This window comes from Spirillospora sp. CA-142024, assembly GCF_050942325.1.
Classification (GTDB): domain Bacteria; phylum Actinomycetota; class Actinomycetes; order Streptosporangiales; family Streptosporangiaceae; genus Spirillospora.
The window spans coordinates 1,116,996-1,174,666 of sequence record NZ_CP192077.1 but is presented as its reverse complement, the minus strand read 5'-3'; the positions used below and the strand labels follow the sequence as shown (position 1 = coordinate 1,174,666).

Here is a 57,671-nt window from a genome sequence, read left to right as displayed (position 1 = left end):
GTCGCGTTCGGCGATCACATCACGGATCCGTTTGCCGAAGGAGGCGACCTTCCCGGCCGAGAAATCCTGATCGACCATCCCCAGCAGGATCTCCTCGGCAGCGGCGCAGTCTTCATCGTCGAGGCGGGCGACCGCATCGGCGATGGTGGCGGCATAGCCGAGGGACAGGTTGCCGGTCGTCCAGCGGGCAGTGACCTGTGTGAGGCGGTGCCGCTGGCGCGCCAGGTTGAGGCGTTCCTTGGCGCGGGATTCGCGCATGCCCAGCCGTGACCGAAGCCAGGACCGCGTGGACGGGAATCCCCACCGCTGAACCTCGCGCCCGGTGTCGACGACGCCGATGAATCCGGCGAGTGCGGCTTCGTGCATGTCGGTGGCGGCGGCAAGGGTTTCAGTAAGTTCCATGCACGCGGGTGCGGATTCCGGCGCGGTGCGTCTTGCGAGTTCGGCAGCGATCGCAGACGCGGCGTTCACCAATTCCATGGTGGACGCCACGTCAAGATCGACCGCGATTGAACTCATGCTTACATGATACCTGCTTGACCTCCATTTTATGCTCCGGCGGCCAATATTCGGAGCTCTAATATCCGCACCTCAAAGAAAATAGACAAAGGCCAAACAATGCTCAGATCGGACATTTCCAGTTCCCGGTCCCGCTACTTGAAAGAGCTTCCTGGACGGACGCGCTTCTTGGACGGACGGGCTTCTTGGACGGGTGAATGTTCCCTCGTGGCTGGGGTGGGGGCGGCGCGTCGGGCAGAGGGCAGGCGGAGCCTGCCCGACGAAAGCTGCACTCAGGGGCCGCAGAGGCTCCGAAGTCAAGGGTGGGACGAAGTCCCATCGCGAAGCGACGCCGAAGGCGCCCTTGACTTTGGAGGGGCGGCCCCGTACGCAGCGCCGCCCCCACCACAATTAATCGCTAGGGGAACTGACCATGAACGGATAAGGCGACACAGCGTGGACGGGCTCGAAACAAGGACGACCTGGATGTGCTCGAAACAAAGAGAGACGCCGCCGTGATGTGGGGCCAAGCTGGCCCTGCCAGGACCAGCGGACGCATCCGACCCGCCAGACCTGCTGGAGCTACTGGAGCTACACCCAGACATCACCTGGCCGGTGCTCAGGAGTGGGAAACAACCGCCCCAGTGTTGGGGTCAAGGAGGACTCGGTGGGCCCGCGGGTGCTGGAAGGCGAACATGTGGGTCAGGGTGCCGGCGCGGGTGTCGAAGGAGGCGTCGCCAATCCGGGCGGTGGACCAGTTGTCCTCGACGAAGCGCAGGATCGACGCCTGCTCCAGCGGGTGATGATCCACGTGGTTCACCCTTGCGTAAGGAGAGATCACGAGCATGGGGAGACGCTGGCTGGGGCCGCAGCGATCCCGGTATCCCCCGGACGCCTTGACGCGGCGGCAGGCGGGCTCGTCCTGGTCGGGATCGTCGGAGCCGTTGGTGATGCGCGGGCGGGCGTGGTCGTACCAGCCGTCGGAGTCGTCGTAGGCGAGGATCACCGCGGTCGACGACCATTCTGGTGACTTCTGGATCTCGTTGACGGTGGAGGCGACGAACTTCTGCTCATCCAGCGGGTCGGAGTAGCCGGCGTGGCCATCCTGGTACGCGGGGGCTTTGAGAAAGGACACCGCGGGCAGGTTGTGCGCGCCCAGAGCGGCGTCGAAATCGGCCAGGTCGTACTGATGGTTGGCCTGGTCGGTATGGCCGATCGCCGCAACGGACGACGGTGGCAGGTGCTTCTCGTTGGCCGTCGACCTGTAGTACTGGAACGGCTCATGATGCGGGCTGTAGTCGATGACCTGGTTCTTGCCGATATTGGCGTGGACCGAGCCGCAGACCTTGTAGCCGTTCTCGGTACCGGTCGGCCGGAAACCGCCCTGGAACCAGCCCCACGTGACGTTCTTCTCGTTGAGGAGGTCGCCGATGTTCCGGCCGGTCATCACCGCGAGATTGTTCTCGGACGTGTGGTTGTCGCCGGAGCAGTCGTCGAACGCGGGATCCGGGTCGTTGATGACCGTTCCGATGCCCTCACCGTCCGGGGAGGCCACCACCGACGGATCCGAGACCTTCTTGTGCGTCTTCGGGTCGACCGCGTAACCGCCGTGAGTCTGCCCGGAGATGAGGTCGAGGGCACCGGGGGTGGACGGGCCGAACACCGAATCCCACGAGTTGTCGCTCATGGCGTAGTTCTGGGCGTAGTTCCACATGGCGGTGACGGTGTTGCCGTCGTAGTAGTCCATGACGAGGCCGGGTTCGCCGAACAGAATCGGCTGCCCGGTGCATTTGTCGTGCTCGGTGAACTCGACGAACTTGTCCATGCGACCGCCGTTGACGGCCTTCTGCTCGGCCGCGTAACCGTGGTTCTGGTCGCAGGTGAGGGCCTGGGACGGGCTCAGCCGCTTGGGGTTGTACCGGTTGGGGTTCTTCGTCAGCAGCCTCCTGGTGAGCCCGTCCACCCTCGGTGTGCGCTTCGCCGCGTGGAATGGCGTGCCGTCGGTGTTCGCGGCCTTCGGATACGTCCCGAAGTAGTGGTCGAACGAGATGTTCTCCCCGTAGATCACGACCACGTGCCTGATCGGGGTGCGACTCGAAGCGGGCTTTCCCACTGTGCGTTCGGGGGGCTTCCCATCGGCTCCCTTCCCGGAGGCGCAGCCGCCGCCCAGGGCCGCGAGCGCTCCGGCCATCACCACCGAACCGGCCATCACCGTGGCCTTGCGCATATCTCCTCCTTCGCCGCGCGGGTCCCGCCGCCTGTACGGGGCCCCGCCGCGTACACAGGTCCCCACCGCCGACACGAATCCCGCCGCCGACACGAGGCCCGCCGCCGATGCAGGTCCCAAGCCGCCTACACGAGCAATGCCCTGCCGAAGTGGTCCGAGCCGTCCACGACACCCGGAAGTGCGAAGAAATAGCCTCCACCGAACGGAGAAATGTAGTCGGTGAGCGGTTCGTCCTCCAGCCGTTCCTGGACGGCCTCGAACTGTCGCCGCGGATCCTGCTGGAAGCAGGTGAAGACCAAACCCATGTCGAGGTTCCCGGCCTCGTCCACACCCCGGTCGTAGTTCCACGCGCGGCGCAGGATGCGGCTGCCCTCCGTCTCGGGAACGCGCGGGTTCGCGCGCCGGATGTGGCTGGTGAGCGGGATGACGTTGCCGATCGGGTCCTCCGCGTAGCGCGGGACGTCCTTCTCGTGCGCACCGTCGAGGGGCGCACCGGTCTCGCGGACGCGGCCGAAGATGCGCTCCTGCTCGGCGAGACCGACCCGGTCCCAGAACTCGACGAGCATCCGGATCAGCCGGACGACCATGTAGGTGCCGCCCGCCGTCCACCCGGGTTCGGAGCCGTCCCGCGCGGCCCAGACGAGGCGGTCCATGTCGGCGGCGCGGGTCACGTCGGGGTTCGCGATGCCGTCCTTGAATCCCATGAGGTTGCGGGGCGCCCCGGACGGGCGCGGCCGGCTGCTGAAGCCGTTCGCCCGCCAGCGGATCTGCATCGCGCCGCGCGTGTGCCGGCAGACGTCCCGCAGCGCGTGCAGGACGGTGTCCTCGTCGGGCGCCCCGAACCGCAGCAGCAGATCGCCGTGGCACCAGGCGGAGTCGAGATCGTCGTTGGGGAACGTCCGCATCCTGGTCAGCCGGGCGGGACGACGCGAGCCCAGCCCGAAGCGGTCGTCGAACAGCGACGCCCCGACGGCCGCCGTCACCGTGAGACCGCCCGCCGGGACGTCAGGGCCGAGGATGCCAGAGTCGGGCGGTGGCCCTGCGACGCCGACCTCGGGCGGCGCGCCACCGCCGGTCAGCGCCCTGGCCCGGTCCGTCAGCGCACGGAACAGCTCCCCGAGCTCGTCCCGCTTCGCGGCGGTCACGTCGAACGCCACGACGATCGCGCGGGCCTGCGGCTCCTCCAGAATCCCGGCCTGACGGACACCGTGGAACGACCGGAACGAGCTGGACCGCTCCAGCGAACCGCCTCGAGCCACCCCGCCGGCGACCGGACCGCCTTGGGCCGCCCCGCCGGCGACCGGACCACCTCGGGCCACCGCACCCGCGACCCCGGCGGCCAGCGCGCCACGCAGAATCGACCGGCGCCCCGGCCCGCTCACTCCGGCACCCTCATCACGATCTCCGCACCGCCGCGACGGTCGCGACCGACGCCAGCCGCTCCACGAGTTCGCCGACGGCGCCGTCGACGCGTTCCCGCTCCATGGTGCTCAGCCGGTCGAGCGGCGTCCACTCCCCGTGCCGGTGCTGCGCCCGAAGCAGCCGGGACGTGCGGTCGAGCCAGGCGTCGATCCCGTCGAGGCCCGGCATCCGGTCCTTCAGCAGCGGACGCAGCGGGTCGAGCACCGCCCGGGTCCCGTCGAGGTTCGCGGCGGCCGTGGCGAGCGTCGTCCCGCTCCCCTGGTCGGCCTTCCCGGTCAGCTCGAACTGGAGTGTGTCCTCCAGAATCTCGTGGGCGCGGAGCCCGAGATCGCCGGGATCGATCTCCTGCCGCGGAAAGTCGTCCCGCAGCGCCCTCACATCACCGGCCAGCCGCTCGGACGGCCTCCGCAGCGAGGCCGCGGACTCCCCATGCCACAGCCCCCACTCCACCCGGTGGAACCCCGTGAACTTCGGGTCGCGCACGCCCTTCGGCAACCCGCCCGGACGCCCATCGATCTCGTCGGCGAAGTCGCCGAACGTCCCGTAGGCGGCGCCGAGCCGCTCATAGGCCAGGTGCGCGGGCAGCCAGGCCTCCCGGGCCGCGTCCAGGTCCCCCGCCCGGACCGCGTCCCGCAACGAGTCCGTGCGTTCCTCCGCCACGCCGAGCCCCTTGGCGACATATGCCCGATAGGCGAGCACCGCCGGATACAGATCGTTCCGCGTAAGCGGCCGGACCCCTCGCGCTCCCGAACCCGCCCCGGTCACCCGCAGACGCGGCCCGGTGACCGCGTTCCCATCCTCCGGACGGCACCTGACCGCGTACGTCCCGGCACCGAGGCTGACCCGCATCGGCCGGGTCGCCCCCGGCCCGACGTCCTCCAACTCGGCGAAGATCGCCCCGTCGGACGGGTCGACGATGGTGACGTCGACCGCCGAAGAGTCGCCGTTGTGCACCACCAGCGTCCGCGTCCCGGCATGCCCTCGTCCCCAGCCCTGCCCGCAGTGAACCCGTCCAGCCTGGACGGTGGCCGCCCCCTGACGGGAATCCCCCGCACACCCCGCCACCAGCACGAGGCCCGCGATGCCCGAAGCCACGAACACACGACGAACCCCGCCCATGGCATTCAGGCCGACACCCATACCGCCTCTCGCCACAGAACCCGGGACACCGACACGACTACATCAGCCATCATCCTCAGCCAAGCGCCACCCTCAAGTCCCCCACGACGCGCCGACCGGGCCACCGAGATCAAGAGATCACGGAGCAGCACCAACCACCGCAACCACCCAACCCACTGCATACCGCGCTGGCGCGAGCAAGGCCGCCGCCCTGACCACCCAAGCCATCACCGCAACCATGCGACAACCTCAATCGTCGCGATCGCGTCCGAAGGCAGTTTCGAGCGAAGCAAGAAACTGATCGCGCAGCGAGCCGCAAGGCGAGCCGGAGCGATGCCGGCGATCGCCCGCATTTCTCGACGATGGAGGGCCGCCAGGCCCGAAGGAGGAGAGGAATGCCAGCGAACTCAGCCGAAGCGGCCGGTGATGTAGTCCTCGGTGGCCTTCTGCTCGGGGTTGGCGAAGATCTTGCTGGTGTCGTCGATCTCGATGAGCTTGCCCGGCTTGCCCGTCCCGGCGATGTTGAAGAAGGCGGTGCGGTCGCTGACCCGGGCCGCCTGCTGCATGTTGTGGGTGACGATGACGATCGTGTACTGCGTCTTCAGCTTCTCGATCAGGTCCTCGATCGCGAGGGTGGAGATCGGGTCGAGCGCGGAGCACGGCTCGTCCATCAGCAGGACCTGCGGCTGGACGGCGATCGCGCGGGCGATGCAGAGCCGCTGCTGCTGGCCGCCGGACAGGCCGGCGCCGGGCTTGCCGAGCCGGTCCTGGACCTCGTTCCACAGGTTGGCGCCGCGCAGCGACTCCTCGACGATCTCGTCGAGCCGGGCCTTGCGGCGCACCCCGTTCAGCTTCAGGCCGGCCGCCACGTTGTCGTAGATCGACATGGTGGGGAACGGGTTGGGCCGCTGGAACACCATGCCGACGACGCGCCGCACCGCGACCGGGTCGACGGACGAGTCGTACAGGTCCTCGTCGTCCAGCATGACCTTGCCTTGGACGCGGGCACCCGGGATGACCTCGTGCATCCGGTTGAGGGTGCGCAGGAACGTGGACTTGCCGCAGCCCGACGGTCCGATGAACGCCGTCACCGAGCGCGGCTCGATCGACATCGAGATGTCCTCGATGGCGTGGACGCCGCCGTAGTAGGCGTGCAGCCCGGAGACCTCGATCCGCTTGGCCATTGGGTCAGGGTTCCTTTCTCTGTCAGCGGCCCGTGGGGGCCTTGCGCCGGGCGACGAACCGGGCGACGAGGTTGAGCAGCATGATGATCCCGATCAGCACGAGGGCGCCCGTCCAGGCCCGGTCGATCGAGTTCTGGTTGGGGTCGGCGGCCTGCTCCCAGATGAAGGTGGGCAGCGACGCCTGCGGGCCGTTGAGCGGGTCGCTGTTGATCGCCTTGGTGAAGAAGATCGTGAGCAGCAGCGGCGCGGTCTCGCCCATCACCCGGGCGACGGCCAGCATCACGCCGGTGATGATCCCGGTCATGGCGGTCGGCAGGATGACGAAGCAGATCGTCCGCCAGCGCGGCACGCCCAGCGCGTAGGACGCCTCGCGCAGGTCGTTGGGGACGAGCTTCAGCATCTCCTCCGTCGCCCGCACCACGGTCGGGATCATGAGGATCGTCAGGGCGAGCGACCCGGCGAGCCCGGAGAAGTCGAACCCGAACGTCAGCAGCCACAGCGCCAGGACGAACAGGCCCGCGACGATCGACGGGATGCCGGTCATGACGTCCACGGTGAAGCTGATGATCTTGCCGAGCCGCCCGTTTCCGGCGTACTCGACGAGGTAGATCGCGGTGAGCACGGCGATCGGAACGGCGATCACGCTGGTGATCGCGACCTGCTCCAGGGTGCCGATGATCGCGTGGTAGGCGCCGCCGCCCGGGTCGCTGCCGCTGACGGCGTTCATCGAGAACTGGAAGAACGTCGGGTCGAGCCGCTTGACGCCGTTCACGACGACCGTCCACAGCACCGACACCAGCGGAATGAGCGCCAGCGCGAACGCGAGGTAGACGAGCCCCTGGACGGCCCGGTCCTTGATCTTGCGGCCGGCCGACACCGAGGAGAGCCCCGCGCCGGGCGCGGGCTTGCGGGTGGAGACGGTGGTCACGCGAACTCCTTCCGGCGCGCGACGACCGCGCGGGCGGCCATGTTGACGAGCAGGGTGATCACGAACAGCACCAGACCGGAGGCGATCAGGGCGCCGCGTCCGGTGGTGGACGCCTCGGCGAAGCTGTTGGCGATGTTGGACGCGAACGTGGCGCCGCCGTTCTCCAGGATGTGGATGTTGATCCCGGGGACGAAGGTCAGCACCATCGCGACCGCGATCGTCTCGCCCATCGCGCGGCCGAGGCCGAGCATGGCGCCGCCGATCATGCCGGAGCGCCCGTACGGCAGCACCGCGAGCCGGATCATCTCCCAGCGGGTGGCGCCGATCGCGAGGGCGGCCTCCACGTTGGCGCGCGGCACCTGCAGGAACACCTCGCGGGAGATCGACGAGATGATCGGCAGGATCATGATCGCGAGCACCACCGAGGCGGTGAAGATCGAGTTCTTGCCCGGCGAGTCGCCGCCGAACAGCGGGATCCAGCCGAGCGCCCCGTTGAGGAAGGTGCTGATGCCCTCCATGTGCTTGGACAGGAAGGCCAGGCCCCACAGGCCGTAGACGATGCTCGGCACCGCGGCGAGCAGGTCGACGACGTAGCCGAGCCCCGACGCCAGCCGCCGCGGCGAGTAGAAGGAGATGAACAGCGCGATGCCGACCGCGACCGGCGTCGCGAAGAGCATCGCCAGCAGCGACGACACGACGGTGCCGAACGCGAGCTGCGCGATGCCGAACTTCGGCGGCGTCGCGTTCGGGTCCCACTCCTCGGCGGTGAGGAAGTTCGCCTTGTTGTCCTGGAGCGCCGGGATCGCCTTCCACACCAGGAAGGCCGCGATCGCGACCATGATCAGCAGCACCAGGATGCCGGAGCCGCGGGCCGCCGAGACGAAGATCTTGTCCCCGGCCCTGCCGGTGCTCATCCGCACCCCGCTCGCGCGCTGTTTGACGCCGGCGGCCGTCGCGGCGCCGGTCTCGCTCGTCACGGGACGTCCTCCTTTGATCATGTCGGCGGAACCCACGTCGGCCCCGCCGCCGAATTGCTCGGCGGCGGGGCTGTCGGGGGGCCCGTCGTCTGTTGTCAGGACAGGGCCTTCACGGACGTCTGGACCTTGGTCAGCACGCTCTGCGGGAGCGGCGCGTAACCCTGGTCGGTGAGGATCTTCTGACCGTCCGCGCTGGAGGTGTAGGTGAGGAAGGACTTGACGAACCCGGCCTGCTCGGACGGCAGCCCCTTCTCACACGCGATCTCGTAGGTGACCAGGACGATCGGGTACGCCCCCGCCTCCTTGGTCGAGTAGTCGATCTTCAGCGCGACGTCGTTGCCGGTACCGACGATCTTCGCCCCGGCGACGGCCTTGGACGCGCTGTCCGGCGACAGCTCCGCGAACTCGCCCGCGCCGTTCTTCACCTGTGCGGTCTGCAGCTTGTTGTTCGTCGCGTACGACATCTCCACGTAGGAGATCGCGCCCGCGGTGCTCTTCACCTGGCTGGTGACGCCGTCGGACTTGGGGGCGCCCTGGCCGGTGGAGTTCGGCCACTTCTTGGCCTTCTCCCACGTCCAGATCTTCGGCGAGGTGGTGTGCAGGTAGTTCGTGAAGTTGTCCGTGGTGCCGGACTCGTCCGAACGGTAGATCGGCTTGATCGGCTGGGCCGGCAGCTTGGCGCCCTCGTTCTCCTTGGCGATCGCCGGATCGTTCCAGGTCTTGATCTTGCCGGAGAAGATGCTCGCGAGGGTGTCGGCCGAGACCTTCAGCCCGTCCACGCCCTGGACGTTGTAGACCACCGCGATCGGGCCGACGACCATGGGCAGGTTCAGCGCGTTGCTCCCCTGGCAGCGCTTCTGCGCGGCGGCGGCCTCCTCGGGCTTCAGGGACGAGTCGGACCCGGCGAACGCCACCTGCCCGCTCGTGAACGCCTGGATGCCCGCACCCGAGCCGCTCGGGTTGTAGTTCAGGTTGGCGCCCGCGCACTTGGAGGAGTAGAGCTTCGTCCACTCCTCGATCGCGTTCTTCTGCGCGCTCGACCCCGCCGCGTTGACGCTGGCCTTGGCGCAGTCGATGTCGCCGGTCGGCGCGCTGCTCGAACCCGCCGTCGTATTGTTGTCGCTCCCGCAGGCGGAGAGGGCCAGCGCCCCCGCTACGACAACACCGCCCAGGGCGGCGAGTCGGGAACCGTTCTTCACCGGAGAGTCTCCTCGTCAGTTCGTCGGGCGGGTCCCCCTGCCCGCCCTGGCCCACGTCGGCCGGACGACGGGTTCGCCGTCGAAAACGACGCTAAGCAGGCGAGGTGACCAGCCGCCCCGATCCAGGTGAACGACAGATGAACGAGAACGAGCACCCTTGGGAAGAATGTCCCGATTTGACGTGGACGCCGGGTTAACAGCGCAGCTCAGGCGTACAAAGTCCCGGTCAGAACATGCCCACGCAGGTTTAGGCGGCCTGAATCGGATCAGGCGGGGCCGGTGCCGTACATGACGTCTACGGCGTACCGGGTGAAGCCTAGCGACTCGTAGAGGCGGACGGCGGCGGCGTTGGACTCGTCCACGTAGAGCATGATCTGGCCGACGCCGATGTCGCGCAGATGACGCAGGCCCTGGAGGGTGAGGGCGCGCCCGAGGCCGAGGCCCTGCGCGGCCGGGTCGACGCCCACGACGTAGACCTCGCCGAGCCCGCCCGGATGCACCTTCGTCCAGTGGAATCCGGCGAGCCGGCCCGCCCGCTCGGCGAGGAAGAAGCCGGCGGGGTCGAACCAGTCCTCGGCCTCGCGCTCGCGGACGTCGTCCATCGTCCAGGCGCCCTGCTCCGGGTGGTCGGCGAACGCGCGGGCGTTCACCTCCAGCCACGCGCCCTCGTCCCGGCCCGGCTCGAAGGCGCGGATCGACACACCCTCCGCGACGCGCGGCTCCGGCAGCGGACCGGACGCGGGACGCCGCATCTGGAACAGCGCGCGAGCCCGCGTCATCCCCTCGGCGGCCGCGAGCGCGGCGGCCGCCGGAAGATCACCATGCGCCCATACCCGCAGCGGCCCGCCGGCCTCGTCCCGCAGGGCGCGCAGCAGCGTCCGCCCGTGGCCCCGGCGCCGGTGCTCCGGATGGACGACCAGCTCCCCCGCCGCCGGCTCCTCCCCGGTCGCCGGGTCGAGGTGCGCGTACGCCACGATCACGCCGCCCTCGGAGATCGCGATCCCGGACCGGCCCGCCCGCAGCGCCAGCAGGGCGTGCTCCGACAGCGGTCCGACGCCGTCGGCCTCCGCCGCGGCCTCGGCCAGTGCCAGCGCCCCGGCGACCTCACCGTCCGCCAGGGTCCCCCGCGCCCGCAGTTCACTCACGGCCACACCCTATGGGGCCGGAGGAACTGCATGATCAGCGCATCCCCTGATCGATTTGTCACAAAAACGTCATCGCGCCGCCGGGAACCGTATGCCGGGCGAATCTACCGTCCACAGAATGACTCGACGACGCACCTTCCTGGCCTGCGCCGCGGCGGGGCTGACGGTCGTGGGCGTGGCCGCGCAACCCGCCGCGGCACGTCCCGTACCGACCGCGTCCGTACGGCTGCTGGCCCTCAACGACTTCCACGGCAACCTCGAACCGCCGTCCGGAAGCTCCGGGACGGCCATCGACGAGAACGGGAACCCCGTCCCCGCCGGTGGCGCCGCCTACATCGCGGCCCACCTCAAGCAACTGCGGAACCGCGACACGCTCACGGTCGCCCAGGGCGACCTGATCGGCGCCTCGCCGCTGATCTCCGCCGCCTACCACGACGAGCCGTCCGTGCAGTTCTTGGGCGACATGGGCGTCACGGCGTCGGCGGTCGGCAACCACGAGTTCGACGAGGGCTACCAGGAGCTGCTGCGCATCCAGAACGGCGGCTGCCACCCGGTGGACGGGTGCTCCCCGGCGGGCCGGTGGCGCGGCGCCGAGTTCGACTACCTCGGCGCGAACGTCCTGCTGAAGAAGAACGACCGGCCGGCGATCCGGCCCTGGACGATCCGCCGCATCAACGGCGTGCGCATCGGCTTCATCGGCGTCGTCACCAAGACCACCCCGAGCATCGTCACCGCCGAGGGCATCAAGGACCTGAAGTTCGACGACGAGGTCGCCGCCGCGAACCGGGCGGCCCGCGAGCTGAAGCGCCGGCACGTCCGCGCGATGGTCCTGCTCGTCCACGAGGGCGACCAGGTCAAGTCGGGCGAGCGGCCGGACGAGTGCGGCGTCGTCCCCGGCGCCGGTACCCGGATCGCCCAGGAGGCCGACCCCGAGATCGACATGGTCCTGTCCGGGCACACCCACCAGCAGTACCTCTGCTCGGTCAAGGACCCGAACGGGAACCCGCGGCTGTTCTCGTCCGGCTCCTCCTTCGGCCGCGTGATCACCGAGGTGAACCTCAAGGTGAACCGGCGGACCGGCGACATCGTCCGGTCCTCGGTGAAGGCCGACAACCACGTGGTAACGCGGGACGTCCCGCCGGACCCGGCGACGCAGGGGTTCGTCCAGACGTGGAAGGACCGGGTCTCCACGATCGCCGACAAGCCCATCGGCAAGATCACCGCGGACCTGACCCGCACCCCGTCCCCGGCCGGCGAGACCGCGCTCGGCGACGTCATCGCCGACGGCCAGCTCGCCGGGACGAAGGACCTCGGCTCCCAGGTCGCGCTGATGAACCCCGGCGGCGTCCGCACCGACCTCGTCTACAAGGCGAGCGGCTCCGAAGGCGACGGCGTCGTCACCTACGGCGAGGCGTTCGCGGTCCAGCCGTTCAGCAACGTGATGGGCGTGACGTCGCTGACCGGCGCGCAGCTCGACGCCCTCCTCGAACAGCAGTGGACGTCCGCGGGCGAGAAGATCCTCCAGCCGTCGGCGAACCTGCACTTCACCATCGACCGCTCGAAGCCCGTCGGCGACCGCGTCTCCGCGATCACCATCGGCGGCACCCCGGTCGACCCGGCCACCACCTACAAGGTCGCGGCGAACAACTTCCTCCTCGGCGGCGGTGACGGCTTCACCGTCTTCACCCAGGGCAAGGACCAGGTCCTGGGCGCCATCGACCTGGACACCTTCGTCGCCTACTTCGCCGCCCAGGGCACCATCCCCCCACCACCCCTCGACCGCATCTCCGGCCAGTAAGAACCACGACGGCCCGCCGCCCCCACAAGGGCGGCGGGCCGTCGCACGGTCACGCGCCGAAGAAGTGGACGATGTAGTAGACGACGGCGGCGACGGCCGCGGCGGCGGGCATGGTGAGGACCCAGGCGATGAGGATGTTGCCGGCGACGCCCCAGCGGACCGCGGAGATCCGCTTGGTGGCGCCGGAGCCCATGATCGCCGAGGTGATCGTGTGGGTGGTGGAGATTGGAGCGTGCCAGATGAAGGCGGTCGCGTAGAGGACGACGGAGGCGGTCGCTTCGGCGGCGAAGCCCTTCGGCGGGTCGACCTCGATCACCTTGCGGCCCAGCGTCCGCATGATGCGCCAGCCGCCCGCGTAGGTGCCGGCGGACAGCGCTCCCGCACACAGGATGATCACCCACCACGGGACCGTGCTGCCGTCCGAGTAGCCGGTCGTGACGAGCGCGAGGACGATGATGCCCATGGTCTTCTGGGCGTCCTGCAACCCGTGCCCGAGCGCGAGGGACGCGGCGGACAGGGTCTGCGCGATCCGGAAGCGCCGGCCGACCCGGCTCGGATTGGCGTGCCGGAAGATCCAAAGGATCGCCACCATCATCAGGTAGGCGAGGCAGAACCCGACCACCGGGGACACCACCATCGGGACCGCGACCTTGTCGACGACGCTGTGCCAGTTGACCGACGACAGCGAGGCCAGCCCGGCGCCGACGACGCCGCCGATCAGCGCGTGCGAGGACGACGACGGCAGCCCGAAGTACCAGGTGATGAGGTTCCAGGTGATCGCGCCCAGCACGCCGGCGGCGACGACCGTGAGACCGTGCAGGCCGGAGGGCGGGGTGATGACCTCGCTGACGGTCTTGGCGACGCCGACGCCGAGCAGGGCGCCGATCATGTTCATCGCGGCGGCCATGCCGAGGGCGACGCGCGGGGTCAGCGCCCGGGTGGAGACCGCGGTGGCGATCGCGTTGGCCGCGTCGTGGAACCCGTTGGTGTAGTCGAACACCAGCGACACGATGACGACCAGGACGAGGACGGCCATCTGCGCGTCGGACCGCAGCCCGAGCGCGCCCGCGATCATGACGACGAGCACGCCGGCCAGCAGGAGGAGCCAGGCACGGCCCGTCACCCGGCGGGTGGCCTGCTCGCTCAGTGTCTCCTCGGCGTCAGCCGTGGGCTCGCGGATGAGGGTGGCGCCGGAGTCCTCGGCCACGCTCATGATTCCTTGACCGCGATGGTCTCGACCGTGTTGGCCACGTGCTCGAACGCGTCCGCCGCGTCCTCCAGCCGGTCGATGACCTGCTTCAGCTTCAGCACGGTCAGCGTGTCGTACTCACCGCTGAACAGCTGTGCGAGCAGCTTGCGGTAGACCTGGTCTCCCTGGTTCTCCAGCCGGTTGATCTCGATCCAGTACTCGTTGAGCTCCTTCATCGAGCGGAGCCGCGGCATGGCCTCGGCCGTCAGCTCGGCGGCCCGCTCCAGGACCTCGACCATGTTGACGACACCCTTGGGGAACTCGTCGATCTTGTAGAGCACGACGAGATCCGCGGCCTCTTCCATCTCGTCCATCACGTCGTCGATCGTCGAGGCCAGCCGGTAGATGTCCTCGCGGTCGAAGGGGGTGATGAACGTTTCGTTCAGGCGGCGCATGATCGCATGGGTGCATTCGTCGCCCGCGTGTTCGCAGGCGCGCATCTTCTCCGCGATCGCCGCCCGGTCGGCGCCGTCGCTGATGAGTTCCACGAGCAGCCTGGCGCCGGTGACCAGGTTGTTCGCCGAGTCGGCGAACATGTCGTAGAAGCTGTCCTCACGCGGCGTGAGACGCAAGCGCACGTCGTTCTCCTGATGTGCCGGAACAGTCCGCAGAGGATCGTAGGCGCAACCAGCCGTAAAAAGAACCTTTGCCCCAGCTTCGGCTGGTGTCCGCCATCCTCTCATCTACAAGATTGCCCTAGATCAGGAGGTACATACCCTTCGCGACAGCCCCTATCTGGCGGAACATCCACCGGTTCGGGCCCCCACGGCGGCTGCCTGCGCGGGCGGCGCGGATCAGGAGTGAGATTCGTTACAGACTAGCGACCTGGACACCGGACTACGGCGCGGCTGAAAAGACGAACCGGGGACGCCCTGAATCGGCGTCCCCGGCAGCGGTGTTCAATCCCGTGGCGTCAGCTCACGACGACCGGCTTCGTCGGACCGCACTCCGAGCACCATGTCGATTTCCGCGATGGTCAGCGGCCGCTCCGCCGCCGCCACCGCACTGAGCATCTCGGCATAGAGTTCGATCTCGTCCAGCGCAACACGGTCGTGGACGCGCAGATCGAGGTTCTGGCGCACCGCGTCCACCTCCGTTCGTTCCCCACACCCAAGTCGAGGCTACGCGTCCCGCCCCGACGGGCACATGACCCATGAGGACCATTCGAGGGCCACTCCGACCCTGTCCATCCGGGGGGGGCGTCCCGGGCCTCCGACCACCGCACCGACCGGCTTCCAGGGGCCCGTTCCCCGGACTGTCTAGCCTTCCCCGGTAGTGCCCATCTGATACGTGTGTCCCGGTCGTCCCGGGACACACGGACAGCCGGCGAGCCGTGGAGCCTGGTCAGCGGCCCTGGTGGAAATCGCCGAGCATCTGTTCCAGCGGCGACTCGGGGAGGTCGCGGGCCGTCAACCGGGCCACGGTGGCGGCGTTGACGTCGGCGCCCGCGAGCCGGGCCGCCTGCCGCGCCACCGTCTGCTCGAACAGCGCCCGGACGGTCCGCGCGTAGGCGAACTGCGGGTCCTCACGCATCCGCGCGAACCGGTTCAGCAGCTCGACGCGCAACTCCTCGTCCAGCATGTAGAGGTCCCGCTCGGCGTAGCCCTGGAACAGCTGGACCATCTCGCGGTCGCCCATCCCGGTGAACTCCAGGATCCGGCCGAACTCGGCGCGGAACGCGGGGCTGCCGGCGAGGAAGCCCTCCATCTCCGCCGCCGGGCTGGAGCACACCACGACGAACCGGGCGCCGCCCTGGTTCATGCGGCGGAGCAGCTCGTCCACCACGGCGGGGCTGCGGTCGAGGCGGTGCGCCTCCTGGATGAGCAGGACGCCGCCGAGCGCCTGGTCGACCATGCCGGCGACGCGGTTCTCGGTGTCGACCCGGTCGCGTCCCGCCAGGTGGACGGGGCGGCACGCCACCACGTGCCCGGACTCCAGCAGCCCGAGCGCCGCGTAGATGCCGCCGACCAGCCCGGCCACGGTCGTCTTCCCGGTGCCGGGCGGCCCGACGAAGACCAGGTGCCGCGCGTCCTGCTGGGACACCCCGTACCGGGCCCGGTCGGCGGCGAGTCCCGCTTCGTCGGCCAGTTCCAGCACCGCCGCCTTGACGTCGTCCAGGCCGGTGAGCTGGTCGAGCTGCCGCATGTAGCCGTCGATGTCGCCGGGCGGGCGCAGCGCGGGCTCGATGCCCTCGGCGACGCCCGCGAGGTCGTCCGGGGTCAGCACCAGCCGGTCGTGGGACGCGCCGGCGCGCTCCATGTTCCGCTGGGCCGCCTGGTCCAGATACGCCTCGACCAGGCGCGCGTTGACCAGGTCGCCCGGGCCCCGCAGCCGCGCCAGGTCGGCCCGGACGACCTCCAGCGCCGACGCCCCGATCGTCACGCGCCGCTCGTCCGCCAGCAGGTGCAGCAGCGTCATCCGGTTGTCGAGGTCGCTGAAGTCGGGCAGCCGGTGGACGCGGAACGACTGCACGAGCTTCGGATGGTCCTGCAGGAGGCGCTTGTACGCGCGCGGCTCGCACGTCGCGATCACCGGGGTGGTGTTCACCGGGTCGCGGCGGGCGCGGCGCACCGCCCCGACGACCGCCACCGGGTCGGCCGCGCTGGTGACGGCCACGTCCAGCCGCTCGAAGAGGATCACCGGGCCCGGCTGCCCGAGGAGCTGCCCGACCCGCTCCGGCGGCGCGTTCCGGACGTCCTCGGCGTCGTGCGCGCGGATCGACCCGTCGCCGAGCCCCGCGTTCGCGAGCGTCAGCGCGATCATCCGGGACAGCCGGCGCTGCCCCGAGTGCGGGTTGCCGACCAGCAGCACGCCGGGAACACCGGACTTCATCGAGCTGGGCGCGCCGTCCACGCGGGTGCGCTCGGCCTCCTCGCCCGCCGGCGCGTTCCAGGCCTGGGCCTGCTTCTTCAGGTCGCCGAGGAAGGCCGCCGCGTCGTGCTCGCCGTACATGAAGCCGAACCCGAACCGCTCCAGGACGCGGCGGGTGCTGCGGTCGCTCGGCGGTGGGATCTCGTGGACGGGCTGTTCCGGGGACGGCGTGTCGTCCAGGAAGTCGAAGTCGCCGACCATCGTCTGGGACATGACGGCGGTGCCGGGGCCGGCTCCCGGGACGGGCGGCGGCGGGCCCGGCTCGTCCTCAAGGTCTCCCGGCCCGAGGACGCGCGTGCCGGGCGGCTGGTTCTGCTGGGGCGCGGGGGGCACCGGGGGCCCGGCCGGCTGCGGGGATCCCGCCTTGCCCTCCACGCGCGTCGCATACGGGTCGAACGCCTGGGGCTGGGGCTGGGGCAGCTGCGGCTCTGGAGGCGCGACGGGGTTCGGCGGCCCCGGCGGGACGTTCGGCTGGGGTGCGGGAGCGGCGCCGGCGGGCTGGTAGCCCAGCTGCGTGTACGGCGGGACGAAGTTCTCGTCCTGCTTCTCCTCCTCCGGCGGGGAGAAGCCGCCGAGCTCCGGCTGGGGAGCGGGCGCATGGCTCGCCTGAACCGGCGCAGGCTGAGGCGGCGCAGGCTGTGGCGCAGGCGGCGCGGGCTGGGGCGGCGCGGGCGGCGGGCTCTGCATCGGCGCCGGTGCGGGATTCTGCATGGGCGCGGGCGGTGCCGCTCCGGAACGCTGGAACCCGAGCTCGGTGTAAGGCGGCGCGGCGTTCCCCTCGTCCTTGTCCTCCTCGGCGGGCGAGTGACCGCCCATCCCCGGATCCGGGGCGGCGAACCCCGGGGAGTTGAACGCGGCCTGCTGCCCCTGGCCGACCGGCTGGTTCGGGCCCTGCGCGGCGGGACCGGGCGCGTTCTCCCAGCCGGGCTGGGCGGGCGGCTGGACGAACGGGCGGTCGGGCTCGGGCGGCGCCCCCTGCGGCGACGCGCCGGGCGCGATGCCGGGCTGGCTCTGCATGCCGAGCGGGTTCGGCTGCGACGGCGACGGGTCGGGCGACGGGGTCGACGTCGAGGTCGGGGCGGCGGCCGTGGCGCGGGCCCGGTTGCGTCCGATGATCCCGGCGATGACCGCGGTCGGGACGGGGAAGCCGCGGGGCCGGGCGGGCATGCCGCCGAGCCGGCACCACGCCAGGTCGACCTCGTACATCGCGGCGAGCAGCGACTCGGCGCCCGGGCCGGACCCGGCGGCGGACCGCAGCGGCTCGGGGAGTCGCATGTCCTGCGGCCAGAGGCGGCGAAGCGGATGGCCCTTCTGCCGTGACACCGCCTCCACCGTGTAGCGGATCTCCGGGTCGAGCCAGGGGACGATGGTGCCCACCATGTCCTTGCGGACGACGTCCAGGTCGGCGGCGAGCAACGCGGCGGCCACCAGCCGCGGCTCGATGTAGGCCGGTTCGGAGGGGTCGCCCGAGAGGTCGGCTATCAGCTCGCTGAGCGTGTAGAAGGCGTGCCTGAAGTTGTCGCCTGGCGAACTCTCGTTCCGCAGCGCCGGCACCAGGTTGGGCGGGCACCGGGTAAGCCACTGCTGGACGATCGCCTGGTCCCCGTACGGCAGTGCCCCGTAGTCGACCGTCGGGTTGGCGAGCGTGGTGCCGAGAATGGCGAGCAGCGCGTCCGCCCTGACCTGGTACCGGATGTCGTCACGGAGCGCGCTCGCGACGGCCCACATCGTCCGCAGCACGACGACCGCCGCGTCGACCCGGCTGGCCCGGAGCCGTTCGGAGTAGAGCGCGACGAGCGTCTCCAGGGCGGGCGGGGTGAGCCAGCGCGGGCCGTCCACGTCCGGGAGGGGCTTGGCGCGGTAGGGCTTCCAGAGGTCGAGCATCTGCTTGTCCAGCCGCGAGTCGAACGCGGGCGCGGCCGAGCACCACAGCATCACGCCCCACGCGACGGCGACCGTGGACGGCGTCTCGTTCGTGAACTCCCGCCACCAGTGCGGGTAGTCCGGCGCGGGCAGGGTCGCCGCGGACTCGACGGTCGACCGGACCCGCGAGGTCAGCTCGGTCGCGAACCCGTGCGCGACGAAGGGCAGCCCGGACGGCGGGTCATAGGAGAAGTCGGGCCCGGCCGGGATGACGTGCGGGGGCAGCGCCGGCACCTGCCCGGGCGCCTGCTGCGCGGGCCTCGCCGCCATCCGGACGGCGGGGACGCGGGGCGGCGGGCACAGGTACCACTGGCCGTCGGACGGGTGCAGCCGGTACCAGCGGGCCCACGCGCCGAACAGCCACCACGTCCCGTCCGGGAGGACGAGCATGCGGCCGCCGATGGCGTGATGGCGCTGCTGCGGAGGCGCCGACGGCCACCATGCGGCGGCCACCATCGCCCTCGTGTCGCGCTCTGCCTCCGTGAACGGATCCTGCCCCTGCTGGGGGCTGGGCGGCGGAGCACTGTCATAGCCCGGTCCCCACACCACGATGGTCATGGTAGTCAGCCGAAACCGGCCGAGGTGCCGCCCACCGGCCCATTCGCCGCGTCGTCGCAGGTCAGGGAATTATCAACAGGACCTTGACGTCAGTCCCACCGGGCGTCGCGGTGCCGTTCCGCCTTCTTCACGTACACCTCGGGCGTGTACTGGAGCACCAGCCGGTCGTCGTCGGTCAGCTCCCTGACGATCTTGCCCGGCGTGCCGGCGACGAGCACCCCGGACGGGATCTTCTTGCCGGGCGGGACGAGCGCGCCGGCGGCGATCAGCGTCCCGGAGCCGATGCGGGCGCCGTTCAGCACGATCGCGCCGATGCCGATGAGCGAACCGGTCTCGACGTGCGCGCCGTGCACCATCGCCTTGTGGCCGAGGCTGACCCTGTCCTCCAGGACCGCGGGCATACCGGGATCGGAGTGCATGCAGCTCAGGTCCTGGATGTTGCACTCGTCGCCGACGACGATCTCCTCGTCGTCGCCGCGCAGCACCGAGCCGTACCAGACGCTGGACGCGCGGCCCAGCGTCACCCGTCCGACGACGACCGCGCCGGGCGCGACCCACGCCGTGGGATCGATCGACGGACGGTCCGCACCCAACGCTCCCAGGTAGCTCATGGCGCCGATGGTAGCCGCCCCTCGGGGCGCGATTTTTCCGGAGATTGGATGGTTTGTCGCGCCCGCCCAGATGAAGAAACGGCAGCGAGAAGTGCGTTCCGGTTGCGCGAATGGGGTGGACCGGACAAGAGTCGTCCTGACGTCTCCCCACCGTGGGCCGCTCAGCGGCGGGCGAGGATCGCATCTCAACCGACCCTGACGGGGTGTTGATCCCCGCCAACGACCCCCAAGGCATCATGAGCAACGAAGCCGAAATCCTGCCGAACCTCCTCCAAGAAGAGTCCTTCGAGATCGTCATGCGCGGCTACAACCGCCGCCAGGTCGACGACTACATCGCCCGTGCCCAGCAGAAGCACCGTGAACTGGAGGCCCGGCTCGCCCGGGCACAGGACGAGGTCGAGCGGATCCGCCGCGAGATGGCCGAGGTCCGGGAGGCCCGCAAGCCCACCGGCGACGACCTGAGCGACCGGCTCCGGCAGATCATCAACCTCGCCGAGGACGAGGCCCAGGACAAGGTCGCCGAGGCCGAGGCCAAGGGCACCGAGATCCGCAAGGACGCCGAGCAGGAGTCCAAGCGGATCGTCGACGACGCCCGCGCGCACGCCGACAAGAACCTCGGCCAGGCGCAGGAGAAGGCCGACCACATGCTGGCGGCGGCCAAGAAGGAGTCGGACAGCGTGCTGTCGGCCGCCAAGCAGGAGGCCGAGCAGACGGTGACCAGCGCGCGACTGGAGGCCGAGCGCACCCTCACCGCGTCCGAGCGGCGGGCCAGCGTGATCAACGAGGGCGCGACCCAGCGGCTCACCTCGCTCACCAAGAACCACACCCAGGCCCTGCAGCGCCTCACCGAGATCAGCGACACCCTGCACCGGCTGCTGACCGCCGAGAACGAGGCGGGGCCGCTGGAGAAGATGGTCGAGGACGCCGTCCGGCAGAGCCCGCCGCCGCGCGCCCAGGCCAAGCAGGCCCCGCCGGCGAGCCCGGCCCCCGCGTCTTCGCCGTCTTCGTCGTCCTCGTCGACCTCGACGGGCCCGAAGCCGATGCCGGCCGCGTCCAAGCCCGCCGCCCCCAAGCCCGCGCCGGCGGCACCGGCCGCACCGCCGGCACCGGCGGCCGCCCCGGCGAACCCGCCGCAGACCGCGGCCCCGCTCAAGAAGCCGGAACCGGCCCCGCCCGCCGACACCCCGGCCCCGCCCGCCCCGCAGCAGGCCAAGCCCGCCCGTCCGGCCGAGGACTCCGGCGGCCCCGCGACCGCCCCCCTCCCGCCCCAGCAGCCCCGCGGCCCCATCGAGCTGTAGAACGGCCGCTCTTCCGTCAGGCGGTGCGCCCGGCGCCTCCAGCAGGCCCGGGGCACCGCCGCGCTCGTTCTATAGGATCCCGGGTGTGAGAAAACGGACCCACTCGCGCCGCGGAACCGCCCGCCCGGTCAGGCTTCTCGGGGACCCGGTCCTGCGCACGGAGTGCGACACGGTCCGGACGTTCGACGTGTCGCTGGAACGCCTCATCGACGACATGTTCGTCACCATGTACGAGGAGGACGGCGCCGGGCTCGCGGGCAACCAGATCGGCGTCGGCATGAGGCTGTTCGTGTACGACGTCGAGGACGACCAGGGGCGCCGCCACATCGGTCACGTCGTCAACCCGGAACTGGTCGCCGCCGACGGCGAGCTGCTGGTCGAGTCGGAGGGCTGCCTGTCCGTCCCCGGCCTGCGCTTCGACACCCCCCGGTACGAGCACGCCGTCGTCGAGGGCGTCGACATGAAGGGCAAGCCCGTCCGCGTCGAGGGCACCGGGTACTTCGCCCGCTGCCTGCAGCACGAATGCGGGCACCTGGACGGCAAGGTCTACATCGACGTCCTGTCGGGAGACGCCCGCCGCGAGGCGATGCGGGCGATCCGCACACTCCACGAGTAGAAACGGTGGAGACCGTCCTGTGCGGGCACTCAACCCATCCTCTGCGCGCATTCAGGGGACGTTCAGGTTGAGATGGCAACCTCTGCGAAGATGTGGAGGGGGACTGTTCAGTGGTTGAACGTACGGTGAACGGCGGCAGGGCGGCGGAGGCGACGCTGCTCGTCGTCGAGGACGAACCCAACATCCTGGAGCTCCTCGCCGGCAGTCTGCGCTTCACCGGGTTCGACGTGGTGACGGCCACCAACGGGGCGGACGCGGTGCAGTCGGCGCGGCGGCACCGCCCGGACCTGATCGTGCTGGACGTGATGCTGCCCGACATCGACGGGTTCGACGTCGCGCGGCGGCTGCGGTCCGGCGGCGACCACACCCCCGTGGTGTTCCTGACCGCGCGGGACGCCGTCCAGGACCGGATCAAGGGGCTGACGATCGGCGGCGACGACTATGTCACCAAGCCGTTCAGCCTGGAGGAGGTCATCGCCCGCATCCGGGCCGTCCTGCGGCGGTTCCGCGGCGGGGTCACGGAGCCGCCCCCGCGCATGGTCTTCGCGGACGTCGAACTGGACGAGGACAGCCACGAGGTATGGCGCGGCGGCAGGGCCGTCCAGCTGTCGCCGACCGAGTTCAAGCTGCTGCGCTACTTCATGGCCAACGCGGGACGGGTCGTGTCGAAGGCGCAGATCCTCGACCACGTGTGGAACTACGACTTCCGCGGCGACGCGGGGATCGTCGAGTCCTACGTGTCCGCGCTGCGCCGCAAGGTGGACAACACCGAACCGCGGCTCATCCACACCCTGCGCGGCGTCGGCTACGTTCTGCGCGAGCCGTCGAAGACGGGCTGATGGCCACGCGGGTCCCGGCGGTCGCCACGGTGGCGGGCGCCGGTGGAGGCACCCCGCCCCGGCGGCCGTTCCGGGGCATCGAGCACCTGTGGGGACGGACGTCGCTGCGGGTCAAGCTGCTCGCCGGCATGCTCGTCCTCGTCACCCTCGGGATGACGGTGATGAGCGCGGCTGGCGCGTCCGTCCTGCGGCAGTACCTGGTCGGCCGGACAGACGACCAGCTGCGCGCGTCGGTGGGGCGGGCGGTCGACCAGGTCGTCCCGCAGCTGCGCAGCGGTGCCGCGCAGATCACCGTGCGGATTCCGAGCGAGATGTACGGGCAGATCCGCACCAGTGACGGCCGTTCGCTCGGGCAGAATCCGGCGTGGAGCGAGACCGGCCATCCGCGGCTTCCGGCGGATCTGAGCGGGCGGATCGACCGTCCGTTCACCGTGTCCGGGACGGGCGGCTCGCAGTGGCGCATCCTGGCCGAGCCGCTCCCCGGCGACGCCGTGATCGTCCTGGCGTTCAGCCTGGACGAGATCGACCGCACCGTCCGTCGGCTGGTGGCCATCGACGCGATCGTGGGGCTGCTGGTGCTGGCCGTCCTGGTCGTCCTCGGGGTGTGGGTCGTCCGGGCCAGCCTGCGCCCGCTGTCCGCGGTGGAGGAGACCGCCGGCGCGATCGCGGCCGGCGACCTGTCCCGGCGCGTCCCGGAGGTGGATCCGCGCACGGAGATGGGCCGGCTCGGCCGGTCGCTGAACACCATGCTCGGGCAGATCGAGGCGGCGTTCGGGGCGCGCGCCGAGTCGGAGGCGGCGGCGCGCCGCTCGGAGGAGACGGCGGTGCGCTCCGAGGAGCGGATGCGGCGCTTCGTCGCCGACGCCAGCCACGAGCTGCGCACCCCCCTGACCGCGATCCGCGGTTTCGCCGAGTTCTACCGGCAGGGCGCGGCCCGCAGCCCCGCTGAGCTGGACCGGCTGATCGGCCGGATCGAGGAGACCGCGGCCCGGATGGGCCTGCTGGTGGAGGATCTCCTGCTGCTCGCCCGGCTGGACCGGCAGCGTCCGATCGAGCGGCGCCCGGTGGACCTGCTCGCCGTCGCCGCCGACTCTGTCCAGGAGGCCAGAGTTCTCGCGCCCGAACGCAGGATCGACCTATCGGTGGAGGGAGGTCTGGCGTACCAGGTGCGGGGGGACGAGCCGCGGCTGCGCCAGGTCCTCGGAAACCTGCTCGCCAACGCGATCGCGCACACCCCGGAGGGCACGCCGGTCGAGGTGCGGCTCTCGCCGGGGACGCTGCGCGGCGCGCCGGCCGCGGTCGTGTCGGTGTCGGACGAGGGCCCCGGCCTCTCCCCCGAGCAGGCCGACCGCGTCTTCGAGCGGTTCTACCGCGCCGACCAGGCCCGCTCCCGCGACGACGGCGGCGCCGGCCTCGGCCTGGCCATCGTCGCGGCCCTCGTGGCCGCCCACGAGGGCACCGTCGAAGCCGACTCCGCCCCAGGACAAGGCGCCACCTTCAGAGTCGTCCTCCGCCTGGACGACCTCTAAAGCGCAACCGCGTCGCTTCCTGGGAAGGGGCCGGGGACGTTCAGGGAACGTTCAGGTGCGTGCGTTTAGGTGGGTCGCACAGGGCGCGCCCCGGTCTCGACGGGGAGCGGGAGTCCGCGCCCTGGCCAGCCGTTCGGCGGGATCCGCCGGGACCGCGGCCGAGGGAGTGCCCCCTCGGCCGCGGTTTTTTATGACATTTCGGCGTTCAGCACACTTTCAGGTTGGCTCCAGGCGCCCTGCAGGCCCGGGACGCATGCTCAGTGGTGAGTGGACGACAGGGGGTCCAAATGAACGCCGACCGGCCGCAACAGCCGCAATGGGAGCCCGCACGACCGGACTTCGCCCCGCACGGGATGTGGACGGGGAACGTCCCGCCGCCGCCACCGGTTCAGCCGGTGACGCCGCGGCCCGGACCGTTCGGCACCGCCCGGCGCAGGCTCGCCGCCATGGGGGCCGCCGCCGCGCTGGCCATCGGCGCGGGCGGCGCGGGTGCGGCGATGACGCTGGCGCTGACGCACCAGAGCACCGTGTACGCGAGCCCCACGGCGGTGGCGGGCGTCACGTCCAAGAGCACGACCGCGCAGGTGGCCGCCGCCGTCCAGCCGAGCGTGGTGTCGATCCAGGCCCAGACGGCGTCCGGTGTGTCCGGAGGGTCCGGCGTGATCCTGCGCTCGGACGGCGTGATCATGACGAACGCGCACGTCGTGTCGGGTGCCCGGCAGGTCTCGGTGAAGTTCAGCAACGGCCGGACGGCCTCGGCGCGGGTCCTCGGCGCCAACACCGGCCAGGACATCGCGGTGATCAAGGCCGCGGGCGTGTCGGGTCTGAAGCCCGCGACGCTGGGCGACAGCGGCGCTCTCGCGGTCGGGGACCAGGTGCTGGCCGTGGGCAGCCCGCTCGGGCTGGACGGCTCGGTGACGTCCGGCATCGTCAGCGCGCTCGGCCGCCAGATCCAGGAGGGCGGCGACGACCAGCAGCAGCTGCCGCCGGGGCTGCGCGGGCAGCTGTCCCAGCAGCAGCAGACCGTGATCAAGAACGCGATCCAGACGGACGCCGCCATCAACCCGGGGAACTCCGGCGGCGCCCTGGTGAACGCGTCCGGCCAGGTGGTCGGCGTCAACACCGCCATCCTCACGGCCGGCAACAGCGAGGGGAACATCGGGGTGGGCTTCTCCATCCCGGTCGACTCCGCGAAGAAGGCCGCCGACGCGATCATCGCCGGCGCCTCGCTCTGACCGGGGCCGCCGTCCGTCCAGGGCTCTGGGGGGAGCGGGCGGGCGGGCGGCGGGCCCGGGCAGAAGGTCCTCCCGGCCGGGCCGGGTGCGGGAGGACCGCGTAAGGAGGAGCGGCCGCGTGACCTGCCTGTGGGTCACGCGGCCGCTCATCTTCGTGGCCCGCTCAGCTCTGCACCCTGATCGCAGGCCGCCGCTTCACCTTCGCCAGCATCCGCCGTGTGGTGAACAGGTAGTAGGCCCGGGGCAGCGTGCGGATCCTCAGCGGAAGCCGCGGATAGACGCGCGCGAGCGTCCCGACGAGCAGCCGGAACCGGCGCTCCCGCGCCGCGTCCCACTTCCAGCCGTACTGCTCGCGGATCGGGGCCGGCATGAGTCCCGCGGTGAGCAGCCGGATCGCCATCAGCCCGGGCGCGTTGAGCGGCCCGCCCGGCAGCCGCGGATGCAGCACCTGCTCCGCGATCGCCCGCGACGCCTCGGTGATCTCCAGGGTCCGCACCATGCCCGCGTAGTACTCGCGGAACTCCTCGTACGTCTCCGGCATCCGCTCCTCGGGGCATCCGAGGATCGTCGCGTAGACCTTGGTCTGCCGGTAGAACTCCTCAAGCTCGCCTTCGTCGAACTTCCGCCGGAAGACCAGTTCGTAGAACTGCACTGCCACCGCGAACAGGGTGGACGCGACCCAGACCTGCAACTCCGGGTCGTTCGCCTCGTAGTCGGGCCCGGTGACGCTCTCATGCCCCTTCGTGATGAGAGCGCTGAGGGTCTCGGCCTCCTCGCGCGTCCCGAACTGCACCGTGTAGAGCCACCCCATCGTGTTCCGCAGCCGGCGCAGCGGATCGTCCGCCGTGTAGCTGTGGTCGTACACGCCCTGCGCCACCTTGGGATGCGCCGTCTGCAGCAGGGACGCGGCCCCGCCCGCGGCGATCAGCGCGCCCTCCCGCGTGATGACGCGGATGAGGTCCTCGTCCTGGAACAGTCCTTCGGTCATGACGATCAGTGTAAGTAAGTACTTGCGATCTCCGCAGCCCGAGGGTTAATCAAGCGACAAGATCACTTCTACCCTGCGACAATGAGGACATGTCCGCCCCCATCCATGTCCGCGGCTCGGTCTCCGTTCCGGAGTCCGAGCTCAGCTGGCGCTTCTCCCGCTCCTCGGGCCCGGGCGGGCAGCACGTCAACACCAGCGCCACCGCCGCCGAGCTCTCCTTCGACGTGGCGAACTCCCCGTCCCTCCCCGGCCCGCTGAAGGCCCGCGCCCTCGAACGCCTGGCCGGACGCCTGGTCCGCGGCGTCCTCACCATCCGCGCCGAGGAGTACCGCTCCCAGCAGCGCAACCGGGACGCCGCCCGCACCCGCCTCGCGACCCTCCTGGCCGAAGCGACGGCTCCGCCGCCCAAGAAGCGCATCCCCAAGAAGATCCCGCGCGGCATCAACGAACGCCGCCTGGAGAACAAGAAGCGCCGCTCGGCCGTGAAACGGCAGCGCTCGTCCCGCTGGGACTGACCAAGCGGTCACGCAGCGCGGGTCAGGACCGGAACACGGCCTGGCTCGTCCCCATGATGATCCGGTCCCGCGGACGCAGCGTCCGCATGGCGGACTCCAGCTCGGCCCGGGCCATCGAGACGCAGCCCGCGGTCTGCCCCGCGCCGACGTGCATGAAGATCGCCGAACCGCTCCCCTGCACGACCGGCGAGTCCGGCGGCCGGTTGTAGTTGATCACCACGGCCTGCCGGTAGGGGCCGTCCTTCATGATCTGCGAGAGGTTCTCGTCGGCCGGCTGGCAGGCGCCCCGGTAGTAGCGGTTGTAGCGTCCGTCGCCGATCGTCGATCCCCAGCAGTCGCCGCTCTCCTGGAGCGTGCGGTAAGGAAGCCGGGTCCCGGGGTCACCTTCGCCGAACGCCTCGGTCAGGCTGAACGAGCCGGTCGGCGACTTGCCGTCGCCCTCCCGTTTGGCGCCCGGCTCGGCGTAGCCGTTCCGGCCCACATGCCCCGGGGTGGTCAGGACCGTCCTCCAGAAGCGGCCCTTCCTCGCGCACTCCGTGACGGTCACCTCGGTCGTCCCGTACTGGGCCGCGACGGCGAAGACCACATGCCGGGCCCCGCCGGGCCCGTAGCGCGACTGGCCCCGGTTCAGCGCCTGGCAGGGATCGATCGCGCGCTCCTCCCGGGCGTACGCCTGCGGAGTGTGGACGATCGCCGCGACCAGCATCACCACGGCGAACAGGACAGCGACCCGCGTGGCACCCGACTGCATTCGCACGCTCCTTCACTCGTGCGCCCGAGCCGAGCCGGCCCGTGACCGCACTCCGATTCGACCTCCGCCGGGTCATGATCATCTCACTCGGGCGCAGGCGCCGCCAGCGTCCCGGACGCGAAAAGCACCGCGCCCGTCCCGCCGGCCGGGCGGGACGGGCGCGGGCGGGGTGGGTCAGCCGAAGAGGCCGAGGGTGCCGCCGAGGTTGTAGCCGATGACCCAGGCCCTGCTCGCGCTCGCCACGGCTACGTCGGTGGGGTGAAGCCGACCGGGCTCTTGTCGGCGACCCAGGCGGAGCCGTTCCAGCGGGCGATCCTGGCTTCGGGACCGGGGAGGTCTCCGGCGGCGCCGACGGCCCAGCCGGCGTTCTTGGCGCCGAAGTCGACCCTGTCGAGGCTGCCGCTGTAGCTCAGCGCCGAGCCGCCGATGTTCTTCCAGCCGGCGGCATGCGCGGGCGCGGCGACCGCGATCGTCCCGGCGGCGCAGCCAAAACGCCCAGAACCGGGAGGTTCTGGGCGTCTTGCGTGCCGTCTCGGTGGCGGAGGGTTACTCGCCCTTCCAGTTCGGCTTGCGCTTCTCGGCGAAGGCGGCCGGGCCCTCCTGGGCGTCCTTGGACATGAAGACGGGCAGCGTGATGTCCTGCTGCTCCTTCCACGCCTCGGCGGACGTCCAGTCCGCGGACTCGACGATGATCTTCTTGGTCGCCGCGAGCGCCAGCGGCGCGTTCTCGGCGACCTTCAGGGCCAGTTCCTTGGCCGCGGCCAGCGCGCCGCCCGGCTCGGTGAGCCGGTTGACGAACCCGAGCTCGGCCATCCGCTCCGCCGGGTACTTGTCGCCGGTGAGGGCGATCTCCATGGCGATGTGGAACGGGATGCGCTGCGGCAGGCGGAGCAGGCCGCCGCCCGCGGCGACCAGGCCGCGCTTCGGCTCGGGCAGCCCGAACTGGGCCTCCCGGGACGCCACGATCATGTCGCAGGCCAGCGCCACCTCGCAGCCGCCCGCCAGCGCGTAGCCCTCGACGGCGGCGATCAGCGGCTTGGCCGCCGGACGCTCGGTGATGCCGGCGAACCCGCGCCCCTCGACGGTCGGGTTGTCGCCCGTCAGGAAGCCCTTGAGGTCCATGCCGGCGCAGAACGTCCCGCCCGCGCCGGTGAGGATGCCGATGGACAGGTCCTTGCGGGAGTCGAGCTCGTCGACGGCCGCCGCGATCCCCTTCGCCACCTCGCCGTTGACCGCGTTGCGGGCCTCCGGTCGGTTGATGGTGATGACGAGGACGGCGCCGTCTTCCTCGGTGAGCACAGCGTCGTTGCCAGAGGGCGTGGGAGGTCGTCCCCCCTCGGGCGATACAGCGTCGGTCATTCGGGCCTCACTTCGGCTGGAAGCGGATACCGCCGTCGAAGCGGATCGTCTCGCCGTTCATGTAGTCGTTCTCGATCAGGGACTTGACGAGGTGGGCGAACTCCGACGCCTTGCCCATCCGCTTCGGGAACGGGACGGGGGCGGCGAGCTTGGCCTTGAACGCGTCCGCGGCCTCGCCCTCGCCGTAGATCGGGGTGTCGATGATGCCGGGGCAGATAGTGTTGACCCGGACGCCGACCGCGGCGAGGTCGCGCGCGGCGGGCAGGGTCATGCCGATGATGCCGCCCTTGGAGGCGGAGTAGGCGATCTGCCCGGTCTGCCCCTCGATGCCGGCGATGGACGCGGTGTTGACGACCACGCCGCGCAGGCCGTCGGCGTCGGCGGGCTCGGTCTTGGCGATGGCCGCGGCGCCGATCCGCATCAGGTTGAAGGTGCCGATCAGGTTGATCCGGATGACGGTCTCGTAGGAGGCCAGGTCGTGCGGGCTGCCGTCGCGGTTCACCGTCCGCGAGGCCCAGCCGATGCCGGCGCTGTTGACGATGACGCGCAGCGGGGCGCCGGTGTCGACGGCGGCCTGGACGGCGGCCTGCACCTGCTCCTCGTTCGACACGTCCGTCTTGACGAAGACGCCGCCGACCTGGTCGGCGACGGCCTTGCCCTTGTCCTCGTTCAGGTCGGCGACGACCACCTTGGCGCCTTCGGCGGCCAGCGCGCGGACGGTGGCCTCACCGAGGCCGCTCGCGCCACCGGATACGACGGCGGAAACTCCGTTCAGGTCCATAAGCGACACCTTACGTGAGGGACCGAATGTGGTTCGGGGTGATGCTATCCAGACGCCGTCGCGCGCTCGGCTCACACCCCTGCGGATCGCCGGGCCGCGTGGTCGCCCGCCGGTCACAGCGGGGCGGGGTGTTTGCTCCGCGCGGCTCCGGGCACCCGCCTCCCCATGAGCGAGCGTCCCGCACAGAGCCAGTCCTACCCCGGGCGGACCGCGGACATGACACCCGAGCCGCGCGACGAGATGCGCGACTACACCGGCAGCGGCCTGCTGGACGGACGCCGGGCACTGATCACCGGCGGCGACTCCGGCATCGGGCGCGCCACCGCCGTCGCGTTCGCCAAGGAGGGCGCCGACGTCGCGATCACGTACCTGGAGGAGGACGACGACGCGCGGCACACGGCGAGCCTCGTCGAGGCGGCCGGACGGCGGTGCGTGACGTTCGGCGGTGACCTGGCCGAGGAACGGCACTGCCGCGAGGTCGTCGAGCACGCCGTCCGCGACCTCGGCGGGCTCGATCTGCTCGTGCTGCATCACGGCACGCAGACGCCGGTGAAGGACGTCCGGGAGATCGACGACGCGCAGCTGCGCCGGACGTTCGAGGTCAACGTGTTCGCGTTGTTCTGGACCGTCCAGGAGGCCCTCGACCACATGGGGCCCGGGTCGTCCGTCATCATCACGGGCTCCATCAACGGGCTGCGCGGCAACAAGACGCTCATCGACTACTCCGCGAGCAAGGCGGCCGCGATGGCGCTGACCACGTGCCTCGCCCAGAACCTCATGGACCGCGAGATCCGCGTCAACTGCGTCGCCCCGGGCCCGGTCTGGACACCGCTCATCCCGGCCACGTTCGAAGAGGAGCGAGTCGAGAGCTTCGGGCAGCAGGCGCCGATGGGACGCGCCGCCGATCCCGACGAGATCGCGCCGTCCTATGTGTTCTTCGCCTCGAACCGTCAGTCGTCCTACTACACCGGCCAGACGCTGGTGCCCGCCGGCGGCGAGATCCATCCGGGCTGATGGACCTGCAGCGGAGTGACCTGGGCGAGCCTGGCTTCGCACGGCGGAGGTGCGGCAAGGGCTGGGTGTATCTCGGCCTCGACGGGCTTCCGTTGGACGATCACGCCGAGAAGGAACGGATCAGGTGCCTGGTCATACCGCCCGCCTGGAAGGACGTGTGGATCTCCCCTGAGGCGGACGGCCACATCCAGGCGGTGGGGACGGATGCGGCGGGACGGCGTCAGTACCTCTATCACGACGCATGGCGTGAACAGCGCGACCGGGAGAAGCACGAGCACGTCCTGGAGCTCGCCGAACGGCTGCCCAAGGTCCGCGCCGCGCTCGACAATTACCTCGCCGGACGAGGATATTCCCGGGAGCGGGTGCTCGCCGCCGCCGTCCGCCTCATCGACCTGGGGTTCTTCCGGATCGGCGGGGAGGAGTACGCGGCGGAGAACGGCACGTTCGGGCTGGCGACCGTGCTGCGCGAGCACGTCACCTGCCGACGGGACGAGGTGTCGTTCGAGTACCCGGCCAAGGGATCGAAGGAGCGGTACCAGGCGGTCGCCGAGGAGAACGTGTGCAAGGTCGTGAGCGGGCTCAAGCGCCGCGGCGACGACTCCCCCGAACTGCTCGCCTACCGGACGCGGGGCGGCTGGCACGACGTCACCGCGTCCGACATCAACGACTTCGTCCGGGAGATCACGGGCGGCTACTTCACCGCCAAGGACTTCCGCACCTGGCACGCCACCGTTCTCGCCGCGGTCGGGCTCGCGGTGTCCGTGCGGGCCCCGGACAGCGATGCCGCCCGCAGGCGCGCCGTCGTCCGCGTGGTCAAGGAGGTCGCGTCCTACCTGGGCAACACCCCCGCCGTGGCGCGGGCGTCCTACATCGATCCCCGCATCATCGAGCTTTACGAGGAGGGCACGACGGTCGCGCCCGCACTCGGCCGCCTCGGCGGGGAGACCGAGGAGGGCGAGCTGGCGACGCAGGGCCCGGTAGAACAGGCCGTCCTGGACCTGCTCCGGGCCTGATCGTCACCAGGCGGAGACTCGTTCCCGGGCTTGCCGCTTGGGGGTGCTCTCTGGCGTGTCCAGGCGGTAGAGGGCGTAGACGTGCTGGATCACCGGGAGCGCCACGTTCCGCACCCGCACCCCGCCGGACGTCATGCCCCGCTCGGTTCCCTTGTGCGCGTGGCCGTGGACGGCGAGATCGGCGCCGGCCTCGTCGATCGCCTCGCCGAGCAGGTAGCTGCCGAGGAACGGGTAGATCTCCGGCGGCTCGCCTTCCAGGGTGTCCTCGGCGGGCGAGTAGTGCGTCAGGCTGATCGTCACGTCGGCGTCCAGCCCCAGGAGGGACGCGCCGAGGCGTCCGGCGAAGTCCTTCGTGTGGCGGATGAACGCCTTCATCTCGGGCTCGCCGAAGTCGCTGGCGCACCTGCCCTCGAATCCGCCGCCGAACCCCTTGCCTCCTGCGACGCCGAGACGTGTCCCGTCGACCTCCAGGACGGTCCGGTCGCCTTCGAGGACGGTGACGCCGGCGTCCCGCAGCAGGCCGGTGATCTCCTCCTCGGCGTCGGAATGGTGGTCGTGGTTGCCGAGGACGGCGATCACCGGGACGCCGAGATCGCGCAGTTCCGCCGCCGCGACCCGGCCCTCCTCGGCCGTCCCGTGCCTGGTCAGGTCGCCTGCGACCAGGAACACGTCCGCCTGGTCGGCGAGCGCGGACAGCCGGTCCCGGTACGACCCGGCCGCCTCCGCCCCGAGATGCAGGTCTCCCGCCGCGGCCACACGGATCATGAGAGCCTCTCCTCTCCCTCTGGCGCCGCGACCGCGACGACGTGCAGCTCGTTGCAGATCTCGTGTCCCTCGGCGGCGACGCGGGCGGCCTCCTCGACCTCCCGTCTGCGGTCCTCGCTCATCACCTCGCCGCGCAGATGCACCACGTCGCCGCGGACGTCCACGCGGATGCCGAGCTCGTACGCCTCCTCCGCGAGCCTCTCCTGGATGTGCGCGGACAGGTATCCCGGCAGATCGGTCATCGCCCGCCCCCTTTCGGTCGCGTCCGGTCTCGTGTGCGGGGACGCCCCCCGCAAGCGCGGTCCCCTCACGGCACGTCCCCCTCGATGACGTCCAGCCTGGCCAGCAGGGTCAGGAACGCATAGGCGTACGGGGAGCCGGCGGTCTCGGCGGCGACCCGCCGCCAGTCCACCTGCTCCCGCAGCGCCCGGCTCACGTGCAGGAACCCGCTGAAGTCGCAGGCCGTCGCGGCGAACGCCAGCAGCCGCATGATCATCAGGTCGGTGGCGGGCAGAACCGGCATGAACACGGCTCCGACCGTCAGCTCCCCCGACCGGCCGAGCAGTTCGTCGTCCACCGGGTGGCCTGACGGTGTGTGGATCAGGTCGATGAAGTGCTCCCCGTCGCTCGCCTTCTCCAGCCAGTTCTCCGGGCTCTCCACATGCGTCATGCCCGCGCCGGCGAGCGCCTCCAGAGCCGCCTGGACGTCCCGCGGCCGCACCACGAAGTCGACGTCGTGCGTCGACACGGCGGCGCCGCGCGCGTACGCGGCGAAGCCGCCCGCCAGCGCGTAGCCGATCCCGGCGTCGCGGAGCGCGGCGGCGGCGCGCTTCAGCGCGGTCAGCAGGCCCTCCGCCATGGCGCCGCCGCCGGGCCCGGGCACCACGGTGCCCGATCCACGCGGCGCGGTCGCCTGCGGCTGTGTCCGCACGTCCCCCACGAGTACCCCTGGTCGTTAGCGGTACCCGGGGACGGGCAGGTCATTCCCGATCGATCACCCCGCGCGCCGGTACGAGGCGGGCGGGGTCGGCGTCGTGCCGAGGCAGGTGGCGAGAGGGTCCTCGATGGAGCACCAGCCGGGCCTGCGCACCGGCACGTACCCGGACGGGACCCCGCGGTTGGCGATGATCGACCGATATGTGGGGACGGCGTCGGTCGGCCGGCGCGCCAGGGACGGGTCGGTCAGCGCGTCGACCGTGTACAGGCCGAACCGTGGCCGGTAACTGCCCCACTCGTAGTTGTCGGTGAGGCTCCAGTAGTTGTAGCCCATCATCTTCACGCCGTCGGCCATCGCCCGCTGGATCCAGTAGATGTGGTCGCGCAGGTGGTCGGAGCGCGTGTAGCCGTCCTGGCGCGGCTTGCCGTTGTCGGTGGACGTGCCGTTCTCGACGACGTAGACGGGGAGATTCGGCAGGCGGCGCTGGTAGTTCCTCAGGACGTAGTACAGGCCCTCGGGCTCCGGGTCGATCTTCCAGAACTCCCCGGTGAGTGCATACGCCGCGGTGAAGTTATTCAGGTTGGCGCCGTAGTAGTAGTCGATGCCGATGAAGTCGAGCTTGCCGGTGACGTCGTTGAAAAGGGCCGCGTCGAAGATGCCGTTGATGGGCGATCCATAGGCGACGTTGCTCGACACAGGGGCGCCTGGGTCGACCGCATGGATCATGTCGTAGGCGGCACGGTGCGTCCTTATCAGGGCGTCGCGCATCTTCATCATCTGCGCGAGGTCCATCGGACGGGTGGTCAGCTCCTTGTAGATGTAGGCGCTCGCCTCGTTGAACGTGATCCAGATGACGCCCTGGTTCTTGTAGCGGTTCACGACGAAGCGAGCGTTGCGCAGCCAGTCCTCCTGAGTCCGGGGGTCGTCCCAGGCGCCCTGGTCGGCCACCCATCCGGGGTACACCCAGTGGTCGAGGGTGATCATAGGGCGCATCCCGTCCGCCTTGATCCGGCGGATGAGGTCGTCGTAGTAGCCGATCGCCGCCGGGTCGCGGTGGCCCCGGCGCGGCTCGATGCGCGCCCACTCGACGGATGTCCGGAAGACGTTCACACCCAGGCCCCGCGCGAGCTTCAGATCGCTCGGGTAGCGGTGCCGGAAGTCGACGGAGTCGCCGTAGGGGTCGGTGACGCCGGTCGCCTTGCGGTCGGCGTACCTCGTCCAGTTGCTGTCGGGGAAAGAGCCTTCGCTCTGGAAACCGGACGTGGCGACGCCCCAGAGGAAGCCGTCCGGGAACTTGGCGGTGGCGGCCCCGGCCCGCACGGTCTCGGCGGCGGCGGGGGACATGGCGGTGGACGCGGCGGTCAGCGCGAGGGTGGCCGACAGCGTGAGGGCCGAGAGGACGTGGACGGAACGTGCTCTGCCGGATCTGCCGAACACGGCGCTCCCTCCGGACGCGGGACATGAATCTGCTTCGCACTACAGGCGGCGTCCCCGGCCCCGTCAATGGCCGGACGTGGCCGGATCCGGCGCCCCCGCCGCACCCCCGAGCTGTGCCACAGATCACAGATCAATAAATGAACCGCCGTCTTAACGGCGATCTGTGAGCCACTTCACAATTGGCGAATTGCGCTGCGGATCGATGCTGGCTGGGCGGTAGACCGCCGTCTCATCCGGGCCCGGCGGACGCGGAGAAATGGCTTTGTGATTTGCCATGAACGCCGCACCCTGGCTAGCTTCCTGCCCGGTTCATGCGGCACATCAGCCGCTCCGATAACAGAACACGCACCCCGACGCGCGGCGGCGACGCGCAGGGCCGGCTACGGACGGTCCGCGCGGCCCCCCAGGTCGTCCCGCCAGGGACCTCGCCAGGAAGCCGCCGTCGGACGCCGAATCCGTGCAGTCGAGAGGCACGGAACCGGAAGCGGCCGCCATTTCCCACGTCCCGGCAAAGACGCTGCGGAATCGGCCGCGGCATCTCGAACCCACGATCAGGACCGGTGGGTGACGGCTGCCCGGTAGGCATCGACCGCGAGATCTGGAGTCATTCTGCATACCCCCCGAAACCCCCTGAAGACCGGAATCACCATGGGTGGCCTCGTGCTCACCACGACCGCGGCGCTCGGCGTGTCCGTCCTCGCGGCCGGGTCCGCGCAGGCGGCCGTCCCGCGGCAGGCGACGCTCGTCGCCGCGCCGGTCGCGAAGGCCACCACCGCCAAGCAGGCCAGGATCGCGAAGCAGCGCAAGCGCGCGGCCTACGCCGTGAAGTACGCGGCGAAGCAGATCGGCGACCCGTACCGCTACGGCGGGACCGGCCCGGGCTCGTGGGACTGCTCCGGGCTGGCCGGCGGCTCCTGGCGCAAGGCCGGGGTGAAGCTGCCCCGGACCACGCAGCAGATCTACAAGGCGGTCAAGAAGAAGGTCTCCTGGAAGGGCGCCGTGAAGGGCGACCTGCTGTTCTTCTACGGCGGCAGGACCCACATGGGCATCTACGCCGGGCACGGCTACATGATCCACGCGCCGAGCTCCGGCCAGCGGGTCAAGAAGATCAAGCTGAACCGCTACTACAAGCGCAACTTCAGCGGCGGCGTCCGCCCGGGTCTCTGACTCCCGGCGCCCGCGGGCCCCGCACCGGACATCCGGCGCGGGGCCTCCGCTCGTTCAGGTGAGCACCGGGTAGTCGGTGTAGCCGCGGTGGTCGCCGCCGTAGAAGGTCGCCCGGTCGGCCTCGTTGTAGGGACCGCCGGCCCGGATGCGGGCGGGCAGGTCCGGGTTGGCGAGCCACAGCTGCGCGAACGCGACCGCGTCGGCCACCCCGTCCCGCAGCGCCTCGACGCCGTACTCCGGCTTCGACGGGAACGACTCCGGCGTCGGGTGCGGGTTCAGGATCAGCGTCCCCGGCCATCCGGCGCGGATCCGCCGCGTCGTCTCCCGGTTCCCGAGCTCCATGACGTGCAGGTACGCAAGGCCGAGCGGCGCGATGGCGCCGACCAGCGCCGAGTACAGCTCGGGGGTGTCGCTCTCGCTGACGCCGTTCGCGGTGCCGCCGGGCGACACGCGGAGTCCGACGCGCTCGGGGCCGATCGCGTCGGCCACCGCCCGCGCGGCCTCGACGGCGAACCTGATGCGGTTCTCGATCGTCCCGCCGTAGGCGTCGGTCCGCGTGTTGCTGCCGTCGGCGAGGAACTGCTGGATCAGGTAGCCGTTCGCGCCGTGCAGCTCCACCCCGTCGAACCCGGCGGCGACCGCGTTGCGCGCGGACGCGACGAACTCCTCCACGGCCTGTGCGATGTCGTCGAGGGTCATCTCGCGGGGGACGGGGTGGTCGAGCATCCCGTCCGGGGTGAACAGCCGCTCGCCGGACGCGATCGGCGACGGGCCGAGCGGCAGCCCGCCGTCCGGGTACAGCACCGGGTGGCCGACGCGCCCCGCGTGCATCAGCTGGGCGAAGATCCGTCCGCCCTCGGCGTGCACGGCGTCGGTCACCGCGCGCCACGCCGTCACCTGGTCGTCCGCGTGCAGGCCCGGCGTGGCGATGTAGCCCTGCCCCCGGACGCTCGGCTGCGTGCCCTCGGTGATGATCAGCCCGGCGGCGGCGCGTTGCCGGTAGTACTCGACGGTCAGCTCGGTCACGGCGCCGTCCGCGGTGGCCCGGCTGCGGGTCATCGGCGCCATCACGAGGCGGTTGGACAGCTCCAGCTTCCCGGCCGACAGCGGCTCGAACAGTTCCTGCATGACGTCCTCCAGTGGCGTTATCGCTGGTCATGAACCTAGGAGCCACCGGCTACGGGGCGAATCCGTAAGGTTTCGGTATTCGGCCCCGTAGTTTGGACGGGTGCTCTACGGGCGGAACGACGAACAGGCGCGGATCTCCTCGCTGCTCGACGCGGCGCGCGACCACCGGCGCAGCGGCGCCCTCGTGCTGCGCGGCGAGGCCGGCATCGGCAAGTCGGCACTGCTCGCCGAGGCCGCGGACCGCGTCCCCCGCGTCCTGCGGGTCACCGGGATCGAGGCGGAGTCCGGCATCGCGTTCGCCGGCCTCAACCAGCTGCTGTGGCCCGTCCGGGACCGGCTGGACGCCGTACCGCCGCCGCAGGCCGCCGCGCTCCGGTCGGCGCTCGGCGAAACGTCCCCCGGACACGACCGGTTCACCACCGGCCTGGCCGTGCTGACGCTGCTCGCCGAACTCGCCGAAGCCGAAGCCCCCGTCCTGTGCATGGTGGACGACGCGCAGTGGATCGACACCGCGACCACCGACGCCCTCCTGTTCGCGGCGCGGCGCCTGGCGGCCGAAGGGGTGGTGATGCTGTTCGCCGCGCGGGACGACGCGTTCACCGCCACGGGGCTGCCCGAACTGCGCCTCGGCAGGCTGCCCCGGGCGGACGCCGAACGGCTGCTGGCGGCGCGCGGCCTGGCGCCGACCGTCCGCACCCGGGTCATCATGGAGGCGTCCGGCAACCCCCTCGCCCTGCACGAGTTCGCCGCCGCCCGGGACCGTCCGCACGACGGCTCCAGGCCGCTGCCCGTCGCCGACCGCGTCCTCGGGGCGTTCCAGGCCCAGATCGCCCGGCTCCCCGAGAACACCCGGCTGATGCTGCTGATCGCGGCGGCCGAGGGACGCGGCTACATGCCGAGCCTGCTGGCCGCCGCGAGCACCTTCGGGGTCGGCCTCGCCGACCTGGAGGAGGCCGAACGCGCCCGGCTGGTCGAGGTCACCGGACGCAGCATCACCTTCCGGCACCCGCTGATCAGGAGCGCCGCGTACCAGGGAGCGGTCGCCGCCCGGCGCGTCGCCGTCCACGGGGCCCTCGCCGAGTCCGCCGACGACCTGGACTGCCGGGCGCGGCACCGCGCGTCCGCCGCCCTCGCACCGGACGAGGGCGTCGCCGCGGAACTGCGGGCCGCGGCCGACCGCGCCCGCGACCGCTCGGGCTACGGGACAGCGGCGGCGCTCTACCGGCAGGCGGCGGAGCTGACACCCGGTCCGGAGGCGCGGGCCGCCCGCCTCGGCGCCGCCGCCTCCGTCATCCTGCAGGCGGGGCGGCTGGACGAGGCGGAGGACCTCGCCGTCCAGGCGGAGAAGCTCGGCCCCGCTCCGCCGGACCTCGCCCGGCTCGGCCGCGTCCACGCCGTCATCGAGTATGAGCGAGGCGACCCGCGCGCCGCGTCCCGCATGATGGTCGACAACGCCGCCGGGGACGAGCGCGCCGCGATGCTGCGGACCGGCGCCATGTACGGGTGGACGTCCGGCGAGCTGCCCGCCGTGCTCCGGGCCGCCGAGCTCCTGCCGGACGACCCGGCCGTGCGGGGCCTGGCGCTGCTGGCCGGCGGCGGCCACGCGGACGGATCGCCGCTGCTCGCGGCCTTGGTCCGGGAGGCGCGAGACGGCGCCGGGGACCGCCTCCGTGCCGCGCAGCTCGCGCTGGTCGTCGGGGACGACGACGCCGCACTGGAGCTGGCCGCCGCCGAGGCCGCGCACTGCCGCCGGCACGGCCGGGTCGGCGAGCTGCCGAACGTCCTGCAGGTCCAGGCCCAGACGCAGATCGCGGCCGGGCGGCACGCGGACGCGGAGGCGACGGTCGCCGAGGCGATCGCCCTCGCCCGCGACACCGGCCGCCCGCACCGCGAGGGGCGCCTCGGCGCCGTCCTGGCCCGCATTCCGGCGATCGAGGGCGACGAGGCCCGGCTCCGCGAGCTGATCGTTCACGCGCCGCCGCCGCAGGGCGGCCTCGCCGACAGCGCCCTCGCCCTCCTCGACCTCGGCCTGGGCCGCAACGACGACGCGCTGCGCCGCCTCGAAGAGATCGCCCGAGGGCCGCGGCGGCACAGCACGGGCGCCATGGTGTCCGCCGCCGACCAGGTCGAAGCCGCCGTGCGCACAGGAGACGCGGACGCCGCCCGCGCCGCCTTCACCCGTTTCCGTGCTTGGGCCGACGCGGTGAAGCAGCCTTGGGCGCTCGCCGTGGCGCTGCACTGCGAAGCGCTGATGTCCGACGCGGAAGAGCCGTACGTGCAGGCCATCCGGCTGCATGAGCGGTCGTCACGGCCGTTCGAGAGGGCCCGCACGGAACTGCTCTACGGCGAGTTCCTGCGCCGGAACCGCCGGCGTGCCGACGCCCGTGTTCCTCTCCGCTCGGCGGCGTCCATCTTCGAACGCCTACGCGCGGCCCCCTGGCTGGACCGCGCGCGCGCCGAACTCCGCGCGACCGGCGAGTCAGGGACGTCCGTCCCGACGGCCCCGGACGTCGTCGACCGCCTCACCCCGCAGGAGCTCCAGGTCGTCCGGCTGGCGGCCTCGGGGACGAGCAGCCGGGAGATAGCCGCCCAGCTCTTCCTGAGCCCGCGGACGGTCGAGTACCACCTTTACAAGGCGTATCCCAAGCTCGGCATCTCGTCCCGCAAGGAACTGTCCCGCCTCACTTTGGAGCCCGTGTAAGGACCGTCTCTACGACAGGGTCCGCTGGAGGAACTCTTCGGCAAGGCTCCAAGCGCGCGCTGCGGGCTCCGGCTGGTAGAACATCGGCGCCTTCCGGTTGTGGAATGCGTGCCCGCCGTCCTCCTGGACGTGGATTTCCATCGTGTCCCGGCCTTCGACGGCCCGCTCGACCTTGGCGACGTCATCGCGCGAGATATACGGGTCGGAACCGCCGAAGTGGAACTGCGCCGGTGCCCCGATGGCGTCGAGATGCTCCAACGCGCCCGGCACACCGGACCCGTAGAACGACACCAGGGAATCGGCCTCCGCGTTGGCGGCCAGCAGGTACGCGAGCGTCCCGCCGAAGCAGAACCCTAGGACGCCTACCTTGCCCACCTCTGGAAGGCCCTTGAGGACGGACAGCGCCGCCACCGCGTCCCCGACGCCCTTCTCCCAGTCGAACTGGGAGACCATCGACATCCCTTTAGGGAGGGCCTCCTCGTTGTGCTGGGTCGTCCAGTTCGGCTCGATGCGCCAGAACATGTCGGGCGCCCCCACGACATACCCGAGCGCCACCAGATCCTTCGCCACCGCCTCCATGTAGTCGCCCACACCGAAGATCTCCTGGAGGAGCAGAACCCCCGGCCCGCCGCCTTCGGGCGACCACACGTGCAGGTCGAACTCACCGTCCGGAACGACGACCTTCTCAGTTCGCGTCATGTCACCCGATGATGGCGTAGACGGCGGTCGCATGCGCGACGATCTTGCCGTCCGACGTCATGTCGATCTCCGCGAAGGCCAGCGTCCGCCCGAGCTTGGTCAGCTCGACCTCGACGAGCACGTCCCGCCCGACCACGGGCCGCTGGAACGACGTGCTCAGCTGCACCGTGGTCATCGGCACGAACGAGCCCTTGGCCCCGGCGACCGCCAGCACGACCGCGGTGTCGGCCGCCGCCATCAGCGCCTGGCCGGACAGCGCGCCGCCCTCCCGCGCCAGCCGGTCGGACCAGGGCAGCCGCAGCACCGCCGTCCCGTCCCCCACGTCCTCGGGAACCAGCCCGAGGTCCAGCACCCAGGGGGCGAAGTTGTCACGCAGGATCTCTTCAGGCTTCAACGTCACCCCGACATGATGCACGCTGAGGGCATGCACGAGGAGATCTTCCTGCCCACCACCTACGCCGACGAGGTCCCCTACGCGGCCTTCGCGAGGCTCCGGGCCGAATCGCCGGTCACCTGGGTCCCCGAACCGGCCGTCGGCCCCTGGCCCGCCGGCCCCGGCTACTGGGCGGTCTTCCGGCACGCCGACGTGAAACACGTCCTGCGCTCCCCGGACCTCTTCTCCTCCAACCTCGGCGCCACCCAGATCCGCGACCCCGACACGCCCGAGGACCTGGCGTTCGTCCGCGCGATGATGCTCAACCAGGACCCGCCGGACCACTCCCGCCTCCGCCGCATCGTCGCCGCCGCGTTCACCCCCCGCGCCGTCCGCGCCCTGGAAGAGACCATCAACGACCGGGCGCGCACCCTCGTCGCCTCGGCCCTCGGGTCAGAGACCGACTTCGTGGAACTCGCCGCGGACCTCCCCGTCTGGACGCTGGCGCACATCATGGGCGTCCCCGACGCCGACCGCCGTCTCCTCTACGACTGGGCGTCCCGCGTCATCGGCTACCAGGACGACGAATACGCCGGCCTCTCCACCGCTGACGCCGCCTCGATGAGCCCCACGGCGCAGAAGGCGATGGACTACCGCCCCACGACGTCCACCCACCCGGACGGCCGCCCCATCAACCCGCGCTCCTATACGGCACTGGCCGACATGTTCGCCTACGCCCATGCCCTCGCCGCCGAGAAACAGCGGAACCCGTCCGGCGACATCATGTCCCGCATGCTCGAAGGCGGCCTCACCACCCACGAGTTCGAGAACATGTTCTTCCTCTTCGCCGTCGCCGGGAACGAGACCCTCCGCAACGGCATCCCGGGCGGCCTCCTCACACTCCTGCGACACCCCGCCGAACTGGCCCGCCTCCGCTCCGACCCGGCCTTCCTCCCGTCCGCCGTGGAGGAGATGCTCCGCTACTGGCCCCCGGTCATGGACTTCCGCCGCACCGCCACCACACCCCTCGAACTCGGCGGCCAGAAGATCAACACCGGCGACAAGGTCGTCGTCTACCACGCCTCGGCCAACCGCGACGAAACGGTCTTCCCGTCCCCCGACCACTTCGACGTCGCCCGCACCCCCAACGACCACGTGAGCTTCGGCTTCGGCCCCCACTTCTGCCTGGGCGCACACCTGGCCCGTACCCAGATGCGCGCCCTCTTCCGCGAACTCCTCCCCCACACCATCACCCTCACCGGCACCCCCGTCCGCCTGGCCTCCAACTTCCAGAACGGCCTGAAGCACCTCCCCGTCCACCTCGCCCCCGCCGACTAACCCCGTCGCGAACCCCCCGTCGATCTCGGTACCCTTGCGGGACGGGTCGCTAGCTCAATTGGCAGAGCTCCGGACTTTTAATCCGTAGGTTGTGGGTTCGAGTCCCACGCGACCCACCACCCCTGACCAGGGCAAACACGAGGATGCCCCGGTTTGCCCGCCGCCCGACATATCCCGGTTCGTCCCCGCGGCAGCTCGGTGGCGGCTCGGCGGCTCGATCCGGGCCCTGCATCCGCCCTGGTAGCGCCCCGAATCCGGGTACTCTTCGCCTATACCCAAGCCGGTCATGTCGCCCACAGAACCGGCGCCCAGGGCCACCAGAGCAGGCAGCAACGCACGTCAGCGGGCGTGAATCCGCAACCTCGCATCCCGGCACATCGCTGAACTCCGTGGCCAGCCAACGTGCGGCCCTCGCCAGCACGGATCGAAGACTGTTGGAGGCCCGCCCTCTTTTCCCGGTGCTGACCCGGATGCCCGGCGTCGGGCTCAGGACCGCCGCTCGCATCCTGCTCGACGTCGGAGACGGCAGCCGATTCCGCAGCGCCGGATACCTGGCCGCCTACGCAGGTATAGTCGCCGTGTAGCTTGCCGACACGGCAACGGCGCAGTCCTCAGCGTGAGCGGTTCGGCGCTATGCCACGCACCAGCGACTCAAGGCCCAGGCTGTCATGGGTGTTGGCGGCGGGGGTCCCGACAGATAGCGGCAGGCCGATCCGCTCGGTCAGCAAGTGGATCTTCGACCCACGCTTGCCGCGATCGACGGGATTCCGGCCTGTCAGCCCTTGGCGGCGCGGACGCTGACGAGTCGATCGCGCACCGCGAGCAGTCCAATTGCCCATCGGCCCCAAGCTCGTCCAGCACCACCCTGTGCAGCTTGGCCCATACCCACGCGGCGCTCCATTCGGCAAAGTGCCGGTAGGCGGTCTGCCAGGACGCGCCGAACACCGGCGGGAGCTGCCGCCACGTGCAGCCGACGATGGCCACGAACACGATCGCCGCCAGCACCTCCCGCTCGTCGGCTCACCGCCGTCCATCGCCCTGCGGGTGTGTTGGCACAGGTGGCACCACCCCCTGGACCAACTCCCGCAGCCTATCTGGAACCAGGCGCTTCACCATCGTCAAGGCGAAGCACTATCGATCACGCCAAGAGAATGCCTAAGGCTTGCAGGCGAGTGGGCAGACCCGGGTTCAGCGGCTGTCGTGGCTCTACTTAGCGCGCGACCCGCCGATATGCCGCCTGGTCATGCCAGCGACCAGCCGCAGCATGGCGTGCGGCGAGAGTTGAGTCATTCTGGACGACGTGTTCCCTGATTTGTGGTCGGCGACTCAGACGCTGGTAGGTTTGGTGCGGAACCGGCAGATGTTGCCGCCTTCAGAGAGAGATATACGCTCTCGCACGGTGTCGACGTCCAGCACCAACACGGTGACCGTTTCGCCGACGCTCACGACCTCGGACGGGTGTTGGACTCGGTGAGCGGCAAGTTCCGAGATGTGTATCAATCCGTCGACCTCCCCAAGGTCTACGAATGCACCGAAAGCCGTCAGCGTTTTCACGGGCCCTGAGACAGTCTGCCCTGCAGCGAGCTTGCCGAGCGCTGTTTTGCGTCGTTCCGCCCGTGACGGGGCCGCTGGTCGTCGGCTCTTCCGCGACACGACGGGGCCCGACGTAGTGGTTCCTTGATCCGTCCAGGTGGCACCAGTGTCGACCAGGTCACGGTATTTCGCGGGAAGGGTACCGACTACTTCGACCGCGAGCGCGCACGCTTCGGCTAGGTACTTGTCGTAGGCACGGTCAGCGAGTCCCTGGTCCCGGACGAGGTCGCCGTCATTTTGGCGGTACTTGCGTGACGGCTCCCCACGAAACGACAACCAGTTGAAGCTCGTCGCGATGTAGTAGGAGTCGCTGACGAGTACCTTCGTCCGGGTGTCGTCGACCCGTATGATGCCGAGGCGGTTGGCACGGCGGGCGGCCGCGTGCAGGGCGGCAAGGGCGTCTCGGTCGCTCCCATCGTTGTCGTCGACACCCCAAACGATCGTCACGTCCACCGTGCGGGACAGACTTTCGATTCTGCGGATCCACTCGACGTTCGCTACGGTTGTTCGGATCCGCGGACTACTGATGAGAAGACGGCGTCGCGAGTTCGCTACGGCGTCGGCGAGCCATTGAGGATGCTCGTAAACGCCCAGCCAACGAATCGCAGCCCGGTCGAGGGCCTCGTTCTCGTCCTCACCGGTCGCGTGCTCTCCAGAGATCTGGAGAGCAACGACGCTATCCTTGCCGAGACGAGCGCCAGGATCGGTGACGGGTTCGTACGGATGTTCCACCGGCGCCGCCGACAGGCGCAAACGCTCGACGGCGCCGATGGCCTCCAGCGCCGCCGCGTGCCGCTCGCTCCACCTGCCGTCTATTTCGACGCCTAGGCGCAGCGTGTTCGACTCGTCGTCTTTGAACACCAGAAGTATAGCGTCACGGTAGAAATTCCGATTCTCGGTTACTCCGCTAATACCGAGGATGCGCACCCCGTCGCGGGTGCGCGGGTCCAGGATTTCGGTGAGGGTGGAGATGGTGAGATCGATGGTCCGCACCGGCATGCTGCTCGCGGGCGGCATCAGGATACGCGCGGGATCAGATTTCGCCTGTTTGGAGCGGCGCAAAGAGTTGCGCCGCCAGTCCGTCACGGTTCCGATGAGGCGGTCATAAATTACCTGAATAGTCGTGGACATCGGGCGGCGCAATTGAGCGTCGCGAGCGGCCTCCAGCCCGGCGGGCAGAAGTTGCAGGCGCCGGACACCACCCTGGGCGGGCGGCTGGTAGGTAACGTATTCGGCGAGGAGTAGATTTGCGACGGCCCGGCCGGTGTCGCCTTCGCTCAGGCCGAGGAACAGTTGCAGGTCATCGACGGTATCGATGCCGTTGAGCATGGCCCGAAGTGTGTACTTCTGTGCGGCTTCGAGATCTTCGGACTGCTCCACAAGCACATCGACTGTCAGCGCGGAGGCAGGTAGCGCGCCCGGCTCTGCAGCCAGAAGGGTATGCCCGGGGAGCGCGTGAGCATGGCGGCGCGCGGCATCAGCGAAGATATCGCGACTCACAGGTACTGCACCCTTCCACCGGCGGTCGAGGTGATGTGGCTGAGCACCCTCTTGAGTGGCCCTTCCCGGCTGCTGCAGAATTCTGAATCGCCGACAATCCAGAGGAGTTCCCGCGCTCGGGACAAAGCGACGTTGACGCGTCCCTGGTATCGGTCGGCGAGGAAGCCCAGTTCACCCGTGAGGTTGCTGCGGGTGACTGAGAAGAGGACCACGTCAGCCTCGCGGCCCTGGACAGCGTCCACGGTCTTGACCTGGACAGCGACGTGTCCCAGTTGAAGGCGTCTGAGTGCACGTTCGATCTCGGTGCATTGGCGCCGATACCCGCTGAGAACCAGCACCTCCAGCTTTCCGCCGTCAACTCGGGCGTACTTGCCGGCCTTGGTGTCTGCGTCGAGGCGTTCGACGAGTTCGGCGACCTTCTGAGCCTCGATCTTGTTCGACTGGCTCGCGCTGCCCGTGTGCCGGGCGTCCTCCCGTCGATTGGTGCGGCGACTAGTGGAATACCACACCAGACGGTCGCCGTCGGCGACGGTGTCGGGGTCGAAAACGGGCACGGGGTCGTGAACGAGCATACCCTCGTAGAAAACGTTCGAAATCAACTCGCCGATCGGTTCGGCCATGCGGTGCTGAGTCACCAGGCTGGTCGTGCACGGCTCGGGCGCCTCCCCAAGCAGGATACCGAACAGCGACGAAGTCAGGAACATCTTGTCGAGATCGAAGCTGTCGACGAGGTCCCGGTGCTCGAAGACCTCCTCCACCATTGGCGGCAGTTGTTTAGTATCGCCCACCATAACCCACCGCTTGGCCCGGGTCATCGGCACCAACAACTCGGGGGCGGTCGCCCGGGACGCTTCATCGATGATGCAGAGATCGAACTGCATGTTTTGGATATGTGGATTGGCGAGGAACCCCATACAGGTGCCAGCGACCACGCTTTGTGTGGGCAAGAACATCGGCTCGGCGGCGTGGGGGTCGTTCAGGCTGGCCAGCCAGTCACCCTGGGTCCGGACCAATTCACGAAGCCGCCGGCCAGCACCGTGCCCATCCAGGAGGCTCGCCACGAGCTGCTCCAATTCGCCTTCGCCGAGATCGTCCGGCACGGTGACCTCAAGGTCTTCGGCTGCGGCACGCACCTCGTCCGCAACGGTGTCGGCCCGGTCGACCGCCCGCATATAGTCAGCCAGCAGCTCCGCGCGGTCCTCGGGTAGATCGTCGTTGTCGAGGCGGTCATCGTCATCGAGCGGGCCAAGGAGTTCGGCGATCTCGTTCAGCTGCCGTAGGCTTGCCACGGCTTCCTCAGCGCGAAGCGCCAAGGAAAGATGGTCGATACGTACGCCCTCACGTTCGGCCAAGCTGGCCAAGCCAGTGCGGGCACGGACTCTGATTTCGTCCCCCCACACTGCCAGTTTGTTGGACAACAACAGATGACTGGCATCCGGATCGACATTGTCGTCACGACTCGACAGACGCACCACCGACGTCACCCCGGAGCGGTACAAACGGGTGATGGCGTTGTCGATCGCGACGTGCATCTGGCTGACGAGTAGCACCTTGTCGCCGGGCCGCGCGGCGAGGTGTTGGTGGATGAGTTCGCAGATGAACGATGTCTTGCCCGTACCGGGCGGGCCTTCTACAAGGAAGAGGTCTTGCGACCCGAGCGCCTTCGACACGGCAACTTTCTTGTCATCGTCGAAATCCGGTCGCAGCGGCTCGAACGCCACGGGGTCCGGCGCGTGCGCCACTGACGGGTCCAACACCAGCTCACGGAGATGGGGTCGCGCCGCGCTGCCGTCTCGCAGGGCGGCGAGTGCACTCTTCTGGCGGCGGATCGCAGCCTGCGATGGGGTTCGGTCGCGGACCAGCACTCCACTCGCGGGCAGATCAGCCCCTCGCCCGGTTGCCTGGACTGTCACGTCCGTACCGTCGACATCGACGATCGTCACGGCGACGCCACGACTGGTGGGCTCGTCCACCGGCCGGGCTATGCGCTGTTGGTCTAGGAAGGCGCCGGTCAGCGGAACCGCCGTCTCCAGAATGACTTGAACACCGGAGCGGCTGATGCGCGTGTAGGTGACGGGTTCCTCCAGCCGTTTCTCCAACAGCTCCTTCGCCTCGATCAACCGTGACCAGTTCGTGAGTCGCGCCTGCTTGAAGCGATCGCTGAAGCGATCACTTGAGTCCTGAACCGCCTTCTGAAGCAGGAGATGAAGCTCCACGGCCGCCGCCGCGGATCTCTGCGGGTTACTCGGCCGCAGCGCCGACCAGGTGAAGTCCCGCCCGTCCAACGTCACCGCGTCCTCGTCCTGGCGCCACCGCTCCAGCTCATCGAAGTCCCTGAGCTCAGCCCGGATGCAGAGCAATTGATTGCCGTTCTTGAATACGAGGACGAGTTCAACCTGGTCACCGACGAGGCGGAACTCTTCGGCGGTTAGCGTCGCGCGCCCCCCGCCAGCGCTCTTCAAACGCGGCACCACATGCGTTGCCGAGCCCAGCCGCCCCGCGATAACCGCCTCGGCGGCCTGGCCATCACCAGCCTCCTCCAGCGATCGGCGTGCCGCACCAGAGAGTTCGAACGACAGAACCTTCTCGTCGTGCCAGTTGCTGCTGCGGGCCGCTTGAATAGCCTGCAACTCAAGATGGAACACCTGCCCGTCCGCAGACCGGTTTGCCGGGTCAGGATCGAGGCCGCGTCGCAGTAGCTCCAGGACAGCAGGCGGGAGGTCGGCCTCGTCGAGCGCCCGTGCGATGTCCGGATAGTCCCGCAGCTCCCAACCGGTGACGCATTGCAGCAGCGTCGCGGCCAGACTGTAAACGTCGAATCTGGTCGAGCCGCGCGACGCCAGATCCGGCGGCGCCCAGGGCGCGCTGGCCATCCCTGCCACCGTCGCGTCGGTCGCACCCGCCAACTGGTCCTTGATCTTGCTGAGTGCGAAGTCAGCAAGCAGGGGCTTCTCGCCGTCCCAGAGCACGTTGCCGGGCTTGATATCGCGGTGGAGAACCGCCATCGAGTGTGAGTGCGCCAAGGCTGACGCCAAGGGGAGGGCGATGATCTCGGCGACGTCATCCCAACCCGGAGGTTCGGTAACGGTCGCCAGCCAGTCTTTGACTGACACCGGGACCCAGCTGAGCACGACGTAGTACATGCCCGTGTCGTGGTCGGTCCCGCTGTCCAATAGCGACACGATGTTCGGGTGATCCAGCTTGTGGTGCGCCGCGGTCTCCCGCTCGAAGTAGATGCGATAGATCTCGTCGGACGTAGCCGACGCGACCTTGACAGCCACGAGTCGACCCCCCTGATGGAGATCGGCTGCCTGGAAGACCTCCGCTTGACCGCCAACGCGACGGGTATTCGCGACTTCGGCGTACCGGCCAGCGATCAGACGCGTCATCCACGTCCCCCCTAGGGCGCAACCTTTTGTGTGGAGCAGTCGAGAAGAATACCTGATAACGGCGCTGGCTCAGGGGACCGTCTACCACCAACATGTCCCATTGCCCTGCCCCTGGCGGTCGCGCCCACCGAGGTGGCGTAGGAGTTTCCACAGGTGAAGAGCGTGGCGTCGTGCCGCGAGACGGCCACCGCTTCGATCCTTCGAGATCGATGATCAAGAACGAGGGAAAGGAACACGATGGCCGTGGGCAACAATGTGGACTTTGGCGAGTGGATTGCCGAGCAGATCGGTGCGTGTGAGCCGGATCTGCTGCGGTCGATAGTCAAGACGATGGCCAGGAACTCACGTCGGCCAAGGCCGGCGTCGTCCGTGGTGCCGGTTACGGCTAACGCTGCGACGGCCGGGTCAACTGCGACAACGGCTACAGATCCCGCGGCTTCTCCCGGTCTCCGTCACCTCCATTTGGCGATAGCTGCCTCGTAGAACGCGTCGGCGAGCGCCACGATGACCCCGGGAATCGCAGGCCCGTCGGTGAAGAAGTAGTCGGCCATGGTGTTGTGCGCCTCCTGGTTGTCGGTGATGGCCTGTGTGACGGCGGACTGGAAGTCCTGCGACTCCATGAACTGCTTCTTCGAGTTCACCCGGGTCTGCTGGACCAGATTCGGGTCAGCGAGCAGTCGCAGTACAAGCCCCTGCACGAACTCCCGGATCTGGGACTCAGCGAACGACTCGGCGCCGAAAAGGTCGTTCATCTTGTCGATGACAACCTGGAGCGCGACGTACTTCGGCTCCTTCTTGGCGCCGGTGCCTGCTGCGCTGATCCCCTTCAGCTCGCCGTCTCCGGTCAGCGAGATGTCCACGGCGATCTTCTTGGTGTGCTTCACCCCGACCAGTACCACGTCGGAGAGGTCGACGTCGGCGGTCCAGGAGGACTCGGCGATGACCTTCTCCAGGAGCCGGAGGAAGATCGAGAGCATCTCCATGTACGGGTCGCCGTAGTCGACGATCTGGCTCATGAAGTCATACAGCCGGACGTAGGTGGAGACGTCCTTGCGGAAGAGGTCGAGGGTGTTGAGCGTGACCTTGTCCTCGGCCTCGATCGCTGCCGCGTAGCGGCGCCGGAAGTCGTGCTGGGCGGGGCTGATCGCCGCCGAGAGCGCGTTGTTGCCCTTGCGGGTGACCCACAGTTCGGCGACCTGGCGGACCTGCTCCTCGGTGTAGATCCCCGCCTGGGCGAGCTTGTTCGCCAGGTGGACGACGATGTACGGATCGGTCTCGGTCTCCAGGATGGCGTTGGTGAAGTACGGCTCGAAGGCGGCCCTGATGTCGTCGGGCTTGTTGGCGAAGTCGATGACGAACGTCTTGGCCTTCTGCTCCCCGCCGGCGGTGCGGTGGGTTCGGTTGAGCCGGGAGAGCGTCTGCACGGCGGTGACCCCGGAGAGCTTCTTGTCGACGTACATCGCCGAGAGCAGCGGCTGGTCGAAGCCGGTCTGGAACTTGTTGGCGACCAGCATGATCTTGTGCGTCTCGCCCTTGAACGCCGCGGCCAGGTCGGCGCCCGCTCCGGGGTTCATGGTGGCCTCGGTGAACTCGTCGCCCTCCGAGGGCGTTGGCCCCCAGTCCTTGCTCCACTTGTCGTTCTCGGTCATCGATACCGGCCCGGAGAACGCGACCAGGGTCTGGTAGTTGTACGACGCGTCCTTGGCGGCCCGCTTGGCGATGTAGGCGTCGATCGCCTTCTTGTACTTCACCGCGGCCTTGCGCGAGTCGGTGACGACCATCGCCTTCGCCTTGCCCTCCAGGAGGTGCGCGACGTTGGCGTGGAAGTGCTCGACGATGATCTGCACCTTCTGGCTGATGTTGGTCGGGTGCAGCTGCACCCACCGCATCAGCCCCTTGCGCGCGGCCGACTCCTCGACCTCGCCACCGTCGCCGCTCTCGGCCTTGCCGACGATCTTCAACGCGGTCTCGTAGGACTGGTAGCCCTTGAGCACGTCGAGGATGTAGCCCTCCTCGATCGCCTGCTTCATCGAGTACAGATGGAACTCGACCGGCTTGCCGTCTGGCCCCTTTCGGCCGAACAGCTCCAGGGTCTTGTTCTTCGGGGTCGCGGTGAAGGCGAAGTAGGAGATGTTCTCCGACTCGGCCCGCTCGGCCATCTCCGCGGCCAGGACCGCCTCGACGTCGACCGAGCCGCCGTCCTCGATCTCCTTGATCTCCTCGGCGGTCAGGACCTGCTTCAGCTTCGAGGAGATCTGCCCCGACTGCGAGGAGTGCGCCTCGTCGGCGATGACGGCGAACCGCTTGCCCTTCAGGCCGGCGTCGGCCCGGATCTCATTGAGTGCGTACGGGAAGGTCTGCACGGTCACCGCGATGATCAGCTCGCCGTTCTTCAGCGCCTGGGCCAGCAGGCCGGACTTCGACTTCGCACCGGCCTTTCGCACGTCCTCGGGGCTGATCGTCGCGACGATCTTCCCGCTGCCGTCGATCTGCCGGATCGCGTCCTGCAGTTGCCCGTCGAGCACCGTGCGGTCCACGACCACGATGACCGAGTCGAAGACCTTCTCGTCGTCGACGTGCAGCCGGGCGAGACGGTGCGTCGTCCAGGCGATCGTGTTCGTCTTCCCCGACCCGGCGGAGTGCTCGATCAGGTAGCGCTGGCCGACGCCCTCCTCGGCCACGGCGGCCACGATGTTCGTGACCGCCTCCCACTGGTGGAACCGGGGGAACAGCATGCTCGTATGACGCACCGACGTGCCGGTGGCGACATCCCACTCCTCTGTGGTTTCCACGATCATCAGCCGACCGATGATGTTGAGCCAGGCGTGCTTCTCCCAGACCCGTTCCCACAGGTACGCCGTCGCCGATCTTCCGTCCGCACCGGGCGGGTTCCCGGCGCCTTCGTCGAAGCCCGTGTTAAACGGCAGGAACTGCGTCTTCTCGCCCGCCAGCTGAGTGGTCATCGCGGCAAGATCATTGGAGACCGCGAAGTGGACCAGCGCCCGGTGCCCGAACGACAGCAGTAGCTCGCGTCGACCGTTGGTCAGCGGGTTGCGGTCTTTGCGGTACTGCTGGATCGCTTCGTTCAGCGACTGGGTGAAGTCGGTTTTTAGCTCGGCTGTCGCGACCGGGAGCCCGTTGACGAAGAACACCAGGTCGATGCTGCGCTGGTCGGCCGTCGAGAACCTCACCTGCCGCATCACCCGAACCCGCATTGCCGCATACTCGGCGTTCGTCGTCTCGTTCAGCGTCGTCTCGGGCCGGAACTGCGCCATCTTCAATCGGCCACCGCCGATGTATTGCACCCCGCTGCGCAGGATGTTCAGCATCCCGCCGCCGTGCTCCAGTGGCTTGTCGAGCGCCGCAGTCAGGACGTCGAGGAACTTCGCCTGCGACCCAGCCGCTTTCAAGGCCTTCCCGTACGCCGCCTTCTGCGTCGCCCCCAGCCACGCGAACACGTCATCAGGGAACAGCGCCCGCTCACGGTCATAGCCGGTGTCGTCCGCCGAGTACAGCCAGCCATGAGCCGCGAGGTATTCGCAGATCTCGGTCTCGAAGACGCCCTCGTAGTGGTCGGCCATCACGCCGTCTCGCGTATATCGATCTGGCCCGTCACAGCGGCCGTGATCAGCGCGGAGCGGCGCTCACGGGCGAGCTCGATGAGCCGTAGAGCCTCGACTTTCGTCTGGTCGATCATCTTGGTTTGATCGTCGAGGTACGCCGCGATGAGTCGTTGCTCTTCAATAGGCGGAACTGGCACTGGGATGGCTCCGAGCCGCTGATTGTTCAGGATCGGCACCCGATTCATTTGAGAGGAAGCCCAGAGTTCATCCTTCGCTGCACACATGACGTAGTAGAGATATTTCCCGCCATCGACAGGTATAATGCTAGTAATTTGCTGGTTAGTGGTCGCTGCGACGGGTAGGTAGCCGACAGATCCGAGCGAATACGCGATGCACCCAACGAGAACCGAACCAGCAGGCACCTCACGCAAGTGGCTCCAGCCTTCAGGTGTGAGCCATGCACTCGCGGTCGTCTCCGCGCTCAGGTCTTGGGGGCGTACCCAAGGACGATCGTTTGGCTCATCGGCGAAGTTGTTACGATCCTCGGTCGGCGGCGTTGAACCAGTCACGAGGGTCCCGCATCTGCGGAGCGCTAGGACTTTCCACCCTGCTGGGACGGTTCCGATCCACCCAACACCGGAGGGGACTCGGGGCACGCCTTCAATTAGTCCCTTAGTAGTTGCGTGCGCGATGACAGCGACTCGACGTTGGTCGAGCAATTCGATCAGGCGCTGCTGCTCTTCGATAAGCGTGTCGATGCGTGCGGTCTCGCGGTCGAGATAGTTGGCGATGGCGCGCTGCTGCTCCACGGGCGGCAGCGGGATCGGCACGCGTGCGAGCTTTTCGGCCGTAAGGTGCGGCATCGACACAACATTGCTGTAGGCGCGAATGTAGCCGCTTGCCCTCAATGCGATGAGGTAGAACGCGATGAAGCGCCCATCGAAGTCGCCGATGGGCCTGAGTCGGTTAATTGAATTCTGGAAGCCCCAGCCCGCAAGATTGTTTTCGACGTAGGCAGCACGGCCGAACCCGCCTTGCCCGCCTTCTACAACGACGACATCGCCCGCCCGAATACTCAACTGCTCCAGTTCGGCTTCGCTGAACCACATTTCGTTCACGTTATCGAGGGCCAGCACGCCATCAGGTTGCACGTTGGCTGCGCGCATGTATGGCGCGCGCACGTCCCTGCCGCTGCCCTTGTTCTGGAGCATCTTGCCGAGCGTGACCGTCGTGGCATGCTTGACCTGGCCCGCCAACCAGCCATCCGGCAAGCTCGTCCAGAGTGGCCCAGTCACAGCTCGCCCTCCCGCAGCAGGTCAAGGATCTTGGCGACCTGCTTCTCCAGGTCAGCATCGATCTCTGCGAGCGGGCGAGGTGGAACGTACTTGTAGAAGTGACGTGTGAGGGGGATCTCGTAGCCGACCTTGACCTTAGCCCAGTCAATCCAGGCGTCGGGTACGTGCGGCTTGACCTCGGTGTCGAAGTACGCCTGAATTACTTCGAGTTTGCCTGCAGGTCCGGCGGTCGAGCCGCCGTAGGTGAAGGGCACGTTCTCGGTGTCGCGCTTCTTGGAGTCGGGCTTCGGCTTCCCCTTGCGGTCGACTACAGGATTGCCGTCCTCGTCCAGCAGTGGTCGCTCAACGGTGATGGTCCAGTAGCCGAATTCGTCGTTGCGCAGCACCTTCGAGAGGTCGGAGTCGGCATCGGTGAAGTCGGCGTACAGGCGGAGCACCTCGGCGCGGTCGGTGTCGCTGAGCTCACGGTTCTTGTTGCCGAGGTTCTTGCGCATCTTCGTCCAGAACGACGTGCCGTCGATGAGCTGGACCAGGCCTTTGCGGTCGAGGTGCTTGGTGTTGTCGAGGATCCAGATATAGGTGGCGATGCCAGTGTTGAAGAACATGTTGATCGGCAGCGCGACGACCGCCTCGACCAGGTCGTTCTCCAGCAGCCACCTGCGGATGTTGGACGGGCCGGACTCCGCGGCGCCGCTAAAGAGCGGCGAGCCGTTCATGACGATCCCAGCCCGGCCACCGCCGTCTTCGGGGGCACGCATCTTGTGCACCAGGTGCAGCAGGAACAGCATCTGCCCATCCGAAGTGGCGGGCAGGCCCGGCGCGAACCGGCCGTACGGGCCAGCCTCGTCACGCTCCTTGTTGACGGCTTTGGCGTACTGCTTCCAGTCGACGCCGTACGGCGGGTTGGACATGCAGAAGTCGAACTGGCGGCCCTTAAAGGCATCGTCGGTGAGCGTGTTACCGAAGGCGATGTTGGACGCGTCGTGGCCCTTGGCGAGCAGGTCGGACTTGCAGATCGCGTACGACTGCGGGTTGTACTCCTGGCCGTACAGCCTCAGCCGGGCTTCCGGGTTCTGCGCGAGCAGGTACTCCTCGGCCAAGGCGAGCATGCCGCCGGTGCCGGCGGTGGGATCGCAGAGCGTGCGGACGATCCCGGTCTCGGTCAGGTCAACGTCCTTCACGGCGAACAGCAGGTCGACCAGCAGCCGGATCGCGTCGCGCGGCGTGTAGTGGTCACCGGAGGTCTCGTTCGCAGCCTCGTTGAACTTGCGGATGATGTACTCGAACGCGTCCCCCATGTCGGCGTTGGACACGACATCGGGGTGCAGGTCGACGGCGCCGAAAGACTTCACGATCTCGCGCAGGAGACCAGCCTTCTCCAGGGCGATGATCTCCTTCTTGAAGTCGAAGTACTCGAAGACATCGACGTCGGCGGAGAACCGGTCAACGTAGTCGACGAGGTTGTCCTCAAGCCCGTCCGCGTCCTGCAGCAGGTTGGCGAACCCGTACTTCGAGGTGTTGTAGAACGGCCGGCCGGTGGCCTTCTTGACCTCGATCCGGAGCCGGTTCGGGTTCTCGTATGCCGCAGTCAGGTTCCGGACGGTCTCGCGGTCCGGCTCCAGGATGCAGTCGAGGCGCCGAAGGATCGTGAACGGGAGGATCACGTTCCCGTACTGGTTGGGGCGGTAGGGACCCCGCAGCTGGTCGGCGATCGACCAGATGAAACTACCGAGCGTGCTCACAGAGCTCCTCACGAAATTCACTCAACGTGTATGGCTGCGCCGGCCCACTGGGTAGTCCCACTCCCACTAGGCAACGCGCGTCCGCTGACCGGGGCGTCATGAGGTCATCTTCGCGCACGTCGGCCTCGTGTATCCGGGGAGTCAGGCGAACTTTAGGCCCGCTCGCACCGTAGCGGAGGAGCCAACACAAAGCGCGAGCGACGAAAGGTCAGGCAGCCCGGTGAATCCGCCTCGGACAGGCCGCACCCGAATCCGGCCACTTTGGGCCACCGCGGCCAATGCCCAGATCCGGTGCGGGCGGAACAGCGGCCCCTTCGGCGTTGCAGGCGGTCGGCCACCCAAGCAGCGTGTCGATCACAGCGACGATCCGAGCCTCCGGCAGCGCTGCCGCCAATAGTCCGCGGAACCTGCATGAGCCGTTCATGACGGTTCGTTGGGCTGGAGGTCGGCGAGGAGTTGGTGGGTCTGCGGGGCGGGTTCGGTGCCGAGGTCGGCGAGACGGGTCGTCAGGAGTTCGAAGGTGCGTTGGACGGCATCGTGGTGGCCGAGGTGGGCTTCGAGGGCCATGAGTGAGCGGTAGGCCGGTTCTGCGTAGGGGTCGTGGCGGATGGCGTGTTCCAGGGCGGCGGTGGCTTCGTCGGGGTGCGGGTTTTGGAGGTCGTTGGCGAGTCGGATGATGGTGTTGATGACGGTGCGGTGTAGGTAGGCGCGGTGGTTGCTGGCCCATTCGTAGGTGAGACCGTCGGCGAAGTCGGCTGTGTAGAGGTCGGCGATGGAGTGGACGGCCTGGATGTGTTCGGTGCTGTTGCAGGCTTGCCGGGCTCGGGTGATGGTGGCGCTGAGGTCCCAGAGGTCAACGTCGAGGAGGTGGGGGTCGAGTCGGTAGCGGCCGCTGGCGCGGATGATGAACGCGGGCTGGGGCAGTCCGGTCGCTATGCGCAGGACACTTCTGGCGTTGCTGATCGCTGTTTTGAGCAGGTCGTTCGCTGAGCTCTGGTCGCGGTCGGGCCAGAGCGCGGCGGTGCCTTGCTCTCGGGTGATGCCGTGGGGGTTGAGGGCGAGGTAGGCCAGTAGATCGCGGGCGCTGGTCCGCAGGCCAGTGCTGATCGGGCCGTTGGCGGTAGTGAGTCGGATCGCTCCCAGCAGATGCAGCCGGGCGGGCCGGTCAGTGGCGTCGTCGGGTGTGGCGGGAGGTCCGACGAGCGCACCGTCGCCGTCACTTTCGGCATCGGTGTCGGTTTCAGCAGTGGCGGCGGCGGGGGTCGCGATGGTGCAGGGTGAGGCCCCTGTCGCAGGGTCGTCTGCGGCAGTGCGGATGGTGGTGAGCATGTCGGCGGCGTCGTTGGCGGTGAGGCGGAACAGACGCGCCTTGGCCAGGGTGTCGGCGTGGGGGCCGTCGACGCTGGTGACTGTGCCGTCGCCGGCGAGGTGAAGGTTGGTCGCGCGGGTTGGCCGGTGCCCCAGGACGAGGCTGCCGATGCCGTAGCGGTGTCCCCTGCCGATGAGGGCGTTCAGGGCGTGTTTGGTCTGCTCGGAGATGGAGGTGACCAGGAGCAGCGTGGGGAGGGGTTCGGCCGGTTCGTGGGTTCGTAGGGCGGTGATGTCGGGTTGGTCGGTGGTTTCCATGAGGCGGGCTCGGTTGACGAACTCGGCTTCGAGGCGGGCCACGGCGGCGTCGAGGGAGGGGGTGATGGTGAGCCCGGGCAGTTCGGTGGCATCGAGGTGCGGGTAGATGCGCTCGGCATCGGGTTGTGGCATGACGAGTTCGGCGCGGTCGTGGTGGGCTTTGGCGAGGAGCTCGGTGGCAAGGGCGCGGGCGAAGGGAACGGCCCCGTCCCCGGAGACGCTGAGGTTGAGGCCGTGGAGCGGTAGTGCGATCGGACGGTCGTCGCGGGTGCCGAGGGTCAGCGAGTCGGGTGGTGCGGCGTCGCGGGCGCCGATGAGGAGTTCAGCGTCGGTGGGGACGGGTTGATTGCGTTCGGCGTAGGTCTCCAGATGCGCTCTGTGAGCGTTGGCGACCGCGTTCGGCGGCGCGGGTTCGGTTGTGGTGGACGCGCTTTGATGGCCGGCGCCGGGGTGGCGGCGGCGCCGGTTGATGCGAGTGGCGGCCAGCGCGAGGCTGATCGCGGCTGCCAGCCCCAAACCGATCCGGGACCCTGTGGGCAGCGCGAACGCTGACGGAATGCCGTTGGGGGCGTTGTCTCCCCCGTTGTCCCCGCCGTTGTCCCCGTCGTGGACGGACGGGGATGGGGAGGTGGTGCCGCCGGGCTGAGGGGACATTGACGCAGCGGGAGCGGGCTGGGCTGTGGCCGGTGCCGGACCGGCGGCCTCGGGCGCGAAGTGATGATCTTCGGTATGCGGCGGGCGGTGGGTGGTGTGATCCGGAGCGGGTGCCCG

The 57,671-nt window shown here is 69.3% G+C and carries 44 protein-coding genes, 1 tRNA gene and 2 pseudogenes (2 of these 47 cut by a window edge); 15 read left to right on the top strand and 32 right to left on the bottom strand.

The window, feature by feature from the left end; translation table 11 throughout:
- The 9 genes from ACQPZP_RS05820 to mshD form a co-directional block, all read right to left on the bottom strand.
- Positions 1-519: the 5' portion of a DUF222 domain-containing protein gene (locus ACQPZP_RS05820; RefSeq protein ID WP_433476596.1), read on the bottom strand. 750 nt of this gene lie to the left of the window's left edge; 519 of the gene's 1,269 nt are visible here — the first part of the coding sequence; the start codon lies at positions 517-519; its stop codon lies beyond the left edge, outside the window.
- A gap of 598 nt (positions 520-1,117) precedes the next feature.
- Positions 1,118-2,725: a phospholipase C gene (locus tag ACQPZP_RS05815; protein ID WP_433476595.1), complete on the bottom strand. Its 1,608-nt coding sequence runs from the start codon at positions 2,723-2,725 to the stop codon at positions 1,118-1,120.
- A 125-nt stretch (positions 2,726-2,850) separates the two neighbouring features.
- Entirely contained in the window at positions 2,851-4,107 is a 1,257-nt protein-coding gene (gene efeB, locus ACQPZP_RS05810) for an iron uptake transporter deferrochelatase/peroxidase subunit (RefSeq protein ID WP_433476594.1), read from the bottom strand.
- 13 nt (positions 4,108-4,120) lie between these two features.
- Positions 4,121-5,242, bottom strand: a complete 1,122-nt coding sequence (locus tag ACQPZP_RS05805) for an EfeM/EfeO family lipoprotein (protein WP_433476593.1) — start codon at positions 5,240-5,242, stop codon at positions 4,121-4,123.
- A 431-nt stretch (positions 5,243-5,673) separates the two neighbouring features.
- Positions 5,674-6,450, bottom strand: coding sequence for a phosphate ABC transporter ATP-binding protein PstB (pstB, locus tag ACQPZP_RS05800; RefSeq protein WP_433466531.1), 777 nt, complete (start codon positions 6,448-6,450; stop codon positions 5,674-5,676).
- A gap of 22 nt (positions 6,451-6,472) precedes the next feature.
- Complete coding sequence (gene pstA, locus ACQPZP_RS05795) at positions 6,473-7,378, bottom strand: phosphate ABC transporter permease PstA (RefSeq protein ID WP_433476592.1); 906 nt, start codon at positions 7,376-7,378, stop codon at positions 6,473-6,475.
- A complete protein-coding gene (gene pstC / locus ACQPZP_RS05790; RefSeq protein ID WP_433476591.1) occupies positions 7,375-8,355 on the bottom strand; it encodes a phosphate ABC transporter permease subunit PstC in 981 nt (326 codons plus the stop codon). The genes pstA and pstC overlap by 4 nt, the downstream gene beginning before the upstream one ends.
- Positions 8,356-8,450: 95 nt before the next feature.
- Positions 8,451-9,554, bottom strand: a complete 1,104-nt coding sequence (gene pstS / locus ACQPZP_RS05785) for a phosphate ABC transporter substrate-binding protein PstS (protein WP_433476590.1) — start codon at positions 9,552-9,554, stop codon at positions 8,451-8,453.
- Positions 9,555-9,820: 266 nt separating this feature from the next.
- On the bottom strand, positions 9,821-10,699 hold the full coding sequence (mshD, locus tag ACQPZP_RS05780) for a mycothiol synthase (protein WP_433476589.1): 879 nt from the start codon (positions 10,697-10,699) through the stop codon (positions 9,821-9,823).
- Positions 10,700-10,817: 118 nt separating this feature from the next.
- Between mshD and ACQPZP_RS05775 the strand changes: the two genes are divergently transcribed.
- Positions 10,818-12,497, top strand: coding sequence for a bifunctional metallophosphatase/5'-nucleotidase (locus ACQPZP_RS05775; RefSeq protein WP_433476588.1), 1,680 nt, complete (start codon positions 10,818-10,820; stop codon positions 12,495-12,497).
- A 49-nt stretch (positions 12,498-12,546) separates the two neighbouring features.
- On the opposite strand, the gene ACQPZP_RS05770 is transcribed toward ACQPZP_RS05775, so the two are convergent.
- From ACQPZP_RS05770 to ACQPZP_RS05750, 5 genes are all read right to left on the bottom strand, one after another.
- Positions 12,547-13,710: an anion permease gene (locus ACQPZP_RS05770; protein ID WP_433476587.1), complete on the bottom strand. Its 1,164-nt coding sequence runs from the start codon at positions 13,708-13,710 to the stop codon at positions 12,547-12,549.
- Positions 13,707-14,324, bottom strand: coding sequence for a DUF47 domain-containing protein (locus ACQPZP_RS05765; RefSeq protein WP_433476586.1), 618 nt, complete (start codon positions 14,322-14,324; stop codon positions 13,707-13,709). The genes ACQPZP_RS05770 and ACQPZP_RS05765 overlap by 4 nt, the downstream gene beginning before the upstream one ends.
- 321 nt (positions 14,325-14,645) lie before the next feature.
- The gene (locus ACQPZP_RS05760) at positions 14,646-14,837 is read right to left on the bottom strand and encodes a hypothetical protein (protein WP_347813985.1); all 192 of its coding nucleotides are present in this window, start codon (positions 14,835-14,837) and stop codon (positions 14,646-14,648) included.
- Between the two features lie 253 nt (positions 14,838-15,090).
- Positions 15,091-19,098, bottom strand: a complete 4,008-nt coding sequence (locus ACQPZP_RS05755; protein ID WP_433476585.1) for an AAA family ATPase — start codon at positions 19,096-19,098, stop codon at positions 15,091-15,093.
- Positions 19,099-19,187: 89 nt separating this feature from the next.
- Positions 19,188-19,709, bottom strand: a complete 522-nt coding sequence (locus tag ACQPZP_RS05750; protein ID WP_433476584.1) for a gamma carbonic anhydrase family protein — start codon at positions 19,707-19,709, stop codon at positions 19,188-19,190.
- Positions 19,710-19,945: 236 nt separating this feature from the next.
- Here ACQPZP_RS05750 and ACQPZP_RS05745 point away from each other — a divergent pair, with 236 nt between their 5' ends.
- The 5 genes from ACQPZP_RS05745 to ACQPZP_RS05725 all read left to right on the top strand — a co-directional run bounded on the left by ACQPZP_RS05745 (position 19,946) and on the right by ACQPZP_RS05725 (position 25,226).
- The gene (locus ACQPZP_RS05745; protein ID WP_433476583.1) at positions 19,946-21,007 is read left to right on the top strand and encodes a DivIVA domain-containing protein; all 1,062 of its coding nucleotides are present in this window, start codon (positions 19,946-19,948) and stop codon (positions 21,005-21,007) included.
- An 85-nt stretch (positions 21,008-21,092) separates the two neighbouring features.
- Positions 21,093-21,623, top strand: coding sequence for a peptide deformylase (gene def / locus ACQPZP_RS05740; protein WP_433476582.1), 531 nt, complete (start codon positions 21,093-21,095; stop codon positions 21,621-21,623).
- 110 nt (positions 21,624-21,733) lie between these two features.
- Complete coding sequence (locus ACQPZP_RS05735; protein WP_433466519.1) at positions 21,734-22,462, top strand: response regulator transcription factor; 729 nt, start codon at positions 21,734-21,736, stop codon at positions 22,460-22,462.
- On the top strand, positions 22,462-23,991 hold the full coding sequence (locus ACQPZP_RS05730; protein ID WP_433476581.1) for a sensor histidine kinase: 1,530 nt from the start codon (positions 22,462-22,464) through the stop codon (positions 23,989-23,991). Before ACQPZP_RS05735 ends, ACQPZP_RS05730 begins: the two co-directional genes overlap by 1 nt.
- 287 nt (positions 23,992-24,278) lie before the next feature.
- A complete protein-coding gene (locus tag ACQPZP_RS05725) occupies positions 24,279-25,226 on the top strand; it encodes a S1C family serine protease (RefSeq protein WP_433476580.1) in 948 nt (315 codons plus the stop codon).
- A gap of 163 nt (positions 25,227-25,389) precedes the next feature.
- On the opposite strand, the gene ACQPZP_RS05720 is transcribed toward ACQPZP_RS05725, so the two are convergent.
- On the bottom strand, positions 25,390-26,214 hold the full coding sequence (locus ACQPZP_RS05720; protein ID WP_433476579.1) for an oxygenase MpaB family protein: 825 nt from the start codon (positions 26,212-26,214) through the stop codon (positions 25,390-25,392).
- A gap of 89 nt (positions 26,215-26,303) precedes the next feature.
- Here ACQPZP_RS05720 and arfB point away from each other — a divergent pair, with 89 nt between their 5' ends.
- Positions 26,304-26,729 carry an alternative ribosome rescue aminoacyl-tRNA hydrolase ArfB gene (gene arfB / locus ACQPZP_RS05715; protein ID WP_433466515.1) on the top strand — a complete coding sequence of 142 codons (426 nt, stop codon included), beginning with the start codon at positions 26,304-26,306 and terminating at the stop codon, positions 26,727-26,729.
- Positions 26,730-26,751: 22 nt separating this feature from the next.
- Here arfB and ACQPZP_RS05710 read toward each other — a convergent pair whose 3' ends face one another.
- From ACQPZP_RS05710 to ACQPZP_RS05700, 3 genes are all read right to left on the bottom strand, one after another.
- Complete coding sequence (locus ACQPZP_RS05710; protein ID WP_433476578.1) at positions 26,752-27,480, bottom strand: L,D-transpeptidase family protein; 729 nt, start codon at positions 27,478-27,480, stop codon at positions 26,752-26,754.
- 546 nt (positions 27,481-28,026) lie between these two features.
- Positions 28,027-28,839 (bottom strand): crotonase/enoyl-CoA hydratase family protein, encoded by an 813-nt coding sequence (locus tag ACQPZP_RS05705; RefSeq protein ID WP_433476577.1) that lies wholly within the window; start codon positions 28,837-28,839, stop codon positions 28,027-28,029.
- 7 nt (positions 28,840-28,846) lie between these two features.
- Positions 28,847-29,620, bottom strand: a complete 774-nt coding sequence (locus ACQPZP_RS05700; protein ID WP_433476576.1) for an SDR family oxidoreductase — start codon at positions 29,618-29,620, stop codon at positions 28,847-28,849.
- A gap of 165 nt (positions 29,621-29,785) precedes the next feature.
- Between ACQPZP_RS05700 and ACQPZP_RS05695 the strand changes: the two genes are divergently transcribed.
- Both ACQPZP_RS05695 and ACQPZP_RS05690 read left to right on the top strand, forming a co-directional pair.
- The gene (locus ACQPZP_RS05695; protein WP_433476575.1) at positions 29,786-30,634 is read left to right on the top strand and encodes an SDR family oxidoreductase; all 849 of its coding nucleotides are present in this window, start codon (positions 29,786-29,788) and stop codon (positions 30,632-30,634) included.
- Positions 30,634-31,647 (top strand): DNA topoisomerase IB, encoded by a 1,014-nt coding sequence (locus ACQPZP_RS05690; RefSeq protein WP_433476574.1) that lies wholly within the window; start codon positions 30,634-30,636, stop codon positions 31,645-31,647. The genes ACQPZP_RS05695 and ACQPZP_RS05690 overlap by 1 nt, the downstream gene beginning before the upstream one ends.
- 3 nt (positions 31,648-31,650) lie before the next feature.
- On the opposite strand, the gene ACQPZP_RS05685 is transcribed toward ACQPZP_RS05690, so the two are convergent.
- The 4 genes from ACQPZP_RS05685 to ACQPZP_RS05670 form a co-directional block, all read right to left on the bottom strand.
- On the bottom strand, positions 31,651-32,412 hold the full coding sequence (locus ACQPZP_RS05685) for a metallophosphoesterase family protein (RefSeq protein WP_433476573.1): 762 nt from the start codon (positions 32,410-32,412) through the stop codon (positions 31,651-31,653).
- The gene (locus tag ACQPZP_RS05680; protein ID WP_433476572.1) at positions 32,409-32,654 is read right to left on the bottom strand and encodes a BON domain-containing protein; all 246 of its coding nucleotides are present in this window, start codon (positions 32,652-32,654) and stop codon (positions 32,409-32,411) included. The genes ACQPZP_RS05685 and ACQPZP_RS05680 overlap by 4 nt, the downstream gene beginning before the upstream one ends.
- 65 nt (positions 32,655-32,719) lie before the next feature.
- Complete coding sequence (locus ACQPZP_RS05675; RefSeq protein ID WP_433476571.1) at positions 32,720-33,343, bottom strand: hypothetical protein; 624 nt, start codon at positions 33,341-33,343, stop codon at positions 32,720-32,722.
- 63 nt (positions 33,344-33,406) lie between these two features.
- Positions 33,407-34,786 carry a family 1 glycosylhydrolase gene (locus tag ACQPZP_RS05670; RefSeq protein WP_433476570.1) on the bottom strand — a complete coding sequence of 460 codons (1,380 nt, stop codon included), beginning with the start codon at positions 34,784-34,786 and terminating at the stop codon, positions 33,407-33,409.
- A gap of 648 nt (positions 34,787-35,434) precedes the next feature.
- Between ACQPZP_RS05670 and ACQPZP_RS05665 the strand changes: the two genes are divergently transcribed.
- The gene (locus tag ACQPZP_RS05665; RefSeq protein WP_433476569.1) at positions 35,435-35,953 is read left to right on the top strand and encodes a C40 family peptidase; all 519 of its coding nucleotides are present in this window, start codon (positions 35,435-35,437) and stop codon (positions 35,951-35,953) included.
- 54 nt (positions 35,954-36,007) lie between these two features.
- Here the strand turns inward: ACQPZP_RS05665 and ACQPZP_RS05660 are convergent, their stop codons facing one another.
- Entirely contained in the window at positions 36,008-37,081 is a 1,074-nt protein-coding gene (locus tag ACQPZP_RS05660; RefSeq protein ID WP_433476568.1) for an alkene reductase, read from the bottom strand.
- Between the two features lie 100 nt (positions 37,082-37,181).
- Between ACQPZP_RS05660 and ACQPZP_RS05655 the strand changes: the two genes are divergently transcribed.
- Positions 37,182-39,782: an AAA family ATPase gene (locus ACQPZP_RS05655; protein ID WP_433476567.1), complete on the top strand. Its 2,601-nt coding sequence runs from the start codon at positions 37,182-37,184 to the stop codon at positions 39,780-39,782.
- Between the two features lie 9 nt (positions 39,783-39,791).
- Here the strand turns inward: ACQPZP_RS05655 and ACQPZP_RS05650 are convergent, their stop codons facing one another.
- Both ACQPZP_RS05650 and ACQPZP_RS05645 read right to left on the bottom strand, forming a co-directional pair.
- Positions 39,792-40,481, bottom strand: coding sequence for a dienelactone hydrolase family protein (locus ACQPZP_RS05650; protein ID WP_433476566.1), 690 nt, complete (start codon positions 40,479-40,481; stop codon positions 39,792-39,794).
- A gap of 1 nt (position 40,482) precedes the next feature.
- Positions 40,483-40,881 (bottom strand): PaaI family thioesterase, encoded by a 399-nt coding sequence (locus tag ACQPZP_RS05645; protein ID WP_433476565.1) that lies wholly within the window; start codon positions 40,879-40,881, stop codon positions 40,483-40,485.
- 24 nt (positions 40,882-40,905) lie between these two features.
- Between ACQPZP_RS05645 and ACQPZP_RS05640 the strand changes: the two genes are divergently transcribed.
- From ACQPZP_RS05640 to ACQPZP_RS05630, 3 genes are all read left to right on the top strand, one after another.
- On the top strand, positions 40,906-42,192 hold the full coding sequence (locus ACQPZP_RS05640) for a cytochrome P450 (protein ID WP_433476564.1): 1,287 nt from the start codon (positions 40,906-40,908) through the stop codon (positions 42,190-42,192).
- Between the two features lie 43 nt (positions 42,193-42,235).
- Positions 42,236-42,311: transfer RNA gene (locus ACQPZP_RS05635), tRNA-Lys, on the top strand.
- A 339-nt stretch (positions 42,312-42,650) separates the two neighbouring features.
- The gene (locus ACQPZP_RS05630) at positions 42,651-42,776 is read left to right on the top strand and encodes a transposase (RefSeq protein WP_433476563.1); all 126 of its coding nucleotides are present in this window, start codon (positions 42,651-42,653) and stop codon (positions 42,774-42,776) included.
- Between the two features lie 30 nt (positions 42,777-42,806).
- Here the strand turns inward: ACQPZP_RS05630 and ACQPZP_RS05625 are convergent.
- From ACQPZP_RS05625 to ACQPZP_RS05615, 3 genes and pseudogenes are all read right to left on the bottom strand, one after another.
- Positions 42,807-43,314: pseudogene (locus ACQPZP_RS05625) on the bottom strand (IS5 family transposase); the annotation flags it as partial.
- A 204-nt stretch (positions 43,315-43,518) separates the two neighbouring features.
- A complete protein-coding gene (locus ACQPZP_RS05620; RefSeq protein ID WP_433476562.1) occupies positions 43,519-45,285 on the bottom strand; it encodes a S1 RNA-binding domain-containing protein in 1,767 nt (588 codons plus the stop codon).
- Positions 45,282-48,674, bottom strand: coding sequence for an AAA domain-containing protein (locus tag ACQPZP_RS05615; RefSeq protein ID WP_433476561.1), 3,393 nt, complete (start codon positions 48,672-48,674; stop codon positions 45,282-45,284). The genes ACQPZP_RS05620 and ACQPZP_RS05615 overlap by 4 nt, the downstream gene beginning before the upstream one ends.
- A 237-nt stretch (positions 48,675-48,911) precedes the next feature.
- Between ACQPZP_RS05615 and ACQPZP_RS05610 the strand changes: the two are divergent.
- Positions 48,912-49,060: pseudogene (locus ACQPZP_RS05610) on the top strand (IS256 family transposase); the annotation flags it as partial.
- A gap of 66 nt (positions 49,061-49,126) precedes the next feature.
- Here ACQPZP_RS05610 and ACQPZP_RS05605 read toward each other — a convergent pair.
- The 4 genes from ACQPZP_RS05605 to ACQPZP_RS05590 form a co-directional block, all read right to left on the bottom strand.
- Positions 49,127-52,255, bottom strand: coding sequence for a type I restriction endonuclease subunit R (locus tag ACQPZP_RS05605; RefSeq protein ID WP_433479559.1), 3,129 nt, complete (start codon positions 52,253-52,255; stop codon positions 49,127-49,129).
- Positions 52,255-53,508 (bottom strand): restriction endonuclease subunit S, encoded by a 1,254-nt coding sequence (locus tag ACQPZP_RS05600; protein WP_433476560.1) that lies wholly within the window; start codon positions 53,506-53,508, stop codon positions 52,255-52,257. Before ACQPZP_RS05600 ends, ACQPZP_RS05605 begins: the two co-directional genes overlap by 1 nt.
- 20 nt (positions 53,509-53,528) lie before the next feature.
- Positions 53,529-55,274 (bottom strand): type I restriction-modification system subunit M, encoded by a 1,746-nt coding sequence (locus ACQPZP_RS05595; RefSeq protein WP_433476559.1) that lies wholly within the window; start codon positions 55,272-55,274, stop codon positions 53,529-53,531.
- Between the two features lie 420 nt (positions 55,275-55,694).
- Positions 55,695-57,671, bottom strand: the 3' portion of a protein-coding gene (locus ACQPZP_RS05590; RefSeq protein WP_433476558.1) for a BTAD domain-containing putative transcriptional regulator. The gene runs 768 nt beyond the window's last position; only the last 1,977 of its 2,745 coding nucleotides appear in the window; its start codon lies beyond the right edge, outside the window — the gene reads right to left on this strand; it ends in the stop codon at positions 55,695-55,697.

Excerpts from the sequence above, each read along its gene's own strand:
- ACQPZP_RS05755 (WP_433476585.1), bottom strand. The coding sequence starts at position 19,098 with ATGACCATCGTGGTGTGGGGACCGGGCTATGACAGTGCTCCGCCGCCC.
- ACQPZP_RS05815 (WP_433476595.1), bottom strand. The coding sequence starts at position 2,725 with ATGCGCAAGGCCACGGTGATGGCCGGTTCGGTGGTGATGGCCGGAGCG.
- ACQPZP_RS05605 (WP_433479559.1), bottom strand. The coding sequence starts at position 52,255 with ATGGCCGACCACTACGAGGGCGTCTTCGAGACCGAGATCTGCGAATAC.
- ACQPZP_RS05615 (WP_433476561.1), bottom strand. The coding sequence starts at position 48,674 with ATGACGCGTCTGATCGCTGGCCGGTACGCCGAAGTCGCGAATACCCGT.
- ACQPZP_RS05720 (WP_433476579.1), bottom strand. The coding sequence starts at position 26,214 with ATGACCGAAGGACTGTTCCAGGACGAGGACCTCATCCGCGTCATCACG.
- ACQPZP_RS05710 (WP_433476578.1), bottom strand. The coding sequence starts at position 27,480 with ATGCAGTCGGGTGCCACGCGGGTCGCTGTCCTGTTCGCCGTGGTGATG.
- ACQPZP_RS05700 (WP_433476576.1), bottom strand. The coding sequence starts at position 29,620 with ATGGACCTGAACGGAGTTTCCGCCGTCGTATCCGGTGGCGCGAGCGGC.
- arfB (WP_433466515.1), top strand. The coding sequence starts at position 26,304 with ATGTCCGCCCCCATCCATGTCCGCGGCTCGGTCTCCGTTCCGGAGTCC.
- ACQPZP_RS05690 (WP_433476574.1), top strand. The coding sequence starts at position 30,634 with ATGGACCTGCAGCGGAGTGACCTGGGCGAGCCTGGCTTCGCACGGCGG.
- ACQPZP_RS05665 (WP_433476569.1), top strand. The coding sequence starts at position 35,435 with ATGGGTGGCCTCGTGCTCACCACGACCGCGGCGCTCGGCGTGTCCGTC.
- ACQPZP_RS05730 (WP_433476581.1), top strand. The coding sequence starts at position 22,462 with ATGGCCACGCGGGTCCCGGCGGTCGCCACGGTGGCGGGCGCCGGTGGA.
- ACQPZP_RS05770 (WP_433476587.1), bottom strand. The coding sequence starts at position 13,710 with ATGAGCGTGGCCGAGGACTCCGGCGCCACCCTCATCCGCGAGCCCACG.
- ACQPZP_RS05640 (WP_433476564.1), top strand. The coding sequence starts at position 40,906 with ATGCACGAGGAGATCTTCCTGCCCACCACCTACGCCGACGAGGTCCCC.
- ACQPZP_RS05705 (WP_433476577.1), bottom strand. The coding sequence starts at position 28,839 with ATGACCGACGCTGTATCGCCCGAGGGGGGACGACCTCCCACGCCCTCT.
- ACQPZP_RS05725 (WP_433476580.1), top strand. The coding sequence starts at position 24,279 with ATGAACGCCGACCGGCCGCAACAGCCGCAATGGGAGCCCGCACGACCG.
- ACQPZP_RS05685 (WP_433476573.1), bottom strand. The coding sequence starts at position 32,412 with ATGATCCGTGTGGCCGCGGCGGGAGACCTGCATCTCGGGGCGGAGGCG.
- ACQPZP_RS05750 (WP_433476584.1), bottom strand. The coding sequence starts at position 19,709 with ATGAGCTACCTGGGAGCGTTGGGTGCGGACCGTCCGTCGATCGATCCC.
- ACQPZP_RS05775 (WP_433476588.1), top strand. The coding sequence starts at position 10,818 with ATGACTCGACGACGCACCTTCCTGGCCTGCGCCGCGGCGGGGCTGACG.
- ACQPZP_RS05660 (WP_433476568.1), bottom strand. The coding sequence starts at position 37,081 with ATGCAGGAACTGTTCGAGCCGCTGTCGGCCGGGAAGCTGGAGCTGTCC.
- ACQPZP_RS05745 (WP_433476583.1), top strand. The coding sequence starts at position 19,946 with ATGAGCAACGAAGCCGAAATCCTGCCGAACCTCCTCCAAGAAGAGTCC.
- ACQPZP_RS05650 (WP_433476566.1), bottom strand. The coding sequence starts at position 40,481 with ATGACGCGAACTGAGAAGGTCGTCGTTCCGGACGGTGAGTTCGACCTG.
- ACQPZP_RS05695 (WP_433476575.1), top strand. The coding sequence starts at position 29,786 with ATGAGCGAGCGTCCCGCACAGAGCCAGTCCTACCCCGGGCGGACCGCG.
- pstB (WP_433466531.1), bottom strand. The coding sequence starts at position 6,450 with ATGGCCAAGCGGATCGAGGTCTCCGGGCTGCACGCCTACTACGGCGGC.
- ACQPZP_RS05680 (WP_433476572.1), bottom strand. The coding sequence starts at position 32,654 with ATGACCGATCTGCCGGGATACCTGTCCGCGCACATCCAGGAGAGGCTC.